The organism is Streptomyces sp. NBC_01445 (assembly GCF_035918235.1).
Lineage (GTDB): Bacteria > Actinomycetota > Actinomycetes > Streptomycetales > Streptomycetaceae > Streptomyces.
The window spans coordinates 7,250,405-7,308,075 of record NZ_CP109485.1; the positions used below are offsets into that span (position 1 = coordinate 7,250,405).

Annotated in this window: 50 protein-coding genes and 1 pseudogene (2 of these 51 running past the window's edge); 35 read left to right on the top strand and 16 right to left on the bottom strand. The window is 70.4% G+C overall.

Annotated features, from left to right (window positions below; translation table 11 throughout):
• The 4 genes from OG574_RS32960 to OG574_RS32975 form a co-directional block, all read right to left on the bottom strand.
• Nucleotides 1–1,749, bottom strand: the 5' portion of a protein-coding gene (locus OG574_RS32960) for a transglutaminase TgpA family protein (protein WP_326776167.1). The gene continues 669 nt to the left of window position 1, outside the view; 1,749 of the gene's 2,418 nt are visible here — the first part of the coding sequence; the start codon lies at nucleotides 1,747–1,749; the stop codon falls past the left edge of the window.
• A 34-nt stretch (nucleotides 1,750–1,783) separates the two neighbouring features.
• On the bottom strand, nucleotides 1,784–3,133 hold the full coding sequence (locus tag OG574_RS32965) for a DUF58 domain-containing protein (protein ID WP_100592212.1): 1,350 nt from the start codon (nucleotides 3,131–3,133) through the stop codon (nucleotides 1,784–1,786).
• On the bottom strand, nucleotides 3,133–4,152 hold the full coding sequence (locus OG574_RS32970) for an AAA family ATPase (RefSeq protein ID WP_326776168.1): 1,020 nt from the start codon (nucleotides 4,150–4,152) through the stop codon (nucleotides 3,133–3,135). Before OG574_RS32970 ends, OG574_RS32965 begins: the two co-directional genes overlap by 1 nt.
• Before the next feature lie 196 nt (nucleotides 4,153–4,348).
• Entirely contained in the window at nucleotides 4,349–4,897 is a 549-nt protein-coding gene (locus OG574_RS32975; RefSeq protein ID WP_100592214.1) for a beta-class carbonic anhydrase, read from the bottom strand.
• 318 nt (nucleotides 4,898–5,215) lie between these two features.
• Here OG574_RS32975 and rsmH point away from each other — a divergent pair, with 318 nt between their 5' ends.
• The 16 genes from rsmH to OG574_RS33055 all read left to right on the top strand — a co-directional run bounded on the left by rsmH (nucleotide 5,216) and on the right by OG574_RS33055 (nucleotide 23,097).
• A complete protein-coding gene (rsmH, locus tag OG574_RS32980; protein ID WP_100592215.1) occupies nucleotides 5,216–6,175 on the top strand; it encodes a 16S rRNA (cytosine(1402)-N(4))-methyltransferase RsmH in 960 nt (319 codons plus the stop codon).
• Nucleotides 6,176–6,200: 25 nt separating this feature from the next.
• Nucleotides 6,201–6,722: a hypothetical protein gene (locus OG574_RS32985; RefSeq protein WP_326776169.1), complete on the top strand. Its 522-nt coding sequence runs from the start codon at nucleotides 6,201–6,203 to the stop codon at nucleotides 6,720–6,722.
• Nucleotides 6,723–6,726: 4 nt separating this feature from the next.
• Entirely contained in the window at nucleotides 6,727–8,694 is a 1,968-nt protein-coding gene (locus OG574_RS32990) for a peptidoglycan D,D-transpeptidase FtsI family protein (protein ID WP_326776170.1), read from the top strand.
• 31 nt (nucleotides 8,695–8,725) lie between these two features.
• The gene (locus tag OG574_RS32995) at nucleotides 8,726–10,390 is read left to right on the top strand and encodes a UDP-N-acetylmuramoyl-L-alanyl-D-glutamate--2,6-diaminopimelate ligase (protein WP_326776171.1); all 1,665 of its coding nucleotides are present in this window, start codon (nucleotides 8,726–8,728) and stop codon (nucleotides 10,388–10,390) included.
• 4 nt (nucleotides 10,391–10,394) lie between these two features.
• Nucleotides 10,395–11,807: a UDP-N-acetylmuramoyl-tripeptide--D-alanyl-D-alanine ligase gene (locus OG574_RS33000; RefSeq protein ID WP_326776172.1), complete on the top strand. Its 1,413-nt coding sequence runs from the start codon at nucleotides 10,395–10,397 to the stop codon at nucleotides 11,805–11,807.
• The gene (gene mraY / locus OG574_RS33005; RefSeq protein ID WP_100592220.1) at nucleotides 11,804–12,877 is read left to right on the top strand and encodes a phospho-N-acetylmuramoyl-pentapeptide-transferase; all 1,074 of its coding nucleotides are present in this window, start codon (nucleotides 11,804–11,806) and stop codon (nucleotides 12,875–12,877) included. The genes OG574_RS33000 and mraY overlap by 4 nt, the downstream gene beginning before the upstream one ends.
• Nucleotides 12,859–14,307 carry a UDP-N-acetylmuramoyl-L-alanine--D-glutamate ligase gene (gene murD / locus OG574_RS33010; RefSeq protein ID WP_326776173.1) on the top strand — a complete coding sequence of 483 codons (1,449 nt, stop codon included), beginning with the start codon at nucleotides 12,859–12,861 and terminating at the stop codon, nucleotides 14,305–14,307. The genes mraY and murD overlap by 19 nt, the downstream gene beginning before the upstream one ends.
• A gap of 86 nt (nucleotides 14,308–14,393) precedes the next feature.
• The gene (ftsW, locus tag OG574_RS33015; protein WP_326776174.1) at nucleotides 14,394–15,707 is read left to right on the top strand and encodes a putative lipid II flippase FtsW; all 1,314 of its coding nucleotides are present in this window, start codon (nucleotides 14,394–14,396) and stop codon (nucleotides 15,705–15,707) included.
• 6 nt (nucleotides 15,708–15,713) lie between these two features.
• Nucleotides 15,714–16,808, top strand: a complete 1,095-nt coding sequence (gene murG / locus OG574_RS33020) for an undecaprenyldiphospho-muramoylpentapeptide beta-N-acetylglucosaminyltransferase (RefSeq protein WP_100592223.1) — start codon at nucleotides 15,714–15,716, stop codon at nucleotides 16,806–16,808.
• Nucleotides 16,809–16,899: 91 nt separating this feature from the next.
• Nucleotides 16,900–17,742 (top strand): cell division protein FtsQ/DivIB, encoded by an 843-nt coding sequence (locus OG574_RS33025; RefSeq protein WP_326776175.1) that lies wholly within the window; start codon nucleotides 16,900–16,902, stop codon nucleotides 17,740–17,742.
• Between the two features lie 285 nt (nucleotides 17,743–18,027).
• A complete protein-coding gene (ftsZ, locus tag OG574_RS33030; protein ID WP_100592224.1) occupies nucleotides 18,028–19,239 on the top strand; it encodes a cell division protein FtsZ in 1,212 nt (403 codons plus the stop codon).
• A gap of 35 nt (nucleotides 19,240–19,274) precedes the next feature.
• On the top strand, nucleotides 19,275–20,006 hold the full coding sequence (gene pgeF, locus OG574_RS33035; protein WP_326776176.1) for a peptidoglycan editing factor PgeF: 732 nt from the start codon (nucleotides 19,275–19,277) through the stop codon (nucleotides 20,004–20,006).
• Nucleotides 20,007–20,012: 6 nt separating this feature from the next.
• Entirely contained in the window at nucleotides 20,013–20,732 is a 720-nt protein-coding gene (locus tag OG574_RS33040; protein ID WP_326776177.1) for a YggS family pyridoxal phosphate-dependent enzyme, read from the top strand.
• A 127-nt stretch (nucleotides 20,733–20,859) separates the two neighbouring features.
• Entirely contained in the window at nucleotides 20,860–21,498 is a 639-nt protein-coding gene (locus tag OG574_RS33045) for a cell division protein SepF (protein ID WP_100592227.1), read from the top strand.
• A 74-nt stretch (nucleotides 21,499–21,572) separates the two neighbouring features.
• Nucleotides 21,573–21,857, top strand: a complete 285-nt coding sequence (locus OG574_RS33050) for a YggT family protein (protein ID WP_033318070.1) — start codon at nucleotides 21,573–21,575, stop codon at nucleotides 21,855–21,857.
• A gap of 46 nt (nucleotides 21,858–21,903) precedes the next feature.
• Nucleotides 21,904–23,097 (top strand): DivIVA domain-containing protein, encoded by a 1,194-nt coding sequence (locus OG574_RS33055; RefSeq protein ID WP_326776178.1) that lies wholly within the window; start codon nucleotides 21,904–21,906, stop codon nucleotides 23,095–23,097.
• Nucleotides 23,098–23,387: 290 nt separating this feature from the next.
• Here the strand turns inward: OG574_RS33055 and ileS are convergent, their stop codons facing one another.
• The gene (ileS, locus tag OG574_RS33060) at nucleotides 23,388–26,516 is read right to left on the bottom strand and encodes an isoleucine--tRNA ligase (RefSeq protein ID WP_326776179.1); all 3,129 of its coding nucleotides are present in this window, start codon (nucleotides 26,514–26,516) and stop codon (nucleotides 23,388–23,390) included.
• 384 nt (nucleotides 26,517–26,900) lie between these two features.
• Nucleotides 26,901–27,092 (bottom strand): DUF1059 domain-containing protein, encoded by a 192-nt coding sequence (locus OG574_RS33065; protein ID WP_100592229.1) that lies wholly within the window; start codon nucleotides 27,090–27,092, stop codon nucleotides 26,901–26,903.
• A gap of 344 nt (nucleotides 27,093–27,436) precedes the next feature.
• On the opposite strand from OG574_RS33065, the gene OG574_RS33070 reads away from it, so the two are divergent.
• From OG574_RS33070 to OG574_RS33095, 6 genes are all read left to right on the top strand, one after another.
• Entirely contained in the window at nucleotides 27,437–28,393 is a 957-nt protein-coding gene (locus tag OG574_RS33070) for a TraR/DksA family transcriptional regulator (RefSeq protein ID WP_326776180.1), read from the top strand.
• A 102-nt stretch (nucleotides 28,394–28,495) separates the two neighbouring features.
• Nucleotides 28,496–29,077 carry a signal peptidase II gene (lspA, locus tag OG574_RS33075; RefSeq protein ID WP_100592231.1) on the top strand — a complete coding sequence of 194 codons (582 nt, stop codon included), beginning with the start codon at nucleotides 28,496–28,498 and terminating at the stop codon, nucleotides 29,075–29,077.
• Between the two features lie 62 nt (nucleotides 29,078–29,139).
• On the top strand, nucleotides 29,140–30,081 hold the full coding sequence (locus tag OG574_RS33080) for an RluA family pseudouridine synthase (protein WP_100592232.1): 942 nt from the start codon (nucleotides 29,140–29,142) through the stop codon (nucleotides 30,079–30,081).
• The gene (locus OG574_RS33085; protein ID WP_326776181.1) at nucleotides 30,078–30,584 is read left to right on the top strand and encodes a GNAT family N-acetyltransferase; all 507 of its coding nucleotides are present in this window, start codon (nucleotides 30,078–30,080) and stop codon (nucleotides 30,582–30,584) included. Before OG574_RS33080 ends, OG574_RS33085 begins: the two co-directional genes overlap by 4 nt.
• A gap of 305 nt (nucleotides 30,585–30,889) precedes the next feature.
• Nucleotides 30,890–32,476, top strand: coding sequence for a Na+/H+ antiporter (locus tag OG574_RS33090; RefSeq protein WP_326776182.1), 1,587 nt, complete (start codon nucleotides 30,890–30,892; stop codon nucleotides 32,474–32,476).
• Between the two features lie 52 nt (nucleotides 32,477–32,528).
• Complete coding sequence (locus OG574_RS33095) at nucleotides 32,529–33,098, top strand: dienelactone hydrolase family protein (protein ID WP_100592591.1); 570 nt, start codon at nucleotides 32,529–32,531, stop codon at nucleotides 33,096–33,098.
• A 4-nt stretch (nucleotides 33,099–33,102) separates the two neighbouring features.
• Here the strand turns inward: OG574_RS33095 and OG574_RS33100 are convergent, their stop codons facing one another.
• The 5 genes and pseudogenes from OG574_RS33100 to OG574_RS33120 form a co-directional block, all read right to left on the bottom strand.
• Nucleotides 33,103–34,101, bottom strand: coding sequence for a zinc metalloprotease (locus OG574_RS33100; protein ID WP_326776183.1), 999 nt, complete (start codon nucleotides 34,099–34,101; stop codon nucleotides 33,103–33,105).
• A gap of 318 nt (nucleotides 34,102–34,419) precedes the next feature.
• Entirely contained in the window at nucleotides 34,420–36,099 is a 1,680-nt protein-coding gene (locus tag OG574_RS33105; RefSeq protein ID WP_326778711.1) for an alkaline phosphatase D family protein, read from the bottom strand.
• Between the two features lie 120 nt (nucleotides 36,100–36,219).
• Nucleotides 36,220–37,038, bottom strand: a complete 819-nt coding sequence (locus tag OG574_RS33110) for a thioredoxin domain-containing protein (RefSeq protein ID WP_326776184.1) — start codon at nucleotides 37,036–37,038, stop codon at nucleotides 36,220–36,222.
• Between the two features lie 61 nt (nucleotides 37,039–37,099).
• Nucleotides 37,100–37,789 (bottom strand): hypothetical protein, encoded by a 690-nt coding sequence (locus tag OG574_RS33115; protein ID WP_326776185.1) that lies wholly within the window; start codon nucleotides 37,787–37,789, stop codon nucleotides 37,100–37,102.
• An 83-nt stretch (nucleotides 37,790–37,872) separates the two neighbouring features.
• Nucleotides 37,873–39,200 (bottom strand): annotated as a pseudogene (locus OG574_RS33120) (DUF2252 domain-containing protein).
• A 225-nt stretch (nucleotides 39,201–39,425) separates the two neighbouring features.
• Here OG574_RS33120 and dnaE point away from each other — a divergent pair.
• Nucleotides 39,426–42,965, top strand: a complete 3,540-nt coding sequence (gene dnaE / locus OG574_RS33125; RefSeq protein ID WP_326776186.1) for a DNA polymerase III subunit alpha — start codon at nucleotides 39,426–39,428, stop codon at nucleotides 42,963–42,965.
• A 119-nt stretch (nucleotides 42,966–43,084) separates the two neighbouring features.
• Here dnaE and OG574_RS33130 read toward each other — a convergent pair whose 3' ends face one another.
• Entirely contained in the window at nucleotides 43,085–43,264 is a 180-nt protein-coding gene (locus OG574_RS33130) for a hypothetical protein (RefSeq protein WP_326776187.1), read from the bottom strand.
• Nucleotides 43,265–43,571: 307 nt separating this feature from the next.
• Between OG574_RS33130 and OG574_RS33135 the strand changes: the two genes are divergently transcribed.
• From OG574_RS33135 to OG574_RS33150, 4 genes are all read left to right on the top strand, one after another.
• Nucleotides 43,572–44,897, top strand: a complete 1,326-nt coding sequence (locus OG574_RS33135; RefSeq protein WP_326776188.1) for an NYN domain-containing protein — start codon at nucleotides 43,572–43,574, stop codon at nucleotides 44,895–44,897.
• Between the two features lie 131 nt (nucleotides 44,898–45,028).
• Complete coding sequence (locus OG574_RS33140; protein WP_384264324.1) at nucleotides 45,029–46,051, top strand: ABC transporter ATP-binding protein; 1,023 nt, start codon at nucleotides 45,029–45,031, stop codon at nucleotides 46,049–46,051.
• A 60-nt stretch (nucleotides 46,052–46,111) separates the two neighbouring features.
• On the top strand, nucleotides 46,112–46,945 hold the full coding sequence (locus OG574_RS33145) for an ABC transporter permease (protein WP_326776189.1): 834 nt from the start codon (nucleotides 46,112–46,114) through the stop codon (nucleotides 46,943–46,945).
• Between the two features lie 34 nt (nucleotides 46,946–46,979).
• The gene (locus OG574_RS33150; protein ID WP_326776190.1) at nucleotides 46,980–47,639 is read left to right on the top strand and encodes an AAA family ATPase; all 660 of its coding nucleotides are present in this window, start codon (nucleotides 46,980–46,982) and stop codon (nucleotides 47,637–47,639) included.
• A 160-nt stretch (nucleotides 47,640–47,799) separates the two neighbouring features.
• On the opposite strand, the gene ybaK is transcribed toward OG574_RS33150, so the two are convergent.
• From ybaK to OG574_RS33170, 4 genes are all read right to left on the bottom strand, one after another.
• Nucleotides 47,800–48,300, bottom strand: a complete 501-nt coding sequence (gene ybaK / locus OG574_RS33155; RefSeq protein WP_326778713.1) for a Cys-tRNA(Pro) deacylase — start codon at nucleotides 48,298–48,300, stop codon at nucleotides 47,800–47,802.
• 36 nt (nucleotides 48,301–48,336) lie between these two features.
• Nucleotides 48,337–49,119 (bottom strand): LON peptidase substrate-binding domain-containing protein, encoded by a 783-nt coding sequence (locus OG574_RS33160; RefSeq protein WP_100592594.1) that lies wholly within the window; start codon nucleotides 49,117–49,119, stop codon nucleotides 48,337–48,339.
• A gap of 11 nt (nucleotides 49,120–49,130) precedes the next feature.
• Nucleotides 49,131–50,126, bottom strand: a complete 996-nt coding sequence (locus OG574_RS33165) for a hypothetical protein (protein ID WP_326778714.1) — start codon at nucleotides 50,124–50,126, stop codon at nucleotides 49,131–49,133.
• A gap of 142 nt (nucleotides 50,127–50,268) precedes the next feature.
• Nucleotides 50,269–51,843 (bottom strand): oxidoreductase, encoded by a 1,575-nt coding sequence (locus tag OG574_RS33170; RefSeq protein ID WP_326776191.1) that lies wholly within the window; start codon nucleotides 51,841–51,843, stop codon nucleotides 50,269–50,271.
• 217 nt (nucleotides 51,844–52,060) lie between these two features.
• Here OG574_RS33170 and hisD point away from each other — a divergent pair, with 217 nt between their 5' ends.
• The 8 genes in view from hisD to hisF are tightly spaced (at most 20 nt apart) and all read left to right on the top strand, a layout consistent with a single transcriptional unit that may run on beyond the window.
• Complete coding sequence (gene hisD / locus OG574_RS33175; protein ID WP_100592247.1) at nucleotides 52,061–53,383, top strand: histidinol dehydrogenase; 1,323 nt, start codon at nucleotides 52,061–52,063, stop codon at nucleotides 53,381–53,383.
• Nucleotides 53,362–54,495 carry a histidinol-phosphate transaminase gene (locus OG574_RS33180; RefSeq protein ID WP_326776192.1) on the top strand — a complete coding sequence of 378 codons (1,134 nt, stop codon included), beginning with the start codon at nucleotides 53,362–53,364 and terminating at the stop codon, nucleotides 54,493–54,495. The genes hisD and OG574_RS33180 overlap by 22 nt, the downstream gene beginning before the upstream one ends.
• Nucleotides 54,492–55,085 carry an imidazoleglycerol-phosphate dehydratase HisB gene (gene hisB, locus OG574_RS33185; protein ID WP_326776193.1) on the top strand — a complete coding sequence of 198 codons (594 nt, stop codon included), beginning with the start codon at nucleotides 54,492–54,494 and terminating at the stop codon, nucleotides 55,083–55,085. The genes OG574_RS33180 and hisB overlap by 4 nt, the downstream gene beginning before the upstream one ends.
• A gap of 3 nt (nucleotides 55,086–55,088) precedes the next feature.
• Complete coding sequence (locus tag OG574_RS33190) at nucleotides 55,089–55,253, top strand: hypothetical protein (RefSeq protein WP_165914440.1); 165 nt, start codon at nucleotides 55,089–55,091, stop codon at nucleotides 55,251–55,253.
• A 20-nt stretch (nucleotides 55,254–55,273) separates the two neighbouring features.
• Nucleotides 55,274–55,936, top strand: coding sequence for an imidazole glycerol phosphate synthase subunit HisH (gene hisH / locus OG574_RS33195; protein WP_326776194.1), 663 nt, complete (start codon nucleotides 55,274–55,276; stop codon nucleotides 55,934–55,936).
• Complete coding sequence (gene priA, locus OG574_RS33200) at nucleotides 55,936–56,664, top strand: bifunctional 1-(5-phosphoribosyl)-5-((5-phosphoribosylamino)methylideneamino)imidazole-4-carboxamide isomerase/phosphoribosylanthranilate isomerase PriA (protein ID WP_326776195.1); 729 nt, start codon at nucleotides 55,936–55,938, stop codon at nucleotides 56,662–56,664. The genes hisH and priA overlap by 1 nt, the downstream gene beginning before the upstream one ends.
• Nucleotides 56,661–57,062 (top strand): RidA family protein, encoded by a 402-nt coding sequence (locus OG574_RS33205; protein WP_100592252.1) that lies wholly within the window; start codon nucleotides 56,661–56,663, stop codon nucleotides 57,060–57,062. Before priA ends, OG574_RS33205 begins: the two co-directional genes overlap by 4 nt.
• On the top strand, nucleotides 57,059–57,671 hold the 5' portion of the coding sequence (gene hisF / locus OG574_RS33210; protein ID WP_100592253.1) for an imidazole glycerol phosphate synthase subunit HisF. Its footprint extends 143 nt past the window's final position; the window shows 613 of its 756 coding nt (coding positions 1–613); it begins with the start codon at nucleotides 57,059–57,061; its stop codon lies beyond the right edge, outside the window. Before OG574_RS33205 ends, hisF begins: the two co-directional genes overlap by 4 nt.

Below are 57,671 nucleotides of genomic sequence, written 5' to 3' on the forward strand. Positions count from 1 at the left end.
CGAAGCGGCCTCGCTGGGCGCCGCCGGGTTGCTCGGGCTGCCCGCCGGGGTGTCGTCACGCGTGTACTCGGGCGCCGTGCCGCGGTTCGGCGTCGGCTCGAAGCGGGTCCAGCCCACGCCCTCGAAGTACAGCTCGGGCCACGCGTGCGCGTCCCGCAGGCCAACCGACATCCGGCCGTCCGCCTGCGGAGAGCCCGGCGTGAAGCCCACCGCCACCCGCGCCGGAATCCCCAGAGTCCTGGCCATCGCGGCCATCGAGAAGGAGAAGTGGACGCAGAAGCCCTCCTTGTCCTTCAGGAAACGGGCGATGGCCGAGGATCCGCTGCCCGCCCGGACCTCCGTGTTGTACGTGAAGCCGCCGCTCACGGCGAAGTAGTTCTGGAGCTTCACGGCACGCTGGTAGTCGTTCGCCGCGCCCTCGGTGACGCGCAGCGCCGTCTTCTCGACGATCGCCGGCAGCGAGGACGGCACCTTGGTGAACTCCCGGCGCAGCTCGCTCGGCGCCGCGGGAGCGTTCGCCAGCTGCTCGGCGGTCGGCTGCACGATCAGGCTCTCGACGCCGTACTTCTTGCCGCGCGTGGTCTGGTTGTGATCGCCGACGAGGGTCCGGCCCACCGGCTCGTACCGCCAGCGTCCCGAGATGTCGACCTTCGTCGCCGGGTAGGGGAGCGGCAGCCAGTCCTGGGCGTACCAGCCGGCCGCCGCGATGTTCGTGCGGATCTCCGTCCTGCGGACGTCCGCGCCGAGGCCGCGCGGGCTCGGGAACGGCGAGGGCACGTCGATGATGCTGCGCTTGGCGGGCCGCCAGGTCGTCCCGTCGAACTCGTCGAGGGAGACGATCCGCAGATACAGGTCCTGGGTGTTCTTCGAGTTCGTGCGGTACGACATCACCTCCCGGTCCTCGGGCTGGTTCAGGCTGTTCTGAAGGGAGACCAGGGGGTTCACGGCGGAGATGGTGCCGCCGCCCCCGGAGCCCACACCCGTCCCCGTACCCGACGGGCCGAGCAGGCCGCCGTCGAGCGCGGGCAGCGCGAGCGGCACCACCAGGGCGATGCCGAGCGCGAGCGCGCCGATGCGGCGGCCCGTACGAATCGGGGCCACGGCGTCGGCCGTGCTCTCCACCGCGCCGCCCGCGCGGCCCGGTGAACGGGCCGTACCGCCGAAGACGCGCCCCCACTGCGAGAGCCGGTCCCGGCCCTCGGCGAGGAGGAGCAGCAGATAGCCGCCGGCGGCGAGCAGGAACCACAGCCAGTCGATGGAGGCCTGGGAGAGGCCCGCGGCGACCGAGTAGAGGGCGAGCAGCGGCAGCCCGGCGGGCGCCGCGCTGCGGAACGTCACCGCGAGCGCGTCCACCGCGAGGCCGATCACCAGGACGCCGCCCACGAGCATCAGCCGGATCCCGTCGGACAGCGGCGCGGGGATCGCGAACCGCCCCACGTCGTCGCCGCCCGCCTGGAGCAGCTCCCCGAAGTGACGGAACGCCTCCGGCCCCGGCAACACCCCGCCGATGGCCTGGGCGTTCGCGAACAGCAGAGTCAGCAGCAGCAGCGTCACGAGCGCCTGCACGGCCACCGTGAGCGGCCGCGCGAGTGGCACGCGCCGGGTCAGTGCCCCCACCCCGGCCTGGACGACCAGCAGGAACGCGGCCTGGACGATCCAGATCGCGTCGTCGACGAGCGGCAGCAGGGCACACGCCGCCATGAACGTGGCCGCCGTCGCACACAGCGTCAGCCGAGCGCCTCCACTCATGACCGCGCCTTTCCCCCTGTGACATCACGCATGATCAAGAACCCCACCCCGCCACCGCCGGTCCGCTCTCCGCGCCCGTGGCCGCCCGGTGCCGGTCGGCGTCGCGCCACAGCTCGGTCAAGGACGTGCCGGGCGGGACCGCGAGGGCGGACCAGCCCGCCTCGCGCAGCATCCGCAGCCGCTCCTCGCAGCGCTCCGAAGGGGCGCCGCGCGTCCAGGCCCCGCTGTCCAGGACGAAGGCGACGGCGCCGCCGCTGCGCTGCCGCATCTTGGCGGCGACCGCCGTCTGTTCCTCGTCGAGATCGCCGAAGAAGGCCACCAGCAGCCCCTCGTTCCCCCCGCGCAGCATGTCGTAGGCGCGCGAGAGCCCCGAGCCGTCCGAGTGGTCGACGACGGCGAGCGTGTCCATCATCAGTCCGGCCGCGTCCGCCGACTCCTGGCTGGCGCCCGCGAACCCGTCGGACCCCTCGCCCGGCACCGAAGTGCCCGTATCGGTCAACAGGCGTACGGAGAAGCCCCGTTCGAGCATATGGAACAGCGTCGACGCCGTACCGGACACCGCCCACTCGAAGGCCGAGTCGGGGCCCGCGCCCTGGAAGGCGAGGCGCCGGGTGTCGAGGAGCACCGTGCAGCGGGCCCGCTGCGGCTGCTCCTCGCGGCGCACCATCAGCTCGCCGTATCGCGCGGTCGAGCGCCAGTGCACGCGGCGCAGGTCGTCTCCGTAGCGGTAACCGCGCGGGATCACGTCGTCCTCGCCGGCCAGGGCCAGCGAGCGGTTCCGCCCGTCGCCGTACCCCTTGGCCTCTCCGGTCAGCCGCACCGCGGGCAGCGACTCCACGCGCGGGATGACCGTGAGGGTGTCGTACGTGGAGAAGGAGCGGGACAGTTCGCACAGGCCGAACGGGTCCGTCAGGCGCAGCTGGAGCGGGCCGAGCGGATAGCGGCCCCGCAGGTCCGAGCGCACGCGGTACGACACCTCGCGGCGGCCGCCCGCCTCCACCCGGTCCAGGACGAAACGGGGACGCGGCCCGAGCACGTACGGCACCCGGTCCTGGAGCATCAGCAGGCCGGTGGGCAGCCGAGAGACGTTGTCCATCCGGAGATGGACGCGGGCCTCGCTGCCCGCGGGCACGCGCGCGGGGGACAGGCGTCGGCTGCTCGAGACGCGGTAGCGCGTGCGGTAGAGCACGAACGCGCAGACCAGCGGCAGCACGGCGAGCAGCAGCCCGACCCGGAGCAGATCGGCCTGCCCCAGGACGTACGCACAGATCGCCGCTGCGATTCCGGCGGCCAGGAACGAACGGCCCCTGGTGGTCAGCCCCGAGAGCGCGACCCGGAGGCCGCCCTTGTCGTCGTCACCCCCGAAGCCTCCCCCGTCGGCCATCACAGCCTCCGGGCGCCGGGCGGCTGCTGGCCGTACATCGGGGATCCGTGGCCCGAGGCGGCCGGGACCGCCGTGTGCTGGAGGATCTCCAGGACGACCTGTTCGGACGTGCGCCGGTTCAACTGGGCCTGGGCGGTGGGCAGCAGGCGGTGCGCGAGGACCTGCACGGCGAGCGCTTGCACGTCGTCCGGCAGTGCGTACTCACGCCCGCTCAGCGCCGCGGATGCCTTCGCCGCCCGCAGCAGATGAAGCGTGGCGCGCGGCGAGGCGCCGAGTCTGAGGTCGGGGTGGCTGCGCGTGGCAGCGACCAGGTCGACCGCGTACCGCCGCACCGAGTCGGCCACGTGGACCGAGCGGACGGCGTCGACGAGCTTCACGATGTCGTGCGCGTGCGCCACCGGCTGGAGGTCGTCCAGCGGGGAGGCCCCGCCGTGGATGTCGAGCATCTGCAGCTCGGCCTCCGGGCTCGGGTAGCCGATCGACACCCGGGCCATGAAACGGTCGCGCTGCGCCTCGGGCAGCGGGTACGTGCCCTCCATCTCGACCGGGTTCTGCGTGGCCACCACCATGAAGGGGCTGGGCAGCTCGTACGTCTGCCCGTCGATGGTGACCTGGCGCTCCTCCATGGACTCCAGGAGCGCCGACTGCGTCTTCGGGGACGCGCGGTTGATCTCGTCGCCGATCACGATCTGCGCGAAGATCGCGCCGGGCTTGAACTCGAAGTCCCTGCGCTGCTGGTCCCAGATGGACACACCGGTGATGTCCGACGGCAGCAGGTCGGGCGTGAACTGGATGCGACGCACCGAGCAGTCGATGGACTTGGCGAGCGCCTTCGCCAGCATGGTCTTGCCGACGCCCGGTACATCCTCGATGAGCAGGTGCCCCTCGGCCAGGAGCACCGTCAGCGAAAGCCGTACGACCTCCGGCTTGCCCTCGATCACACCCTCCACCGACCTGCGGACCCGCTCCACAGTGGTGGTCAGATCAGTGAGGCTCGCTCGATCGTCATAGGTCGTCACCCGGCCCTCCTCGGCCCGTACTGTCCGGGCCGACGCTCTTGGCTGCGGCCCGGCCCACCCCGAAACACGGACACCACGCGCGACGAGTTCCATCTCCTCGCACGGGGTGCCACTCCGCATTCTTGTTGCCGTTACCGGTTCGTGTCATCCGCCTGTGGATAACTGCCAGCGATATGTCGGGCCTTGCGGCCTTTTGTTACGCGGGATCGATCTCCCGGAGGAGACCCGTCTTCACATCGAAGACGAATCCGCGCACATTGTCGGTGTCCACCAGGAACGGGGACGTCCGCACGCGCTGCATCGACTGGCGCACGTCCTGGTCGACATCGCGGAATGCCTCCACGGCCCAGGCCGGGCGCTGGCCGACCTCCATCTCCAGCTCGTGGCGGAACTCCTCCGTAAGGCTCTCCAGGCCGCAGCCGGTGTGGTGGATGAGGACCACGCTGCGGGTACCGAGCGCCCGCTGGCTGATGGTGAGCGAGCGGATGACGTCATCGGTGACGACGCCGCCCGCGTTGCGGATGGTGTGGCAGTCACCGAGTTCGAGACCCAGGGCGTCGTGCAGGTCGAGCCGGGCGTCCATGCACGCCACGACGGCCACCTTCAGGACGGGCCGGGCGTCCATGCCGGGGTCGGTGAACGCCGCTGCGTAGCGCTGGTTCGCCTCGACGAGTCGGTCGGTCACGGTGCCGTCGACGGGTATGGCGCTTTCGGACTCGGCAGGGAGGGATGCGGAAGTCGTCATAGCTATGACGGTAATGGTCACTCCCGGGACAAGCCCGCTGTGAGAGGGGACAAAGAACGCCATCGCGGCTTGTTGTGAGGTAACCCACAGAGGTGGCACCGACTCGCCCGTACGGGTGATTTCTCCTGATCCATGGCATCGCGAAGAGGCGGCGCGCGACGCGCAGGCCGGTTGATTGACCGGGCGTCACCGTGGACTAAAGTGACGCGGAAACCCCAGGAAACACCGAAGATCCCGGCACTTCACCGGACTCTTCATCACGCGCGCGACGGGCACCCCGGCGGTGCGTGGGCGCCGCGCCGGAACTGAGAGGGCCCCTTGAGCCAGACCCGACATGTCCCGGTGATGCTCCAGCGCTGCCTGGACCTGTTGGCCCCGGCCCTCGCCGAGCCCGGCGCGGTCGTCGTCGACTGCACGCTCGGCCTCGGCGGACACAGCGAGGCCCTCCTCTCCACGTTCCCCTCCTGCCGCCTCGTCGGTCTCGACCGCGACAAGGAGGCCCTGCGCCTCTCCGGTGAGCGCCTCGCCCCGTTCGGTGACCGCGCCACCCTCGTACACGCCGTCTACGACGAGCTGCCCGAGGTCCTCGACCGGCTCGGCGTCCCGCGCGTGCAGGGCGTCCTCTTCGACCTGGGCGTCTCCTCCATGCAGCTCGACGAGGCCGACCGCGGCTTCGCCTACGCGCAGGACGCGCCGCTCGACATGCGCATGGACCAGACGACCGGAATGAGCGCCGCCGAGGTCCTCAACACGTACCCCCCGGGCGAGCTGGTGCGGATCCTGCGCGCGTACGGCGAGGAGAAGCAGGCCAAGCGGATCGTCTCGGCGGTCGTGCGCGAGCGCGAGAAGGAGCCGTTCAGCAACAGCGCCCGGCTCGTGGAACTGATCCGCGACGCGCTGCCGCAGGCCGCCAAGCGCACCGGCGGCAACCCCGCCAAGCGCACCTTCCAGGCCCTGCGCATCGAGGTGAACGGCGAGCTCAGCGTCCTGGAGCGGGCGATTCCGGCCGCCGTGCAGGCGCTCGCCGTCGGGGGACGTATCGCGGTCCTGTCGTACCACTCGCTCGAGGACCGGCTCGTGAAGCAGGTGTTCGCGGCCGGCGCCGCGAACACCGCGCCGCCCGGGCTCCCGGTCGTCCCCGAGCGCTACCAGCCGCGGCTCAAGCTGCTCACGCGCGGCGCCGAGCTCCCCACGGAGGAAGAGGTCGCCGAGAACCGCCGGGCGGCCCCGGCGCGGCTGCGGGGTGCGCAGCGCATCCGCGAGGAGGTCGCCGGGTGAGTTCCGGGCGCGCGAGGAGGGGTCGATGAGTCCCAGGGGCGAACTGCGGGGGAGGGCCGCGCGACTCGCGCGGCTGCTGCCCTCGGGGCCCGCGGGCGGCAGTCAGGCCGCCCGCACACCGTTCGTGCTCCTCGTCGTGCTCCTGCTCGGCGGCGGGCTGATCACGCTCCTGATGCTGAACTCGGCGCTCAACGAAGGGTCGTTCAGGCTGAACGACATCAAGAAGCAGACGACCGACCTCACCGAGGACGAGCAGGCGCTCCAGCGCGACGTCGACGCCTACGCAGCTCCCGACTCCCTGCAGCGCCGCGCCCGCGAGCTGGGCATGGTCCCCGGCGGCGACCCGGCCTTCCTCAACCCCGACGGCACCGTGCGCGGCGTCCCCGGCGCGGCGGCCCCCTCCGCGCTGTGGCTCCCCGCGCCGCCCCCGCCCGAGGTCGTGGGCAGGACTCCGAGCGCCTCGCCGACCCCGTCAGTGACCCCCAAGGCCACGCCGAACCCCACGTCCTCGCAGGTGAAACCCGCGCCCTCGACCTCCGGCAGGTGACGGAATGACCGACAGGGAGCCCCCGCGACGCCGGGTCCCAGCGCCCGCGAGGAACGGACGCCCGGCCCCCCGGCGCCCCAGCCCCGGCGTGCGGCGCCCGCGCCCGGCCCCCGTCAAGGCGCCCGTCGCCCTGCGCCTCGGCAGCCCGCGCCCCCGGCTGCGCATGGTCAGCCTCGGCCTCACCCTCGTCCTCATCGCCTTCGTCGTACGCCTGCTCCAGGTGCAGGCCGTCGACGCCAGCGCGTACGCGGCCAAGGCCGAACAGCACCGGTACGTCGAGCACGTCCTCGCGGCCGAGCGCGGCGGGATCACGGACCGCAGCGGCGTCGCGCTCGCCACCAGCGTGGACGCGTACGACATCACGGCCGACCCCACGATGTTCCGGCCGGCGGACACCGTGGCCGGCAAGAACACCCCGCCCCCGGTGGTGCCGGGGGACGCGCCCGAGCAGGCCGCGGCGCTCCTCGCCCCGATCCTCGGCATGGACGCCGATGTGGTCGCGAAGAAGCTGCGGACCCCCAGGACGCGCTACGTCCTGCTGGCCCGCCGCCAGACCCCCCAGGTCTGGAAGCAGATCAAGGACCTCAAGAGCACGCTCGCGGAGAAGGCGGACCGGGAGAAGTCGGCGAGCGTCATCGCCGGAGTCTTCGCCGACCCCAGCAGCAAGCGCGTGTACCCGAACGGCGATCTGGCCGCCGGGATACTGGGCTGGGTCAACGCCGACGGCAAGGGCGGCGGCGGTGTCGAGCAGCAGCTGAACAAGGATCTTTCGGGCAAGCCCGGCAAGATCAAGTACGCCCAGTCCGGCGGCCGCCAGGTGCCCACGGCCGGCAGCAACGAGCAGCCCGCCGTGCCCGGTTCGGAGGTCGAGCTCACCATCGACCGCGACATCCAGTGGGCCGCCCAGAAGGCCATCACCGACCAGGTGAAGAAGTCCGGCGCGGACCGCGGCTACGTGATGGTGCAGGACACCCGGACCGGTGAGGTCCTGGCGATGGCCAACGCGCCCGGCTTCGACCCCAACGACCTCTCGCAGGCCAACTCCACCTCCATGGGCAACGCCGCGCTCCAGGACGCCTACGAGCCCGGCTCCACCGCGAAGGTCATGTCGATGGCCGCCGTGCTCGAGGAGAACGCGGCCACCCCGGACACACATGTCACGGTGCCCAACCGGCTGCACCGCGGCGACCGGCTCTTCCAGGACGACATCGACCACCCCACCTGGCACCTCACGCTGAACGGCGTGCTCGCCAAGTCCAGCAACATCGGCACCATCCTGGCCACGGGCCAGCTCGGCAAGACCCAGCCCCAGGCCAACCAGGTGCTCTCGTCGTACCTGCGCAAGTTCGGCATCGGCCGCCCCACCGGGCTCGACTTCCCGGGCGAGACCCCGGGCATCCTGGCCCCCGCCGACAAGTGGTCGACCTCGCAGCAGTACACGATCCCTTTCGGCCAGGGTTTCTCCATCAACGCGATGCAGGCGGCCTCCGTCTACTCGACCATCGCCAACGGCGGCGTACGCGTGGAGCCCACCCTCGTACGCGGCACCAAGGGACCCGACGGCAGGTTCACCCCGGCCCCGAAGCCCAAGGAGAACCGGGTCGTCAGCGCGAAAACGGCCAAGAGGGTCGCGCAGATGCTCGAGTCCGTCGTGGACGACGAGGAGGGCACCGGCGCCAAGGCGCGCATCCCCGGCTACCGCGTCGCGGGAAAGACCGGCACCGCCAACCGAGTAGATCCGGCCACCGGCAGATACAAGGGCTACACCTCGTCCTTCGCCGGTTTCGCCCCCGCCGACCAGCCCCGCGTCACCGTCTACTGCGCGATCCAGAACGCCACCAAGGGCAGCTACTTCGGTGGCCAGATCTGCGGCCCCATCTACAAGCAGGTCATGGAGTTCGCCCTCAAGACGCTCCAGGTCCCGCCCACCGGCGCCGGGCCCGCCCGGCTGCCCGTCAGCTTCCAGCCCTGATCCGAGCCCCGAGAGTGACCAGGTACAGCCCGTGACAACGATCACCCCGGACCCCGGGAACCAGCCCGCGCCACGCCCCTCGCTTCGCTCCATGGGCGGTGCGCCCGGTACGCTCACCGCCGTGCCACAAGCTGATCAGTCCCAAACCACCCAGAAGGGCGCTCCCGTGACATATCCGGGACCGCCGCGACCGGTGCAGGTCACCGCGACGCGACTTGCCGATCTCGCAGATCAGCTGGGTGTCCCCGCGCCCGAAGAGCCCACGGCGTCGACGGGGAGCACCGGCATCACGCACGACTCGCGCGCCGTGCGCCCCGGCGACATCTACGCGGCCCTGCCCGGCGCCCGCTTCCACGGAGCCGACTTCGCCGCCCAGGCCGCGAGCCTCGGCGCCGTCGCCGCCCTCACCGACCCGTCCGGCGCCGAACGCGTCGAGGCGGCCGGTCTGCCGGCCCTCGTCGTGGAGAACCCGCGCGGCCGGATGGGCGAGCTGGCGGCCACGATCTACGGCCACCCCGGCCGCGATCTGCTCCAGATCGGGATCACCGGCACCTCCGGCAAGACCACGACGGCCTACCTCATCGAGGGCGGCCTGCGCACGATGCGCAGCACCGGACTCATCGGCACCGTCGAGATGCGCATCGGCGACGAGCGCATCAAGTCGGAGCGCACCACCCCCGAAGCCACCGATCTCCAGGCGCTGTTCGCGGTGATGCGCGAGCGCGGCGTGGACGCGGTCGCCATGGAGGTCTCCAGCCACGCCCTCGTGCTCGGCCGGGTCGACGGATGCGTCTTCGACGTGGCGGTCTTCAACAACCTCAGCCCGGAACACATGGAGTTCCACTCCGACATGGAGGACTACTTCCGGGCCAAGGCGCAGCTGTTCACGCGTGCACGCAGCAAACAGGGCGTCGTGAACTTCGACGACGAGTACGGCCGCCGCCTGGTCGGCGAGTCCGAAGTGCCCGTCGTGACCTTCTCCGCCGAGGGCCACCCGGACGCCGACTGGCGCGCCGAGGACGTCGAGGTCGGCCCGTTCGACTCCGCCTTCGTGGCCGTCGGCCCCAAGGGCGAGCGGATCACCGCCAAGTCCCCGCTCGCCGGGCCGTTCAACGTGGCCAACGCGCTCGCCGCGATCGTCGCGCTCGCCGCCGCGGGCATCGACCCGCAGCAGGCCGCGGACGGCGTCGCCGCCGTGCCGGGCGTCCCCGGCCGCCTGGAGCGCGTCGACGCCGGCCAGCCCTACCTCGCGGTCGTCGACTACGCGCACAAGACCGACGCCGTCGAGTCCGTGCTGCGCGCGCTGCGCAAGGTCACCGAGAACAGGCTGCACATCGTGCTCGGCTGTGGCGGCGACCGTGACATCACCAAGCGGATGCCGATGGGCGCCGCCGCCGCCCGGCTCGCCGACACCGCCGTACTGACATCGGACAACCCCCGCTCCGAGGACCCCCTCGCGATCCTCGCCACGATGCTCGCCGGCGCCGCCGAGGTGCCGGCCCACGAGCGCGGCGAGGTCCAGGTCTTCGAGGACAGGGCGGCGGCCATCGCCGCCGTGGTCGCCCGCGCACAGCCGGGCGACACCGTCCTGATCGCGGGCAAGGGCCACGAGCAGGGCCAGGACATCGCCGGGGTGGTGCGTCCCTTCGACGACCGCCTGGTGCTTCGCGAAGCTATCCAGCAAACCCAGGGATGAAGTTGTGATCGCCCTCTCCCTCGCCGAGATCGCCACAGTCGTCGGCGGGCAGACGTACGACATACCGGATCCGTCCGTCCAGGTCACCGGACCGGTCGTCAGGGACTCCCGTGAAGTGGAGCCCGGCAGCCTCTTCGTCGCCTTCGTCGGCGAGCGCGTCGACGGCCACGACTACGCGGCCGCCGTGGTGGACGCCGGAGCGGCCGCCGTGCTCGCCTCGCGCCCGGTCGGGGTGCCCGCCATCGTTGTCGACGACGTGCAGGCCGCCCTCGGCGCGCTGGCGCGCACCGTCGTCGAACGGCTCGGCGCCACCCTCGTCGCGCTCACCGGTTCCGCCGGCAAGACCAGCACCAAGGACCTGATCGCCCAGGTCCTGCGCCGCAAGGCGCCCACGGTCTTCACGCCGGGCTCGTTCAACAACGAGATCGGCCTGCCGCTGACGGCGCTGAGCGCCACCGACGACACCCGCTACCTCGTCCTGGAGATGGGCGCGCGCGGCAAGGGCCACATCCGGTACCTCACCGGTCTGACCCCGCCGAGGGTCGGCGTCGTCCTCAACGTCGGCACCGCGCACATCGGCGAGTTCGGCGGCCGCGAGCAGATCGCCGAGGCCAAGGGCGAGCTCGTCGAGAGCCTGCCGGCCGACGGCACTGCGATCCTCAACGCCGACGACCCGCTGGTCCGCGCGATGGCCTCCCGCACGAAGGCGAAGGTGCTGCTCTTCGGAGAGGGTGCCGACGCCGACGTACGCGCCGAGAATGTCCGGCTCACGGAGAACGGACAGCCTTCCTTCAGCCTTCGCACACCCTCCGGGTGCAGCGACGTGACCTTGCGCCTGTACGGTGAGCACCACGTGTCGAACGCGCTCGCCGCGGCCGCCGTCGCCCATGACCTTGGCATGTCCGTGGAGGAGATCGCCCTCGCGCTCTCCGAGGCGGGCACACTGTCCCGCTGGCGTATGGAGGTCACCGAGCGCCCGGACGGCGTGACGGTCGTCAACGACGCCTACAACGCGAACCCCGAGTCCATGCGAGCCGCTCTGCGAGCGCTCGCAGCGATGGGCAGAGGGCGCCGTACATGGGCGGTGCTCGGTCATATGGCCGAGCTCGGGGACGAGGCGCTGGCCGAGCACGACGCGGTCGGACGGCTTGCCGTCCGGCTCAACGTCAGCAAGCTCGTGGCAGTCGGGGGCAGGGAAGCGTCCTGGCTGCAACTGGGCGCCTATAACGAGGGTTCGTGGGGTGAGGAGTCGGTGCACGTGTCCGACGCACAGGCGGCTGTCGACCTATTGCGCAGCGAGCTGCGCCCGGGTGACGTCGTGCTCGTGAAGGCCTCGAGGTCGGTGGGCCTGGAGAGCGTCGCGCAGGCGCTGCTCGCCGTCGACGGCGACAACGTGGGCGAGGTTGCTGCCCGATGATGAAGCAGATCCTCTTCGCGGGTGTGATCGGGCTCTTCCTGACCCTGATCGGGACGCCCCTGCTGATCAAGCTCCTTGCGCGCAAGGGCTATGGCCAGTACATCCGTGACGACGGCCCGCGCGAGCACCATGCCAAGCGCGGTACGCCGACGATGGGTGGTATCGCCTTCATCCTGGCGACGTTCATCGCGTACTTCATGAGCAAGATCATCACCGGCGCCGCGCCGACCCTGTCGGGCCTGCTGGTGCTCGGTCTGATGGGCGGCATGGGCCTGGTCGGCTTCCTCGACGACTACATCAAGATCGTCAAGCGCCGCTCGCTCGGCCTGCGGGCCAAGGCGAAGATGGCCGGACAGCTGACCGTCGGCATCGCCTTCGCGGTGCTCTCGCTCCAGTTCGCCGACAACCGCGGCAACACCCCGGCCTCCACGAAGCTCTCCTTCGTGCAGGACTTCGGCTGGACGATCGGCCCGGTCCTGTTCGTGGTCTGGGCGCTGTTCATGATCCTCGCGATGTCGAACGGCGTGAACCTCACGGACGGCCTCGACGGCCTCGCCACCGGCGCCTCCGTGATGGTCTTCGGCGCGTACACCTTCATCGGTGTCTGGCAGTTCCAGGAGTCCTGCGCCAACGCGCAGACCCTCACCAACCCCGCCGCCTGTTTCGAGGTCAGAGACCCACTGGACCTGGCGGTCGTCGCATCCGCCCTGATGGGCGCCTGCTTCGGCTTCCTGTGGTGGAACACCTCGCCCGCGAAGATCTTCATGGGTGACACCGGCTCCCTCGCGCTCGGCGGCGCCCTCGCGGGTCTGGCCATCTGCTCCCGCACGGAGTTCCTGCTCGCCCTGCTCGGCGGCCTGTTCGTCCTGATCACCATGTCCGTGGTCATCCAGGTCGGCTCCTTCCGGCTCACCGGCAAGCGCGTCTTCCGCATGGCGCCACTGCAACACCACTTCGAACTCAAGGGCTGGTCCGAAGTCCTTGTGGTGGTCCGCTTCTGGATCATCCAGGGCATGTGCGTGATCGTCGGACTCGGCCTCTTCTACGCGGGATGGGCAGCCGACAAGTGACCACTGGGTCCGACTGGCAGAACAAGCGAGTCACCGTCGCCGGTCTCGGCGTGAGCGGCATCAGCGCCGCCCGCGCCCTGGCCGGCCTCGGCGCGTCGGTCACGGTCGTGGACGGCGGCGACAGCGAGGCGCACCGCGCCAAGGCGGCCGAGCTCGCGCAGCTCGGCGTCGCGGCCCGGCTCGGGGACGCCGAGACGCTCCCCGAAGGCACCGAACTCGTCGTCACGTCACCGGGCTGGAAGCCCTCGTCCCCGCTCTTCGCGGCGGCGGCGCAGGCCGGCGTGGACGTCGTCGGGGACGTGGAGATCGCCTGGCGCCTGCGCGGCCCCGGCGCCGCTCCCTGGCTCGCCATCACGGGCACCAACGGCAAGACCACCACGACGCAGATGCTCGCGTCGATCCTGGAAGCGGCGGGCCTGCGCACGGCCGCCGTCGGCAACATCGGCACGCCGATCATCGACGTCGTACTCGAAGGCGACGACGCGTACGACGTGTTCGCCGTCGAGCTCTCCTCGTACCAGCTGCACTGGGCGCCCTCGCTGCGCGCCCACTCCGGGGCGGTCCTCAACCTCGCGCCCGACCACCTCGACTGGCACGGCTCCATGGAGGCGTACGCCGCCGACAAGGGTCGTATCTACGAGGGCAATCAGGTCGCCTGCGTCTACAACGTCGATGCCACCGACAAGCCGTCGACCGAGGACCTGGTCCGAGAGGCCGACGTCGAGGAGGGCTGTCGCGCGATCGGCTTCACCCTCGGCACGCCAGGCCCCTCCCAACTCGGCGTCGTGGACGGCATCCTGGTCGACCGGGCCTTTGTCGACAACCGGCACAAGAACGCCCAGGAGCTCGCCGAGGTCGCGGACGTGGACCCGCCCGCCCCGCACAACATCGCGAACGCCCTCGCGGCGGCCGCCCTCGCACGCGCCTTCGGGGTGGAGCCCGCCGCCGTACGCGACGGACTGCGCGCCTTCACGCCGGACGCGCACCGCATCGCGCACGTCGCCGACGTCGACTCAGTCGCCTATATCGACGACTCCAAGGCGACCAACACCCATGCCGCGGAAGCCTCTTTGGCCGCGTACGAGTCGATCGTGTGGATCGCGGGCGGGCTCGCCAAGGGCGCGACCTTCGACGAGCTCGTCACCAGGTCGGCCGAGCGGCTGCGCGGGGTCGTCCTGTTCGGCCAGGACCGCGCGCTGATCCGGGAAGCCCTCGCGCGACACGCCCCTCACGTCCCGGTGGTCGACCTCGACCGGACCGACACTGGGGCGATGTCGCAGGCGGTCCGGGAGGCCGCGCGGCTCGCCCGGCCGGGGGACACCGTGCTGATGGCCCCGGCCTGTGCGTCGATGGACATGTTCACCAACTACAACAAGCGTGGCGACGCGTTCGCGGAAGCGGTCCGCGAACTCGGCTCCACGAGCGTCTGACGGGGCCTTCGGGTGCCCGGTGACGCCGGGCACCCTCGGGAGGGGATCGTGGCAGCGTCATCGTCGTACAGCGGTGGGGTGAGCTGATGCCCGGCAGCAGTGCGCGGGCGGCCCGGCGGTCCCCGGCGGCGCGACCCCCGAAGAAACCGGCCAGGCAGGCCCGCGTCAGCCCCGTAAGGCGCCTCTACACCCGGGCCCGCCGCGCCTGGGACCGCCCTCTCACCGCGTACTACCTGATCCTCGGCTCCAGCCTCCTGATCACCGTGCTCGGCCTGGTGATGGTCTACTCGGCCTCGATGATCACGGCCCTGCAGAACGGGCTGCCCAGCTCGTACTACTTCCGCAAGCAGTTCCTCGCGGCGGTGATCGGCGGGGCACTGCTGTTCGCCGCCATGCGGATGCCGGTGAAGCTGCACCGCGCGCTGGCCTACCCGCTGCTCACCGTCAGCGTCTTCCTGATGGTCCTCGTGCAGGTGCCGGGGATAGGAGTCTCCATCGGGGGCAACCAGAACTGGATCTCGCTGGGCGGCCCCTTCATGCTCCAGCCCAGCGAGTTCGGGAAGCTGGCCCTCGTCCTGTGGGGCGCGGACCTCATGGCGCGCAAGCACGACAAGCGGCTGCTCAGCCAGTGGAAACACATGCTGGTGCCGCTCGTTCCCGTGGCCTTCCTGCTGCTCGGGCTGATCATGCTCGGCGGCGACATGGGCACGGCGATCCTGCTCACCGCCATCCTCTTCGGACTGCTCTGGCTGGCCGGGGCGCCCACCCGTCTGTTCGTCGGTGTGCTCTCCGTCGCGGCCGCCATCGGCGTCTTCCTCATCAGGACCAGCCCGAACCGCATGGCACGCCTGTCCTGCCTCGGCTCCACGGACGCGGGCCCCGACGACATCTGCTGGCAGGGGCTGCACGGCATCTACGCCCTCGCTTCGGGCGGATTCTTCGGATCCGGGCTCGGTGCGAGTGTGGAAAAATGGGGCCAACTCCCCGAAGCGCACACCGACTTCATCTTCGCCATCACCGGTGAGGAACTGGGCCTTGCGGGGACGCTGTCGGTGCTCGCCCTGTACGCGGCTCTAGGCTATGCGGGTATCCGCGTGGCCGGACGCACGGAGGACCCCTTCGTGAGGTACGCCGCGGGTGGCGTGACCACCTGGATCACGGCTCAGGCCGTGGTCAACCTCGGTGCGGTGCTCGGTCTCCTGCCGATCGCCGGTGTCCCGCTCCCGCTGTTCTCGTACGGGGGGTCAGCGTTGCTGCCGACCATGTTCGCCGTAGGACTTCTGATCGCGTTCGCGCGGCAGGAACCCGCGGCGCGGGCGGCCCTGGCCATGCGGCAGCCTCGGATGAGATGGAACACGATGCGACGGCGCGCCACGGCGCGTACGTCCGGAGAGCGGTGAATTTCGGTGCATGTCGTACTCGCCGGCGGGGGGACCGCCGGCCACATCGAGCCCGCGCTCGCCCTCGCGGACGCCCTGCGCAGGCAGGACCCGACCGTGGGCATCACGGCCCTCGGTACGGAGAAGGGGCTCGAGACGCGGCTCGTACCCGAGCGCGGATACGAACTCGCGCTGATCCCCGCCGTACCGCTGCCGCGCAAGCCAACCCCTGAACTGATCACCGTCCCGGGCCGGCTGCGCGGCACGATCAAGGCGGCCGAGCAGATCCTGGAGCGCACCAAGGCGGACTGCGTCGTCGGCTTCGGCGGCTACGTCGCCCTGCCCGGCTACCTCGCGGCCAAGCGCCTCGGTGTGCCGATCGTCGTGCACGAGGCCAACGCACGCCCCGGCCTCGCCAACAAGATCGGTTCCCGCTACGCCGCGGGCGTCGCGGTCTCGACGCCCGACAGCAAGCTGCGCGGCGCCCGCTACATCGGCATCCCGCTGCGCCGCACGATCGCCACGCTCGACCGGGCGCGCGTACGGCCCGAGGCGCGCGCCGCCTTCGGCCTCGACCCGAACCTGCCGACGCTTCTCGTCTCCGGCGGCTCCCAGGGCGCCCGCCGCCTCAACGAGGTCGTCCAGCGGGTCGCTCCGCTGCTCCAGCAGTCCGGCATCCAGATCCTGCACGTCGTCGGTCCGAAGAACGAACTGCCACACGTCCAGCAGATGCCGGGGATGCCCCCGTACATCCCGGTACCGTACGTGGACCGGATGGACCTCGCGTACGCCGCGGCCGACATGATGCTCTGCCGCGCGGGCGCGATGACCGTCGCCGAACTCTCCGCCGTCGGGCTCCCCGCCGCCTACGTCCCGCTGCCCATCGGCAACGGCGAACAGCGGCTCAACGCCCAGCCGGTGGTCAAGGCCGGCGGCGGACTGCTGGTCGACGACGCGGAACTGACGCCCGAGTGGATCATGGGCAACGTCCTGCCCGTGCTCGGCGACCCGCACCGGCTGTACGAGATGTCCCGCGCCGCCTCCGAGTTCGGCCGCCGGGACGCCGACGAGCTGCTCGTCGGCATGGTGCGCGAGGCGATCGCCTCGCGCCACCGCCAATAACACACCGGCGAGTGAGCCGAAGGGGCGCGCCGGGCTCTCGCCACCGGTCGAGGCGCCCCGGAGGTGAACCGAGCCAGGAACGGGAGTGCGCGTGGCCGGACCGACGACCGCAGACCGCGGCGAGCGGCACAAGCCGAAGTCCGGCCCGCCCCGGCCCCCTCGGGGCCGCCTGCGCCTGCGGCGCCCGCGCCTCCTGATCGTGACGGGGGTCGCGCTCCTCCTGCTCGGCGCCGGCACCGTCTGGCTCCTGTACGGCTCTCAGTGGCTGAGGGTGGAGCGCGTGACGACCTCGGGGACCGGAGTCCTGACGCCCGCTCAAGTGCGCGCGGCCGCGGCCGTTCCGGTCGGCGCCCCGCTGATTTCCGTCGATACGGGCGTCATTGAGGACCGTCTTCGCCGGAAATTGCCCCGGATCGACTCGGTTGAGGTCACGCGTTCCTGGCCGCACGGAATCGGATTGAAGGTGACCGAGCGCAAGCCGGTTCTGATTGCCGAAAACGGTAAAAACGCCAGTAAGGGCGAAAATCGCGAAGGGGGCACCAACGCGGGCAAGTTCGTCGAAATTGACGCCAAGGGTGTCCGTTTCGCGACCGTGCAGAAGGCCCCCCGGGGCGTTCCCCGACTGGAATTGACGCCGGATCAGTCAGGTGCCGCGGCAAGCCTTCGGCGCTTCGGGCCGGACCGTCTGGTGCGTGAGGCGGTCCGCGTCGCGGGTGATCTGCCCCCGGCCGTGGCCCGTGACACCCGTGCGGTCAGGGTCCGTTCGTACGACGATGTGTCCCTGGAGCTGAGCGGCGGCCGCACCGTCGCATGGGGAAGTGGTGAGAAGGGCGACACCAAGGCGACCACGCTCACCGCCCTCATGAAAGCGGCCCCGAAGGCGCGGCACTTCGACGTAAGTGTCCCCACCGCCCCTGCGTCATCGGGTAGTTGACGCACATCAGCGCAGGCCAGCACCCTGGTTGGGCACTGCTACGGCTGATCACATAGGGTGAAAAGAAAAACGGGAGGTTCGGCGTGTTCGTTGAACGTGCGCCACTTGTCGACTTAGTGTCCTGTTCGGAAGAGTCCAGGGAACAGACACACTGGTAACCCTAAACTTCAGCGTTAGGGTTCGGGTCGGCAGACAAGCAGTCCGGGCCGCCCCATTTCGGCATCAGTCGTCGCAACGTACCAATGCGAGGCGGCGACACGTAACTCGAGGCGAGAGGCCTTCGACGTGGCAGCACCGCAGAACTACCTCGCAGTCATCAAAGTCATCGGTGTCGGCGGCGGTGGTGTCAATGCCATCAACCGGATGATCGAGGTCGGTCTCAAGGGCGTCGAGTTCATCGCCATCAACACCGACGCGCAAGCTCTGTTGATGAGCGACGCGGACGTCAAGCTCGACGTCGGCCGTGAACTCACCCGCGGACTCGGCGCCGGAGCCAATCCGGCCGTCGGACGCAAGGCGGCCGAGGATCACCGCGAGGAGATCGAGGAGGTCCTCAAGGGGGCCGACATGGTCTTCGTCACCGCCGGCGAAGGCGGTGGCACCGGCACTGGCGGCGCACCTGTCGTCGCCAACATCGCCCGCTCGCTGGGCGCCCTGACGATCGGTGTGGTCACCCGGCCGTTCACCTTCGAGGGCCGGCGCCGGGCGAACCAGGCGGAGGACGGCATCGCCGAGCTCCGCGAAGAGGTCGACACCCTCATCGTCATCCCCAACGACCGGCTCCTGTCCATCTCGGACCGGCAGGTCTCCGTCCTCGACGCCTTCAAGTCGGCCGACCAGGTCCTGCTGTCCGGTGTCCAGGGCATCACCGACCTGATCACCACGCCCGGCCTGATCAACCTCGACTTCGCCGACGTCAAGTCGGTCATGTCCGAGGCCGGTTCGGCACTCATGGGCATCGGCTCCGCCCGCGGCGACGACCGCGCGGTGGCCGCCGCGGAGATGGCGATCTCCTCGCCGCTCCTCGAAGCGTCCATCGACGGCGCCCGCGGCGTGCTGCTCTCCATCTCCGGCGGCTCCGACCTCGGTCTCTTCGAGATCAACGAGGCGGCGCAGCTGGTCAGTGAGGCCGCACACCCCGAGGCCAACATCATCTTCGGTGCCGTCATCGACGACGCCCTGGGCGACGAGGTGCGGGTCACGGTCATCGCGGCCGGCTTCGACGGCGGACAGCCGCCGTCCAAGCGGGACAACGTGATCGGCGGCGCGTCCGCCAAGCGCGAGGAGCCGGCGCCGCGAGCCACCGAGGCCCGCCCGTCCTTCGGCAGCCTCGGCAGCGTCACCCCGCGCGACGAACCGAAGGCTCCGGAGCCCGTCGAGGCCGCCCCGGCGAACGAGATGCCGTCCGCCCCGGTCGTCTCGCCGCAGGTTCCGCCGGCCCGTCCCTACCAGGACAGCCAGGCCGAAGAGCTGGACGTGCCGGACTTCCTGAAGTGACCGGCACAAGTGACCTGCAGAAGTGACCTCCTGAAGTGATAGGACAGCGCGACCACGCGAGCGGCGCCCACTTCGCCTTCACCGATCGGTGGGGCGGGGTGAGCGCCGCTCCGTACGAGGAGCTCAACCTCGGCGGCGCGGTCGGCGACGACCCGGCCGCCGTCCACGCCAACCGCAAGAGGGCGGCACAGTCGCTCGGCTTCGACCCGGCGCACGTGGTCTGGATGAACCAGGTGCACGGCCCGGACGTCGCGGTGGTCGACGGACCCTGGGGTACGGCGGCCGACATCCCGTCCGTCGACGCGATCGTCACCGCACGGCGCGGACTCGCTCTCGCCGTGCTCACCGCGGACTGCACCCCGGTCCTGCTCGCCGACCCCGTCGCGGGAATCGCCGCCGCCGCCCACGCCGGACGCCCCGGCATGGTCGCCGGAGTCGTCCCCGCGGCGGTAGCGGCAATGGTGGAACTCGGCGCCGAACCCGCCCGCATCGTGGCCCGCACCGGCCCCGCCGTCTGCGGGAAGTGCTACGAAGTCCCGGACGGGATGCGCGCCGAGGTGGCCGCCGTGGAACCCGCGGCGTTCGCCGAAACCAGCTGGGGAACTCCTGCCGTCGATGTGACCGCCGGAGTGCATGCCCAGCTGGAGCGGCTCGGGGTGCGTGACCGGCAGCTGTCGCCGGTGTGCACCCTGGAGTCGCACGACCACTTCTCGTACCGCCGCGACCGCACCACCGGTCGGCTCGCAGGCTATGTCTGGCTGGACTGATGGGACATGACGGACCGTAAGGCTCAACTCGCAGCAAATCTGGCACAGGTGGAGGAACGCATCGCTTCGGCGTGCGTCGCCGCAGGCCGTAAGCGCGAGGAAGTGACCCTGATCGTGGTCACCAAGACGTACCCCGCGAGCGATGTGCGGATCTTGTCGGAACTCGGTGTGCGCGATGTCGCCGAGAACCGCGACCAGGACGCGGCGCCCAAGGCGGCGGAATGCGCGGACCTGCCGCTCCGGTGGCACTTCGTCGGTCAGCTGCAGACCAACAAGGTTCGCTCCGTGGTCGGTTATGCCGACGTCGTGCAGTCGGTCGACCGCCCGAAGCTCGTCACGTCGCTGTCGACGGCGGCCGTGCGCGCGGAGCGTGAACTCGGCTGCCTGATCCAGGTCGCGCTCGACGCCGGGGAGAACGGGCGGGGCGAGCGTGGTGGCGTGGGGCCGGGCGGAATCGGGGAGTTGGCGGCACTTGTGGCGGACGCTCCCGGTTTGCGCCTCGACGGTCTGATGACGGTCGCACCGCTCACCGGCCCGTACGCGGACCGCCAACAGGCCGCGTTCGAGCGGCTGATGGATTTGTCGACTGACCTGCGCCGGGCTCATCCGGCTGCGAACATGGTGTCAGCAGGGATGAGTGCGGACCTCGAACAGGCCGTGGCGGCCGGAGCGACACATGTGCGCGTCGGTACGGCGGTACTCGGAGTCCGACCCAGGCTCGGGTAACGTCGCCAAGAAGTCGGACCACAGCAGAAAATATGGTCATTCTCGCTGATGGGCGGGGAGATCGCGTGGATCGCAGGCACTTCGGTTGACGTCAGCCGATCCACCACAGAGCGGAGGACTCAGAGCAATGGCCGGCGCGATGCGCAAGATGGCGGTCTACCTCGGCCTCGTGGAGGACGATGGGTACGACGGCCGGGGCTTCGACCCCGACGACGACTTCGAGCCCGAGCTGGACCCCGAACCTGAGCGGGACCGCAGGCGGCACGAACCCTCGCATCAGTCGCACAACACTCATCAGCCACACCAGTCCCAACGGGACGAATCGGTACGAGTGGTGCCGCCCCCCGCCCAGCGCGAACCGGTCCCGCTGCCCGCGGAATCCGGACGTCCGGCGCGAATCGCCCCCGTGGCATCCATCACACCTGAACGCCAGAGCCTGGAGAAGAACGCACCGGTGATCATGCCCAAGGTTGTGTCCGAGCGGGAGCCCTACCGCATCACGACGCTGCACCCCCGGACGTACAACGAGGCCCGTACCATCGGGGAACACTTCCGTGAGGGCACTCCCGTGATCATGAATCTGACGGAGATGGACGACACCGACGCGAAGCGACTTGTCGACTTTGCCGCCGGTCTTGTCTTCGGTCTGCACGGCAGCATTGAGCGGGTGACGCAGAAGGTGTTCCTGTTGTCGCCTGCTAACGTCGATGTCACGGCAGAGGACAAGGCCCGCATCGCAGAGGGCGGGTTCTTCAATCAGAGCTGAGACGCAGCACCGGTGAAGTGCCGGTGCAGTACTGGCAACGAGGCACGAGACACAGGGGAGAGGGAACCGCGGACATGAGCGTGGTTTTGGATGTTGTCTACATCGCGCTGATGTGTTTCCTCATCGTGCTGATCTTCCGGCTGGTCATGGACTACGTCTTCCAGTTTGCCCGCTCGTGGCAACCCGGCAAGGCGATGGTGGTCGTTCTTGAGGCCACCTACACTGTCACTGATCCACCGCTCAAGCTTCTGCGGCGGTTCATTCCGCCGCTGCGTCTCGGGGGCGTGGCGCTCGACCTGTCCTTCTTCGTACTGATGATCATCGTCTACATCCTGATCTCCGTCGTGAGCCGGCTGTGAACGATACGGTCTTGCCGAATGCCGACGACTACGTTGAGGTGAAGAGATGCCGTTGACCCCCGAGGACGTGCGGAACAAGCAGTTCACGACCGTCCGCCTCCGAGAAGGCTATGACGAGGACGAGGTCGATGCCTTCCTCGACGAGGTCGAAGGCGAACTGACTCGCCTTCTCCGAGAGAACGAGGACCTGCGCGCGAAGCTCGCCGCAGCCACCCGCGCCGCTGCGCAGAACCAGCAGCAGGGCGGCATGCGCAAGCCTCCGGAACCGCAGGACCAGCGCGGTCCCGGTGCGCCGGTGCCCGCCGCAATATCGGGTCCGCAGCCGGTGCAGCCGCAGCAGCAGATGGGTGGCCCCATGGGCGGCCCGCCCCAGCTGCCCAGCGGTGCGCCGCAGCTGCCCGCAGGCCCCGGTGGACACGGACCGCAGGGTCCCGGTCAGCAGGGTCCCGGCCCGATGGGCCAGGGTCCGATGGGCCAGGGTCCGATGGGCCAGGGTCACCCCGGTCAGGGTCACCCCGGCCAGAACCAGCTCGGTCAGGGCCAGATGGGCCAGGGCCAGCTGCAGCAGCAGATGGGCGGCCCGATGGGCGGTCCCATGGGCGGTCACGGTCCGCAGATGCCGCAGCCCGGTCAGGGCCCCGGTGGCGACAGCGCCGCCCGTGTCCTCTCCCTTGCGCAGCAGACCGCCGACCAGGCGATCGCGGAGGCCCGTTCCGAGGCCAACAAGATCGTCGGCGAGGCCCGCAGCCGCGCCGAGGGTCTCGAGCGTGACGCCCGTGCCAAGGCCGACGCCCTGGAGCGGGACGCGCAGGAGAAGCACCGCGTCGCGATGGGCTCCCTGGAGTCCGCCCGCGCCACGCTGGAGCGCAAGGTCGAGGACCTGCGTGGCTTCGAGCGCGAGTACCGCACGCGTCTGAAGTCCTACCTCGAGTCGCAGCTGCGTCAGCTGGAGACCCAGGCCGACGACTCGCTGGCTCCCCCGCGGACGCCGGCAACCGCGTCGCTGCCGCCGTCGCCCGCGCCTTCCATGGCGTCGGCCGGTGCGGGTGCCCCGTCCTACGGCGGGAACCAGACCATGGGCGGCAACCAGCCTCCGGCCGGTCCGTCCTACGGTGGCCAGCAGCAGATGTCGCCGGCGATGACCCAGCCGATGGCGCCGGTGCGGCCGCAGGGTCCCGCGCCGATGCAGCAGGCTCCGTCGCCGATGCGCGGTTTCCTCATCGACGAGGACGACAACTGACGGGCGTGACCACGCCTTAGGCGTCGGCAGCGTTCAAGGGCCGGGCCCCCGGATTTCCGGGGGCCCGGCCCTTTGCCGTGGTCAGGGTGCGGAAGTCGCTGTGGGCCAGAGACAGATACCGCCGTGGGCCAGGTGCGGGCACCGCTGTGAGTCACGTGCGGACACCGCTGTGGCCAGGCGCGGATGCTGCCTCGGGTGCGGTGCAGAAACGTTCATCTGTGCGTGAGTACGAAACGCCGAAGGCCCGGTCCCGCCAAACTCTTTGGCGGGACCGGGCCTTCGGTCGTGGGTTACGCCTTGCGCAGGCGGAACGTGAGGGCGAGCGGCTCGTCCGTGAACGTCTCGCCGTAGGTGTCGTCGGCCTCGCCCTGGGCGAAGTCCGTGGCGAGCACCTCGTCCGCGATCAGCGTGGCGTGCTCGGACAGGGCCGAGACGACCGCGGGCTCCGTGGACGTCCACCGCAGGGCGATCCGGTCCGCGACGTCCAGGCCGCTGTTCTTACGGGCCTCCTGGATCAGGCGGATCGCGTCACGGGCCAGGCCCGCCTGACGCAGCTCCTCCGTGATCTCCAGGTCGAGCGCCACCGTCGCGCCGGAGTCCGAGGCGACGGACCAGCCCTCGCGCGGGGTCTCCGTGATGATGACCTCGTCGGGGGCCAGCGTGATCGTCTCGCCGTCGACCTCGACCGACGCCGTGCCTTCGCGCAGGCCGAGCGAGAGCGCGGCGGCGTCCGCTTCTGCGACCGCCTTCGCGACCGCCTGGACGCCCTTGCCGAACCGCTTGCCCAGGGCGCGGAAGTTCGCCTTGGCGGTCGTGTCGACCAGGGAGCCGCCGACCTCGGAGAGCGACGCCAGCGAGGAGACGTTGAGTTCCTCGGTGATCTGGGCGTGCAGCTCCGGGTTGAGCGTCTCGAAGCCCGCGGCCGCGACCAGCGCGCGGGACAGCGGCTGACGGGTCTTGACGCCCGACTCCGCGCGCGTGGCGCGGCCCAGCTCGACGAGGCGGCGGACGAGGACCATCTGCCGCGACAGGTCCGGGTCGATGGCGGAGAGGTCCGCCTCCGGCCAGGTGGACAGGTGGACCGACTCGGGGGCGTCCGGCGTGACCGGGACCACCAGGTCCTGCCAGACCCGCTCCGTGATGAACGGCGTCAGCGGCGCCATCAGACGCGTGACCGTCTCGATGACCTCGTGCAGGGTGCGCAGGGCCCCCTTGTCGCCCTGCCAGAAGCGGCGGCGCGAGCGGCGCACGTACCAGTTCGACAGGTCGTCGACGAACGAGGAGAGCAGCTTGCCGGCGCGCTGGGTGTCGTACGCCTCCAGGGCCTGCGTCACCTGGTCGGTGAGCGCGTGCAGTTCGGAGAGCAGCCAGCGGTCGAGCAGGGTGCGGTCGGCGGGGGCCGGGTCGGCCTCGCTGGGGGACCAGTCCGACGTGCGGGCGTACAGGGCCTGGAAGGCGACCGTGTTCCAGTACGTCAGGAGGGTCTTGCGGACCACTTCCTGGATCGTGCCGTGGCCGACGCGGCGCGCGGCCCAGGGGGAGCCGCCGGCGGCCATGAACCAGCGCACGGCGTCAGCGCCGTGCTGGTCCATCAGCGGGATCGGCTGGAGGGTGTTCCCCAGGTGCTTCGACATCTTGCGGCCGTCCTCGGCGAGGATGTGGCCGAGGCACACGACGTTCTCGTAGGACGACTTGTCGAAGACGAGCGTGCCGACCGCCATGAGGGTGTAGAACCACCCGCGGGTCTGGTCGATGGCCTCCGAGATGAACTGCGCCGGGTACCGGCTCTCGAAGAGTTCCTTGTTCTTGTACGGGTAGCCCCACTGCGCGAACGGCATCGAACCCGAGTCGTACCAGGCGTCGATGACCTCGGGCACGCGCGTGGCCGTCTTCTCGCACTGGGGGCACGCGAAGGTGACCTCGTCGATGAAGGGGCGGTGCGGGTCGAGGTCCGCCAGGTCGGTGCCGGTCAGCTCGCCGAGCTCGGCCAGCGAGCCGACGCAGGTGAGGTGGTCGTCCTCGCAGCGCCACAGCGGGAGGGGGGTGCCCCAGTAGCGGCTGCGGGACAGCGCCCAGTCGATGTTGTTGTTCAGCCAGTCGCCGAAGCGGCCGTGCTTCACGTTCTCCGGGAACCAGTTGGTCTTCTCGTTCTCCTGGAGAAGACGGTCCTTGATCTCCGTGGTGCGGATGTACCAGGACGGCTGCGCGTAGTAGAGCAGCGCCGTGTGGCAGCGCCAGCAGTGCGGGTAGCTGTGCTCGTACGGGACGTGCAGGAAGAGCAGGCCGCGGTCCTTGAGGTCCTCGGTGAGCTTTTCGTCCGCCTTCTTGAAGAAGACACCGCCCACGAGCGGGACGTCCTCCTCGAAGGTGCCGTCGGGACGGACCGGGTTCACCACCGGCAGGCCGTACGACTTGCAGACCTTGAGGTCGTCCTCACCGAACGCGGGGGACTGGTGGACGAGACCGGTGCCGTCCTCGGTCGTGACGTAGTCGGCGTTGACCACGTAGTGGGCCTCGGCCGGGAACTCCACGAGCTCGAACGGGCGTTGGTACTTCCAGCGCTCCATCTCGGCGCCGGTGAAGGACTCGCCGGTCTTCTCCCAGCCCTCGCCGAGCGACTTCTCGACGAGGGGCTCGGCGACGACGACCTTCTCGTTGCCGTCCGTCGCGACGACGTAGGTGACGTCGGGGTGCGCGGCGACCGCCGTGTTCGAGACGAGCGTCCAGGGGGTCGTCGTCCAGACGAGGAGCGAGGCCTCGCCGGCCAGCGGACCGGAGGTGAGCGGGAAACGGACGTAGACGGAGGGGTCGACGACCGTCTCGTAGCCCTGTGCCAGCTCGTGGTCCGAGAGCCCGGTGCCGCAGCGGGGGCACCAGGGGGCGACGCGGTGGTCCTGGGTCAGCAGGCCCTTGTTGAAGATCTCCTTGAGCGACCACCACACGGACTCGATGTACGCGGGGTCCATCGTGCGGTACGCGTCGTCGAGGTCGACCCAGTAACCCATGCGGGTCGTCAGGTCGGTGAAGGCGTCGGTGTGCCGGGTCACGGACTCGCGGCACATGGCGTTGAACTCGGCGATGCCGAACGCCTCGATGTCCTTCTTGCCGTTGAAGCCGAGCTCCTGCTCGACCGCCAGCTCCACGGGCAGGCCGTGGCAGTCCCAGCCGGCCTTGCGGGCCACGTGATAACCGCGCATGGTGCGAAAGCGCGGGAAGACGTCCTTGAAGACGCGGGCCTCGATGTGGTGGGCGCCCGGCATGCCGTTGGCCGTGGGCGGGCCCTCGTAGAACACCCACTCGGGGCGTCCCTCGGACTGCTCCAAGCTCTTGGCAAAGATCTTCTGCTCGCGCCAGAAGTCGAGCACGGCGTGCTCGAGGGCGGGCAGGTCGACCTGGGCGGGCACCTGGCGGTACGTCATCGATCTTCCTCCGGCGGACACTGTTTCTTCCGTCTCCGTCGGAGGGACGAGAGCTTCGTCTGTGACGTACGCCGTGTGCGGCGTGCTCCCGCGGTACCACCCTCCTTGGCCCTCCGGGGCGCTGACTGCTCCGGTGAGCCCCCTCATTGGGGTCGCGATGCCGGCTCTACTCGCCCCGCGAGCGGGGCTTTCTTCCGGCGGCTCCGGGGTGATCTTCGCGTCGCGCTCGCCCCCGGGCTTCCACCGTCCCCGGGTCGCTCTTGGCTGCGTACGCCGCTACTCGGCCCCATCCACGCTTCTCGCTCCGCCCAGTGTACGGGGCGTGGGCGCACGCGGCCGACCGGTTTTGGGGCGGGCGCCGGCAGGGACCCGGGGCGGCCGGTGTCAGGCGTGCTGGGGGATCTCGTCCTTGAGGTTGCTGCGGATCATGTTCCGCAGCTCGGGGGTGTCGGTGTGACCGTGAACGGACACGGAGTGCTCGGCCGCGGCGCGGACCACCTCGTCCTCCTCACCCGTGATGGCGAGGGTGCAGTTCGTCTCGCTCGGCACGTCACGGCAGTCGACTACTTTGCGCATGATGATGCACCTTCTCTATTTATGCCTCAGTTTATTCCTCTGAGGTGTTGTCGTAGGGGCTCGTCAGGGCTCTTGCCGGGCTGGTCACGGCCTCGCGGGCTGACCCGAATGGCGACACGGGACCCGACGGATCGCGGGGCCGGGCGCCTCGGCGGATTACCCGGCGGGGAGCTGGGCACAACGCTTGCAAGTCTGCCGCGCGGGACGTGCGGGGCGGGCGCATCGGGCGGTGTGCCCCGTTGCCGCGGGTCAGAAGTCGATTTATCGTCCCAGCACGATTCGCGAGCAAGATCACAAAATGTGAAGGGGCCGCGGCCATGGTGGCGAAAAAGAGACCGGTGGGGGTGCCTGAGGCATCCGCCGGCGCGAAGGTCGCGGTCGAGGAGGCGGTGCCTGCGAAGGCGGCGGCCGACGCGGCCCCGGCCGTGAAGAAGCCGGCCGCCGGGAAGAAGAGCATCGCGACGAAGACGGCGGCCAAGAAGAGCGCGGGTACGAAGAGCGCCGCGGCCAAGAAGACGGCGAAGGCCGCGAAGGCGGCGGCCGAGACCGTGACCACGACTGCCGGTCCCACCAAGACCGCCAACAAGACCGCTCGGTCGGCAAAGGCCGCGAAATCCACGAAGACCACGCAGAGCGCGAAGACCGCGCAGGCCTCCGAGGAAGCGGAAAGCGTCGTCGCCGAGGAGGGCGCGGCCGGGAGAACGGGCGCCAGGAAGAGCGCGGTCAAGAAGGCCACTGGCCACAAGAGCGCGGAGAAGAAGGCGGTCGCGTCCGCGGCCGATGGCGCGGCGTCGGCCGCGGAGACGACGGGAGCCACGACTGTGGTTGCGAAGAAGACCCCCGGCACGGCCACGGCGAAGAAGCCCCGCGCGGTGCCGAATGCGCGGGTCGCGGCCGTGGAGCCGGGCGAGCTCGCGGTACGGCCGGGCGAGGACCCCTGGACCCCGGCCGAGGTCGCGGAGGCGCGGGCGGAGCTCCAGAGCGAGGCGCTGCGCCTGAACAGCGAGATCGAGTCGTCGGAGAAGGCCCTCGTCGGGCTCATGAGGGACTCCGGGGACGGCGCCGGCGACGACGAGGCGGACACCGGCACGAAGAACATCACGCGGGAGCACGAGCTGTCGCTGGCCGCGAACGCCAGGGAGATGCTCCAGCAGACCGAGCGCGCCCTGGAGCGGCTCGACGCGGGCACGTACGGGATCTGCGAGAACTGCGGGAACCCGATCGGCAAGGCGCGGATGCAGGCCTTCCCGCGGGCGACCCTGTGCGTCGAGTGCAAGCAGAAGCAGGAGCGCCGTTCCTGACCCGGCGGCGCGCTCCGTCATGGAGTCGCTCCTGGGCTGCTGAGGGCGTACGTGTGTGCCGTACTCTCGTCCTCAGTCAGGTACCTAGGTTGAGGGACTCACGTGGCAGAGGCGGAGCGCGTCATCGGTACTCCGGACACCCCGGATGCGGGGGCAGACGGGCCGGACAACGGCGGGGAGGCCCAGGAGCGGCCCAAGGGCAAGCGGAAGATCGCCGTGCTGTTCGCGGTGGCCGCCCTCGCGTACGCCCTCGACCTGGTCAGCAAGATGATCGTGGTCGCGAAGCTGGAGCACCACGAGCCGATCGAGCTCCTCGGTGACTGGCTGCGGCTCGAGGCGATCAGGAACGCGGGCGCCGCGTTCGGCATCGGCGAGGCCTTCACGATCATCTTCACCGTGATCGCCGCGGCCGTGATCGTCGTGATCGCCCGGCTCGCCCGCAAGCTCTACAGCCTGCCCTGGGCGATCGCGCTCGGGCTGCTCCTCGGCGGGGCGCTCGGCAATCTCACCGACCGGATCTTCCGTTCGCCCGGTGTCTTCGAAGGGGCCGTGGTCGACTTCATCGCGCCGAAGGACTTCGCCGTGTTCAACCTCGCCGACTCGGCGATCGTGTGCGGCGGCATCCTGATCGTGCTCCTGTCGTTCCGGGGCCTCGACCCGGACGGGACCGTCCACAAGGACTGAGCGACCAGGGGCTTTCCCCTCGCGCGGTCCGGAGCGTCGGCGGGCTCCTGCATACTCAATGGGTGAGCACGATTCCCGAGATCCGAACCCTGCCCGTGCCCGACGGCCTGGAGGGCGAGCGCGTAGACGCCGCCATCTCCCGCATGTTCGGCTTCTCCCGCACCAAGGCCGCCGAGCTCGCCGCGGCGGGGAAGGTCGCGGTCGACGGCTCGGTGGTCGGGAAGTCCGAGCGGGTGCACGGCGGTGCCTGGCTCGAGGTGGAGATGCCGCAGGCGCCCGCCCCGGTGCAGATCGTCGCCGAGCCCGTCGAGGGCATGGAGATCGTCCATGACGACGACGACATTGTCGTGATCATGAAGCCGGTCGGCGTCGCCGCGCACCCCAGCCCCGGCTGGACCGGGACGACCGTGATCGGCGGTCTCGCAGCCGCCGGGTACCGGATCTCCACGTCCGGCGCCGCCGAGCGCCAGGGCATCGTCCACCGGCTCGACGTCGGCACCTCCGGCCTCATGGTCGTCGCCAAGTCGGAGCGCGCGTACACGACGCTGAAGCGCCAGTTCAAGGAGCGCGTCGTCGACAAGCGCTACCACTCGCTGGTCCAGGGCCACCCGGACCCGATGAGCGGCACGATCGACGCCCCCATCGGGCGCCACCCGAACCACGACTACAAGTGGGCCGTGACGGCCGAGGGCAAGCCCTCCGTCACGCACTACGACCTCATCGAGGCGTTCCGCGCCGCCAGCCTCCTCGACATCAAGCTGGAGACGGGGCGCACGCACCAGATCCGTGTGCACATGTCGGCCCACCGGCACCCCTGCGTCGGCGACCTGACGTACGGCGCCGACCCGACGCTCGCCAAGCGGCTCGGCCTCACCCGCCAGTGGCTGCACGCCGTGCGGCTCGGCTTCGAGCACCCGGCCGACGGCGAGTGGGTCGAGTTCTCCAGCGAGTACCCCGAGGACCTGCAGACGGCCCTGGACCGCGTCCGGGCGGAGAGCTCGTGACCGTGCCGCAGCCCTCTTCCTCATACGTGGTGCGGGTCGCCGACGGTGAGGCCGACCGCAAGGCGTGCTTCGCCGTGCGCCAGGAGGTCTTCGTCGTCGAGCAGCGGGTTCCTCAGGAGCTCGAGTACGACGAGCACGACGCCGGTTCCGGCACGGTGCACGTGCTGGCGCTGCGCGCCGACGGTGAGCCGCTCGGCACGGGGCGGCTGCTGACCGGCGCTGCCGCAGTGGCGAAGAACGGCGGTGACGCCGGGGTCGGCGCGCTCGGCCGGCTCGCGGTGGCGAAGGCCGCGCGCGGGCTCGGCGTGGGCGCGGCCCTCGTGCGGGCCATCGAGGACGCGGCGGCGGAGCGTGGGCTCGTCGCCGTGGACCTGCACGCGCAGACACATGCGCTGGGGTTCTACGAGCGCCTCGGCTATGCGGTGTACGGGCCGGAGTTTCCCGACGCGGGGATTCCGCACCGGGCGATGCGGAAGGCGCTGGGGCAGCCGGACGCCCCCTAAGGTCGGTCGTCGCATTCCGCCTGCCTGGCGGCGTCCGGCGCGCACTCCCCCAAGCGCTCGGCTTCGCTGGAGCAGGGGAGACCCCTATCGAGGACTCTTGGGCGCCTTGCGATCGCACGCACCGGACGCTGTCAGGCCCGCCTTCAGGGCGGACGACGGGAAGGTGACGACCGGCCCTGGGGCCGCGCGGCCTGGTCTCAACGGCACCGACTCGCGCCACAAATCACCATAGAGCGACGTGCGTGGCACGCTGGGGACTTGATCGTCCGATGGCTTGACCGCCGCTACTCGCCGGGGTGCGCACCGTGGATCAGTTGGCCCTGCTGTTCGTGCTGTTGCTCGGGGCCGTGCTGAGCGTGCCGCTCGGAGACCGGCTCGGGCTGCCCGCGCCCGTGCTGATGACGCTGCTCGGCATCGGCCTGGCGCTCCTCCCGGTCGTGCCGAACGTCGAGGTCCCGCCCGACCTGATCCTCCCGATCCTGCTGCCGCCCCTGCTCTATGCGGCCGTGAAGCGCACGTCATGGCGCCAGTTCGCCGCGAACAAGAGACCGATCTTCCTGCTCGCCGTCGCCCTGGTCTTCGTCACCACGGCGGCCGTCGCGTTCGTCGCCAACGCCATCGTGCCGGGCCTGCCGATCGCCGCGGCCGTCGCGCTCGGCGCCCTCGTCGCACCGCCCGACCCCGTCGCCGCCACCGCGGTGGCCGGCCAACTCGGCCTGCCCCGCCGCCTGGTGTCGACCCTGGAGGGCGAGGGCCTGTTCAACGACGTGACCGCGATCGTGCTCTACCACGTGGCCATCGCCGCCGTCGTGAGCGGCAGTTTCTCGTGGCCGGAGGCCGTCGTCTCGCTGCTCCTGTCCGCCGTCGTGGCGCTTGCCGTCGGGCTCGTGATCGGCTGGGCCGCGAACAAGCTGATGGACTTCCTCGACGACTCCACGCTCCAGATCGGCCTGACGCTCCTGATGCCGTACGCCTCGTACGTGCTGGCCGAGGAGCTGCACGGCTCCGGGGTGCTCGCCGTACTCGTCACGGCGCTCTTCCTCGCCGAGTACGCGTTCGACGCGGACGACGTCATGACCCGGCTGACCGGCCGCGCCTTCTGGGACATCGTCGACACACTCGTCACCGGCGTCGCCTTCGGCCTCATCGGCCTCGAACTGCACAACGCGATCAGGACCGCGTCCGGCCGCTGGGGCGAGATGCTCGGCTGGGCCGGCACCGTCGTGGCGGTCGTCATCTTCGTACGCCTGCTGTGGCTCCTTCCGGCTACCTGGCTGACGCGGCGTCTGCATGCGCGGCGGGATCTCGACGAGGACATCCCCATCTCCTGGCGCGAGACCGTGATCATGTGGTGGGCCGGAATGCGCGGGGTCGCCTCCGTCGCGCTGGCCCTCGCCATCCCGTTCACGATGGACGACAAGTCACCGTTCCCCGACCGCGACGAGATCGTCTTCATCGCGTTCGGCGTCATCATGGGCACCCTTGTGCTCCAGGGGCTGAGCCTGCCCTGGCTGGTGAAGAAGCTGGGGGTCAAGGCGGACGCCGAGAAGGAGAAGGAGTTCGAGCAGCAGCTCGCGCTCCGCGCGGCAAGGGCCGCCAAGCGTCGCCTCAAGGAGATCGAGGAGGTCGAGGAGCTGCCCGACGACCTCTCCGACCAGATGGCCCGCCGGGCCTACGACATCGGGCTGCGCATCGACCCCGAACTGGGCAGCGAGGAACGCAAGGAGGCCCAGGCCAAGCGCTTCTCAAGGATCAAGCGCGTGCGCCGCATCCAGAACGAGATGCTCTCCGCCGCCCGCCACGAGGTGCTCGCGGCGCGCAGCGAGCCGGGCGCCGACCCCGAGATCGTGGACCGCGTGCTGCGCCACCTCGACGTGCGCAGCCTGCGCTGAGGAGCGCGGCCGCTGACGGTGACGGGCGCCCCCGGATGGCACCATGGGCCCCATGAACATCATGCTTTTCCACTCGACGTACGGCCTGCGTCCCGCCGTCCGTGACGCGGCCGACCGGCTGCGGGCCGCCGGACACGAGGTGTGGACCCCGGACCTCTTCGAGGGCCGCACCTTCGACACCGTCGAGGAGGGCATGGCCTTCAACGAGGAGATCGGCAAGGACGAGCTGCTCAAGCGCGCCATCCTCGCTGCCGCTCCGTACTCCGAGCGCGGGCTCGTCTACGCCGGCTTCTCCCTCGGCGCCTCGATCGCGCAGACCCTGGCCCTCGGTGACGACAAGGCGCGCGGCCTGCTGCTCCTGCACGGCACCTCGGACATCGCCGAGAACGCCTCCGTCGACGAGTTGCCCGTACAGCTGCACGTCGCCGAGCCCGACCCGTTCGAGACGGACGACTGGCTGAGCGCCTGGTACCTCCAGATGGGCCGGACGGGCGCCGACGTGGAGGTCTACCGGTACGCGGGCGCCGGCCACCTCTACACCGACCCCGAACTGCCGGACTACGACGCGGAGGCGGCCGAGGCCACCTGGCGGGTGGCGCTCGGCTTCCTCGATTCGCTCTAGGCGACTAGCCCGCGCGGTACGCCGTCCAGCTGTCCTTCATCCGCTGCACCTGGCCCGCGGTGAACTGGTACATGCAGGAGTCGTACGTGTAGTCCATGAAGTTGTGGATCGGGTCGACGCCCGTCTTGTTGGTGCAGGTGTCGCGCCCGGTCGGGCACTCGAACGCGGCGCTCTTCTCGGCCGGGGTGTCGGAGACGTAGTCGCCGTTGCCGTTACAGCCGCCCTGGAACGTGTGGTACAGCCCCATCCAGTGGCCGATCTCGTGGGTTCCGGTGTCGCCCTGGTTGTAGTTGGTGGCCGAGCCGCCGGGCAGGGAGGTGTCGAGGACGACCACGCCGTCGTCGGACGGGTTCGACTTGTACGAGGACGGGAAGGTCGCCCAGCCGAGGAGGTCCTGGCCGAGGTTGGCCGTGTAGAAGTTGAGCGCGCCCGCGCCGCCCTTGCGCAGGGTCGACTTCATGGACTTCTCGGCGGCGGAGCCGGGCGTGATGCCGTTGTACCAGGCCGCGTTGTCCGTGTAGTCGGTGCCGGCCAGCGTGAACGTGAAGCCCGAGTCGTTGTTGCCGGTTCCCTGGCCGCTGTAGGCCGCGTTCAGGACGTCGATCTGCTTGGTGATGTCGGTCGACGTGAGCTTGCCGGTCGTGCCGTCGTGGATGACGTGGACGTAGACCGGGATGGTGGTCGACGCGGCGGCGAGGCCTCTGGAGAGCGTTCCGTCGGCACGCATCTTGTCGAGTCTGCGCTGCATGTCCGCGTCCATGGACTTGGCCTTGGCCGCGCTGACCTCGTTCGGCTCCTGCGCGTGGCCGGCGCCGGTGGGCTTCTTCTCGCGTGCCACGGCGTTGCCGCTGTCGGCGCACTTCTCCGCCGAGGCCGACGCCTTGGCGGTCGCGGCGCTGCCCGACGGGGCGGACAGCGGGGCGACGGCCAGGGTTCCGGCCACCAGCGCGGTGCCGATCAGCCGGCGGCGCATCAGCGGAGATATTCGGGCAAGCGTGGTCATGCGGACTCCTCGCGGACGGGTGGGGGGAGGAACTTCCTCGCCGCCGCGGGGAGATTACGTGGCCATGTCATTCCTTGAAGAGCGAAGTTCTGGCCCAATCAATTGCCGTGCTTCCTCCGGCAATTCAGGGCATTGGGAAGAAATTTTCGTGTGACGTCCGGAGTTTGAGATCCGTACGTAACGGGAGCGGTTACCGCGACGGGTGGTGTGTCCGCATTCGATCCGCGGACAGCACCACCCGCCGTAGCGGTGTGATCTGTTCTTAACGCGCCGATGAGTGGCCGGAATTGGCCCCTCGTCCGCCACCCGAGGTTCGGGTCAGCGCACCGGCGCGTTCACCCGCTCGACCTTCTGCGTGCCGTTGAGGGTGCGGTAGGAGCGGGCCCAGGAGGTCGTCGCGGCCGGATCCTTGCGGTCGGAGACGACGTAGTAGTCCATCTGCGAGCGCTCGGCGGTGACATCGAGGACGCCGTAGCCGTGCGCGTCCATGTCCAGCCACTTCACATGGCGGTTGGCCGCCTTGATGGCCCCCTCCGCCACCGTCGAGATGGTGTTCGGAGCCACGTGCAGGATGTCGTCGAGGTTGTCGGAGGTCACCGAGGTGACGACGAACTCGGTGGCCGCGGAGGGGGAGAGCGGATACGTGCCGGCGGTCACCGGCACGTCGTTCGCCCACGCCATGTGGATGTCGCCGGTGAGGAAGACCGTGTTGCGGATCGCCTTGTCCCGCAGGTGCCCGATCAGCTCCTTGCGGTCGTGCGTGTAGCCGTCCCACTGGTCGACGTTGATCGCGAGGCCGCCCGTCGGCAGGCCGAGCAACTCGGCGAGCGGCTCCAGCAGATGGGCCGGCAGTGAGCCGAAGGCGACCGGCGAGATCATCACCGAGGTGCCGACCAGCTTCCACGAGGCGTCCGACGCGGCCAGGCCCGCCTTCAGCCAGTCGAGCTGGGCGCGGCCGGTGATCGAGCGCTCGGGGGAGTCCACGTCGCCGTTGCCGACGGTCGACTGCTGCGAGCGGAACGAGCGCAGGTCGAGCAGGTGCAGATCGGCCAGCTTGCCGAACCGCAGGCGGCGGTAGACCGTGCCTGCGGTGGACGGGCGTACCGGCATCCACTCGAAGTAGGCCTGCTTGGCGGCGTGCTGGCGCGCCGCCCAGTCGCCCTCGGTGTCCGGCGTGTGGTTCTCGGCGCCGCCCGACCAGGCGTCGTTGGCGAACTCGTGGTCGTCCCAGATGGCGATCAGCGGGTGGGCGGCGTGCACGGCCATCACGTCGGCGTCGGTCTTGTGCAGGCCGTGGCGCACGCGGTAGTCGGCGAGCGTGAGGATCTCGTGCCGCGGCTCGTGCTGCCGTACGACGTACTTGGCCTCGGGGTACTCGCCGCTCTTGTACTCGTAGATGTAGTCGCCGAGATGGAGGACCGCGTCCAGGTCGGTGCGGGCGGCGAGATGGCGGTATGCGGAGAAGTAGCCGGCCTCCCAGTTGGCGCACGAGACCACGCCGAACCGGACGCCCGCGGCCTGCGCGTCGAGCGCGGGCGCAGTGCGCGTACGGCCCACGGGGGACACGGCGCCCTGGGTGCCCTCTACAGAGAAGCGGAAGTAATAGACGCTCGCCGGGAGCAGGCCCCTTACATCAGCCTTGACGGTGTGGTCGGCGGACGCCCGGGCGGTGGTGGTGCCGTGGGCGACGACCTGGCGGAAGTCCTTGTCCTGCGCGACCTCCCAGCGGACGTCCGTGGCGGGGCCCTTTCCGGAGCCGGGCACGGCGTCGGGGGTGGGCGTCACGCGCGTCCACAGGAGGACGCCGTCGGGCAGCGGGTCGCCCGACGCGACGCCGTGCAGGAAGGCGGGCCCGTCGGCCGCGTGCGCGGCGGGCGCGGTGGCAAGCGGGGCGAGGGCGGCGGCGCCTGCCGTGGCGGCGGCGGCCTTCACGACCGAACGGCGGCGCGGGGCAAGGGCGTTGGCCGTTCCGGCAGCGGCGGCGAGAGGGCTGTCTATGTTGAGTCGACTGGTCACAGGCGATCACATTACTGACCGGTAAGAGCAAAGTGTGGGCGAACTCCGAAGAGTTCGCCCACACTTCGACGGCGCGTCAGCCGGTGAGGCCGCCGGTTCGCGTCAGCCCTTGAGCGCCTTGTCGACCGCGGTGTTGTAGTCGGCGACGGTGCTGGGCGCGGTCTTGCCGTCGGAGCCGGTGATCTGCTTGCCGTCCATCACGAACGAGGGGGTGCCCTGGACCCCGTACTTGTTGTCGTCGAAGTTCTTCGACATCTCCAGCGCCCACTTGTCGAAGGTGCCGTCCTTGACGTCCTTCTGGAAGGCCGAGTTGTTCTTCAGCTCCGGGACAGTGTTCGCGATCTTGATGAGGTAGGCGTCGTCCTTGAACTTGTCGTCCGTCTCCTCCGGGTGCCACTTCGTGGAGTACAGCGCCTCCTTGAAGTCCCAGAAGGCGTCCTTGGAGACGTTCAGGGCGGAGCCGAGCGCGCTGAGCGCGTTCTTGGAGCCCTCGCCCTGGAGGTTCTTGTCGAGGAAGGTGGCGCCGACGTACTGGATCTTGTACTTGCCGTCGTCGAGGTCCTTCTTCACCGTCGGGCCGACCGTCTGCTCGAAGGCGGCGCAGACCGGGCAGCGCGAGTCCTCGTAGGCGATGAGCGTCTTCTTGGCGGAGTCCTTGCCGAGGGTCACCGTCGTGTTGTTCTTGCCCGTGGTGTTCTCGGGCGCGACCAGCTTGTCGTCCTTCGCGGCTTCCCAGTAGCCGGGCTTGTTGCCCTGCATCACGGCGAAGCCGATGCCGCCGGCTATCGCCAGGACGGCGACGACGGCTCCGGCGACCTTCACCTGCCGCTTCGCCTTGTCCTTCTTGGCCTGCCGCTCGCGCTCGACGCGAAGCCGCTCTCGGGCGGCGGTCTTCGCGGCCTGGCTGTTCCTCTGGCTCATGATCGTTCTCCGTGTGGGTTCTGCGAGGTCTTCGGGGGACTGCTGTGCTGGGCTCGTGGCCTCAGGCGGCCAGAGCCACGCACGGCGGTCCGCGCCGTCCCACGGAGTGCGCCCACAGCTGCGTACGCGTGGCCCGCACCCGGCGCGAAGGGCGCCGCGGCAGGCGGCGTACGGGCTCCAGATGGGCCCGCACCGCGGCGAAGGCGATCAGCAGCGGCCGGAAGGTGAACCCGGCGACCGCGCGCAGCAGCTGGGCCAGCGCCTGCTCGCCGCGGCGCAGCCAGGCGGCTGCGAGGAGGCCGACGGCGACATGCGCGCCGAGGAGCAGCCAGGCGGCGGCAGGGTCGGTGTGCGCGAGGAGCGCGGCCGCCTTGTCGGTGTGTCCGCCGGTCATGCGGGCCAGCGGCGCGCCGACGCTGCCGCCGCACAGGACGTCGAGGCCGACCGCGCGCAGCGGCCCGGCGACGGGCCCGCCCGCCGCGCCGTAACAGACGTGCTGGCCCGTGGTGAACACCGTGTCGGCGGCCAGCTCCAGCGGGACGAGCAGGGCCGCGATCCGGCCGAAGCCGCGCTCACGCCCCGCCAGCGCGTACGCGAGGACGAAGACGGCGAAGGCCGTGGCCGCCACCGTCACCACCGGAAGGGGGACCCGGGACAGCAGGACGTGCGACGCGGCGGAGAGCGTCACGACGAGCGCCGTGAAGAGCGCCGCGCGCACGGCTCTGAGCTGGGTCCCGGATATGTCGTCCATCGCGGAGGAGTGTGCCATGCGTTCCTGTAAGGGACCCCTAAAGGGTCGCTGTGAGTTACGGGAGCGTTGTCGGCCCGTGTGGCCTACAGGCCCGGGATCCGGCCGTTGCGGAAGAGGTCCACGAAGATCTGGTGGTCCGCACGCGCGCGTGCGCCGTAGTCGTGCGCGAAGTCGACCAGGAGGCCCGCGAAGCCGTCCTCGTCCGCCGCGATCGCCGCGTCGATGGCCCGCTCCGTGGAGAACGGCACCAGGGACTGCCCGGACAGGTCGTCGGCCGCCGCGTGCATCGTCGCCGTGGCCCGGCCGAGGTCGGCGACGACGGCGGCGATCTCGTCCAGGTCGTCGATGTCCGACCAGTCGAGGTCCACCGCGTACGGCGAGACCTCGGCGACCAGCTGCCCCGAGCCGTCCAGTTCGGTCCAGCCCAGCCACGGGTCCGCGCGTGTGCCTGCAGGGCGCGCTGCGAGATCACCGTGCGGTGGCCCTCGTGCTCGAAGTAGTCGCGGATCGCCGCGTCGGTGATGTGCCGCGACACGGCCGGCGTCTGCGCCTGCTTGAGATAGATCACGACATCGTTCTCCAGGGCGTCGCTGTTGCCCTCCAGAAGGATGTTGTACGAGGGCAGGCCCGCGGAGCCGATGCCGATGCCGCGCCGCCCCACGACGTCCTTCACGCGGTACGAGTCGGGACGGGTCAGGGAGGACTCGGGGAGCGTCTCCAGATACCCGTCGAAGGCCGCGAGGACCTTGTAGCGCGTGGCCGCGTCGAGCTCGATGGAGCCGCCGCCGGGCGCGAAGCGGCGCTCGAAGTCACGGATCTCGGTCATCGAGTCGAGCAGCCCGAAGCGCGTCAGGGAGCGGGCGTCGCGCAGCGCGTCCAGGAGCGGGCCCTCGGCGGTGTCCAGGGTGAAGGGCGGTACCTCGTCGCTCTTCGCGCCCGTCGCCAGCGCGTGGATCCGCTCGCGGTACGCGCCCGCGTAGACCTGCACCAGCTCGGTGATCTGCTCGTCGCCGAGTGCCTTGGAGTAGCCGATCAGGGCCACCGAGGCGGCGAAGCGCTTGAGGTCCCAGGTGAAGGGGCCGACGTACGCCTCGTCGAAGTCGTTCACATTGAAGATCAGGCGGCCCGTGGAGTCCATGTACGTGCCGAAGTTCTCCGCGTGCAGATCGCCGTGGATCCACACCCGGCCCGTGCGGTCGTCCAGGTACGGGCCGCCGTGCCGCTCGCGCTCCAGGTCCGCGTAGAACAGGCACGCCGTGCCGCGGTAGAACGCGAAGGCGGACGAGGCCATCTTCCGGAACTTGACCCGGAACGCCGCGGGGTCGGCGGCCAGGAGCTCGCCGAACGCGGTGTCGAAGACGGTGAGGATCTGCTCGCCGCGCTGCTCAGCGGTGGGCTGCGGGACCGACATCGCGGGGTGCCTCCTGGTGCGGGCTGTTCCGTCGGGGGTGACGGCGGATGGTGACCGTGGATCGTGACGTGGGGGACAGCTGTCCTGCTCTGTCCAACGCATGACCGTACCCCCGAGTGCCCGTCGGGTGTCAGTGGCCACCCGTAGACTTCCAAGCTGTCCCCCGAGACTGACCGCTGCCCGTCACCGGTCCGTTTCCGTCCGTTTTCGTTGGAGGCCGAAGTCGTGTCAAAGCCGCCGTTCACGCACCTGCACGTCCACACCCAGTACTCGCTGCTGGACGGTGCCGCGCGGCTCAAGGACATGTTCAACGCCTGCAATGAAATGGGCATGACGCACATCGCCATGTCCGACCACGGCAACCTCCACGGGGCGTACGACTTCTTCCACACGGCGAAGAAGTCCGGGGTCGTCCCGATCATCGGGATCGAGGCGTACGTCGCCCCCGAGTCCCGGCGCAACAAGCGCAAGGTCCAGTGGGGTCAGCCGCACCAGAAGCGGGACGACGTCTCCGGTTCGGGTGGTTACACCCACAAGACGATCTGGGCGGCGAACAGCACGGGCCTGCACAACCTCTTCAAGCTGTCCTCGGACGCGTACGCGGAGGGCTGGCTGACGAAGTGGCCGCGCATGGACAAGGAGACGATCTCCCAGTGGTCGGAGGGGCTCATCGCCTCGACCGGCTGCCCGTCCGGTGAGCTCCAGACGCGCCTTCGCCTCGGCCAGTTCGACGAGGCGGTCAAGGCGGCGGCCGAGTACCAGGACATCTTCGGCAAGGACCGGTACTTCCTGGAGCTGATGGACCACGGCATCGACATCGAGCGCCGGGTCCGCGACGACCTGCTGCGGGTCGGCAAGAAGCTCGGCATCCCGCCCCTGGTGACGAACGACTCGCACTACACGTACGCGCACGAGGCGACCGCGCACGACGCCCTGCTCTGCATCCAGACCGGCAAGAACCTCTCGGACCCGGACCGCTTCCGCTTCGACGGCACGGGCTACTACCTCAAGACGACCGACGAGATGTACGCCATCGACTCCTCGGACGCCTGGCAGGAGGGGTGCGCCAACACGCTCCTGGTCGCCGAGCAGATCGACACCACGGGCATGTTCGAGAAGCGCGACCTGATGCCCAAGTTCGAGATCCCGGACGGCTTCACCGAGGTCACCTGGTTCCAGGAAGAGGTCCGGGTCGGCATGGGCCGCCGCTACCCGGGCGGCGTCCCCGAGGACCGGCAGAAGCAGGCCGAGTACGAGATGGACATCATCATCCAGATGGGGTTCCCCGGGTACTTCCTGGTCGTCGCCGACTTCATCATGTGGGCCAAGAACAACGGGATCGCGGTGGGCCCGGGCCGTGGTTCGGCGGCCGGTTCGATCGTCGCGTACGCCATGGGCATCACCGACCTCGACCCGATCACGCACGGACTGATCTTCGAGCGGTTCCTCAACCCCGAGCGCGTCTCCATGCCCGATGTCGACATCGACTTCGACGAGCGCAGGCGCGTCGAAGTGATCAGGTACGTGACCGAGAAGTACGGCGCCGACAAGGTCGCCATGATCGGCACCTACGGAAAGATCAAGGCCAAGAACGCGATCAAGGACTCCGCGCGCGTCCTCGGCTACCCGTACGCGATGGGCGACCGCCTCACCAAGGCGATGCCCGCCGACGTCCTCGGCAAGGGCATCGACCTGTCGGGCATCACCGACCCCGCCCACCCGCGCTACAGCGAGGCGGGCGAGATCCGGGGGATGTACGAGAACGAGCCGGACGTCAAGAAGGTCATCGACACCGCCAAGGGCGTCGAGGGCCTGGTCCGGCAGATGGGCGTGCACGCCGCCGGCGTCATCATGTCCAGCGAGCCCATCGTCGACCACGCCCCGCTCTGGACGCGGCACACCGACGGCGTCACCATCACGCAGTGGGACTACCCGCAGTGCGAGTCGCTCGGCCTGCTGAAGATGGACTTCCTCGGCCTGCGCAACCTCACGATCATGGACGACGCCGTCAAGATGGTGAAGGCCAACAAGGGCGTCGACCTGGAGATGCTCGCCCTCCCGCTGGACGACCCCAAGACGTACGAGATGCTCTGCCGCGGTGACACGCTCGGCGTGTTCCAGTTCGACGGCGGCCCGATGCGCTCCCTGCTCCGCCAGATGCAGCCCGACAACTTCGAGGACATTTCCGCCGTCTCGGCCCTGTACCGGCCGGGCCCGATGGGAATGAACTCGCACACGAACTACGCGGAGCGCAAGAACGGGCGCCAGGAGATCACCCCGATCCACCCGGAGCTCGAAGAGCCGCTGAAGGAGACCCTGGGTCTCACCTACGGCCTCATCGTGTACCAGGAGCAGGTGCAGAAGGCCGCCCAGATCATCGCCGGCTACTCGCTCGGCGAGGCCGACATCCTGCGCCGTGTGATGGGCAAGAAGAAGCCCGAGGAGCTGGAGAAGAACTTCGTCCTCTTCCAGGCCGGCGCCAAGAAGAAGGGCTTCTCCGACGCGGCGATCCAGGCCCTGTGGGACGTCCTGGTGCCGTTCGCCGGATACGCGTTCAACAAGGCGCACTCCTCCGCGTACGGCCTCGTCACCTACTGGACCGCCTACCTCAAGGCGAACTACCCGGCCGAGTACATGGCCGCGCTGCTCACGTCGGTGAAGGACGACAAGGACAAGTCCGCGGTCTATCTGAACGAATGCCGCCGCATGGGCATCAAGGTCCTCCCGCCGAATGTGAACGAGTCCGAGCACAACTTCGCCGCCCAGGGCGACGACGTGATCCTCTTCGGCCTCTCCGCCGTCCGTAACGTCGGTACGAACGTGGTCGAGTCGATCATCCGCAGCCGCAAGGCGAAGGGGAAGTACGCCTCCTTCCCCGACTACCTCGACAAGGTCGAGGCCGCCGCGTGCAACAAGCGCACCACGGAATCGCTGATCAAGGCAGGCGCGTTCGACACGATGGGGCACACCCGCAAGGGCCTCACCGCACAGTACGAGCCGATGATCGACAACGTCGTACAGGTCAAGCGCAAGGAGGCCGAGGGCCAGTTCGACCTCTTCGGCGGCATGGGCGAGGAGGACAGCAGCGAGCCGGGCTTCGGGCTCGACGTCGAATTCTCCGAGGACGAGTGGGAGAAGACGTATCTCCTCGCCCAGGAGCGCGAGATGCTCGGCCTGTACGTCTCCGACCACCCGCTGTTCGGACTCGAACACGTGCTGTCCGACAAGGCGGACGCGGGCATCGGCCAGCTCACCGGCGGCGACTACTCGGACGGGTCGATCGTCACCATCGGCGGCATCATCTCCGGCCTCCAGCGCAAGATGACCAAGCAGGGCAACGCCTGGGCCATCGCGACCGTCGAGGACCTGGCCGGCTCCATCGAGTGCATGTTCTTCCCGGCGACGTACCAGCTGGTGTCGACCCAACTCGTCGAGGATGCCGTCGTGTTCGTCAAGGGCCGCCTCGACAAGCGCGAGGACGTGCCGCGCCTCGTCGCGATGGAACTCATGGTCCCCGACCTGTCGAACGCCGGGACCAACGCGCCTGTGACGATCACCATCCCCACGGTGAAGGTGACCCCGCCGATGGTCAGCAGGCTCGGCGAGATCCTCAGCCACCACAAGGGCAACAGCGAGGTGCGGATCAAGCTCCAAGGGGCCCGTAAGACAACGGTGCTGCGGCTCGACCGGCACCGCGTGCAGCCCGATCCCGCGCTCTTCGGCGACCTCAAGGTGCTGCTCGGGCCGTCCTGTCTGGCGGGCTGAGGCGGCGGGCAGCGAGGAGCCTGAGGCGTTGGCGGTTACGTGAGTGAGGGGCGTTCCCGGAAGATTCCGGGAACGCCCCTCACTGTGTGCCCAGAGGGCTACCTGCCTTGCGGAAGGCGTCAGTTGTGGCCGAAGCGGCGCTGGTGCTTACGGGCAACATCCGCGGGGGTGCCCTGAGCCTGCGACTGCATCTCCGACTGGGCTTCCATACCGGCCGACTTGGCCTTCTCGGACGCCTGCTCGGAGGCGGAAGCGCGGCTGCGCTGGTCGCCCTGCTTGCGGTTCTTGTTCTTGGCCATGGTGACTGCCTCCTGCGGGGGGTCTAGGGGCCAGGGCCGGATTCAGATTCACATATGCTGACGAGGCACGCATTTCAGAGAATTACCGTGCGTTATAAGCGCTGTCAGGGCGTTGTCGGAGCCGCATCGGGAGTTCTGTGAGCGGGCCGGTTCGGGAATTCGTCCGATCCGCCACGCCGAAGATCGAGTTCGGGCCGTTAACCTCCGCGTGGTCGGGCAGACTCGAAGGAAACCCGAAGCGAACCCGCGATCGTCGACACCGTGGGACCTCCGGACGCCGGTAATTCAGCGAAAGAGGGTGGATCGCGTGGACCGTTGCATCGTCCTGGTGGACGCCGGTTACCTGCTGGGGGCCGCCGCGAGTCTCCTCGCGGGGGAGCCGTCCCGGTCCCGGATCGCCGTCGATCACGTCGCCCTCATCCAGGGGCTGCGTGAGCGCGCCGAATCCGACACCGAGCGGCAACTTCTGCGGATCTACTGGTTCGACGGGGCGCCGGACCGGGTGCCCCAGCCCGAGCACCGCCGGCTCCGCGTGATGCCCCGCGTGACCGTGCGGCTCGGTGCGTTGACGCGGAGCGACGGGCGGTGGGCGCAGAAGGGGGTCGACGCGGCGATGCACGCCGAGCTGACCGAACTCGCCCGTAACCGCGCCTGCTCCGACATCGTGCTCGTCACCGGCGACGGCGATCTGCTGCCCGGCATGATGGCCGCGAAGGAGCACGGGGTCGCCGTGCACCTGTGGGCCGTGCAGGCCGCCGACGGCGACTACAACCAGTCCGAGGACCTCGTCGCCGAGGCCGATGAGCGGCGCGTGCTCGACCGGGCCTGGATCACCAAGGCCGTGCGGGCCAAGGAAGTCGGCGGGATCTGTGCGCCGCAGCCCGCTCCGCGGCCGGAGATCGCGGCGATTCTGTCCGCGCCGCTGCCCGAGTCGGCGCTTGCCTCCGCGGCGGGGCACTCCGCTGATCTGTCCGATGTGGCGGGGGGCGGTGGCGCCTCCGTCTCCGGCGGGGGGCCGGGGGGTGCGGCGGGCGGTGACGGTGCCGATCATGGGGTCGCCGCGCGTGAAGGTGACGGCGGAGGGACCGAGGACGAGCGGGGTGGCGTGGGGAGGGGCGTGCCCACGCCCAAGGACCTCGCGGCCCTGCGGGGGCCCGGTGCCGCTCCTGGGCTCGGCGCGCATCCTCATGTCCATCCCGCGCAGCACCCCGCCAATGCGACGTTGCGGTGGTCGTCCGACAAGGGGTGGGTCGAGCGGCCCGGGGTCGTGGGGGAGTCCGCGGACGCGGCGTCCCTGCCGACGCTGGCGCAGCTGACCACCGCGGAGCAGCGGTGGGCCGACCGCGAGGAGGACATCACCACCGTCGGGGGTGACCCCTTCGAGGTGGGGCAGGTGTTCGCCCGGCGGTGGATGGAGCGGCTGGGGGACCAGGTGGAGTTGCAGAAGCTGTCCACCATGTATCCCCGGGTGCCGCATCGCATTGACGGGGAGCTGCTGCGGTATGCCGCGCGGTTCGGGCTCCTTGCCCATAAGGACGATCAGATCGACGAGCACGATCGGTATGCGATTCGGGCCGGGTTCTGGCGCGAGGTTGATGTGCGTAGCGCTGCGGAGCGGGTTGCTGCGGAGTAGGAGGCGGTCCTGCCTGGGGTGGCGGTCCCTCGGTGCCTCTACGTGGATGGGTGCGGGGCGCGTCCCGATTTCGGTGGCATGTCCCTACCCGGGCGTCGTCGGGAGGGTGCGACCCCGTAGTCTCGTCCTTCGTGAGTACGCGCACGGCACAGGCGGCCCCCAGAGGGCGACGGGGGGATGTGGTGTGCGTCGTGCGGGATCTCGTGCGTACGTATCCCGCCACCCGCGGGCGTCGCGGAGCGCCCGGGAGTGCTGCGATCCGGGCCACCGACGGGGTGTCCCTCGAGATCCGGCGCGGGGAGATCTTCGGGCTGCTCGGGCCGAACGGCGCCGGTAAGTCCACCCTCGTACGGCAGCTGACCGGACTGATGCGGCCCGACAGCGGGAGCGTCGGGATTCTGGGGCACGACATCGTCCGGTATCCGGAGCGGGCCTCGCGGATTCTGGCCTATCTGGGGCAGGAGTCGAGCGCTCTGGACGAGCTGACCGTGTCGCTCGCCGCCGAGACGACCGGGCGGCTGCGGGGGCTCGATCTGCGTACGGCCCGTGCCGAGCGGGACGCCGTGGTCGAGGAGCTGGGGCTCGGGGCGATCGCGTCGCGGCCCCTGAAGAAGCTTTCCGGCGGGCAGCGGCGGCTTGCCTGCTTTGCTGCCGCCCTTGTGGGGGAGCGGCCGCTGCTTGTGCTGGATGAGCCGACCACGGGGATGGATCCTGTCGCCCGTCGGGCCGTCTGGGCCGCCGTCGACCGGCGGCGGGCCGAGAGCGGCGCCACGGTCGTGCTGGTCACCCATAACGTCATCGAGGCCGAGACCGTGCTCGATCGCGTCGCTGTTCTGGACCGCGGGCGCGTCATCGCCTGCGACACCCCGGCCGGGCTGAAGGAGAAGGTCGCCGGCGAGGTGCGTGTCGAGCTCGTGTGGCGGGAACGGGCGCCGCTCGATGTGCCTGCCGTCGCCGCGCTGCGGGCTTTTGCTGTCGAGTCCGGGCGCCGCTGGTCGCTGCGGCTCGGCCCCGACGAGGCGCGGGCCGCCGTCGCCGCCGTCACCGGCGGCCCCGCGTTCGCCGCCCTTGACGATTTCTCCCTGACCACGCCGAGCCTGGAAGATGTGTATCTGGCCCTCGGCGGCGAGGCCAAGGGACTGGTGAAGTCTTGAACACGGCGGCCCCCATGGACGTAGTACCCGACGGAACAGTCACGACAGGAGTCGCGCACCGTGAGTGTCGTACCCGCTGAGGCCCTTCAGGGCGGCGCCCGGGCGGGCGCGAGCGGGCTGAGTGCCGAGGTTGACGCCGTCGGCGAGCTCGCCCCGAGGGCCCGGCTCCTGCCGTCCCTCGCGGCCGTGTACCGCGCTCAGCTCTCGCGGGCGCGCGTCGCCAGGATCCCCCTGCTCTTCGTCGCCACCTTCCAGTCCGTCGGCATCATGATCCTGATGCGGGGCGTGGTGGACGGGGGCCGGGAGGCCCAGGCCGTTGTCGCCGGGTCCAGCGTGCTGGTTGTGGCGTTTGTGGCTCTTAATCTGCTCGCGCAGTATTTCGGGCAGTTGCGGGCCGCCGGCGGGCTCGACCACTACGCGACGCTGCCCGTGCCGCCCGCCGCCGTGGTGCTGGGCGCCGCCGGTGCGTACGCCTCCTTCACCGTGCCGGGGACCGTGGTGACCGCCGTCGTCGGCTGTGTCATGTTCCAGCTCCCGCTCGCGCACCTGTGGGTGCTCGCCGCCGTCATCCCGCTCGCCGGTGCCGCGCTCTCCGGGCTCGGCGCCGCACTCGGGCTGCTCGCGCCGCGGCCCGAACTGGCCACGCTGCTCGGCCAGTTGGGCATGTCCGCGGCGCTCCTGCTCGGCGTCCTGCCGGCCGACCGCATGCCGGGGATCATCCAGTACGCGCGCGATCTGCTGCCGTCGACGTACGGCGTCGAGGCCTTCGCCCGCACTTTCGGGGCGCATCCGGACTGGGGCGTCGTGCTCCTCGATCTGGGTGTCTGCGCGGGCGTCGGCGTCGCCTCGCTGGCCCTTGCGACCTGGGCGTACCGCCGGGCAGCCGTCCGGTGACGCGCGGTTCGCGGGCGCCTGGCACGATGGCAGGGTGACCGCACCGCTGACGCCACGACCCCAGCAACCCCAGCAACCCCAGCACGACCCCTGGCAGGCCTCCGGGCCCGCGGGTGCTGTGCCGTCGCACGCTCACGAGCACCAGGAGGACGGGCCAGGGATGAGGACCGAGTTGCGGGAGGCCGCCGTCGTCACGGTCACGCTGGCCGTGTGCGGCCTGCTCCTGGGCGGGCTGTGGATGTGGCTCGCGCCGCATGTGCCGCTCGTCGCGGACGCGCAGGCCGTCTACCTCAAGGACACCGAGGGCGAGCAGGCCGTCGGCGTCGACGGGACGTTCACCCTGCTCGGCGTCGCGTTCGGCGTGGTCAGCGCGGTCGCCGTTTTCCTGTGGCGCAAGCGCGGCGGCGTACCGCTCGTCGTCGCCCTGGCCGTCGGCGGACTCCTCGGCGGGCTTCTCGCCTGGCGGTTCGGGGTCTGGCTCGGCCCGACGCAGGACGTGGCGGCCCACGCCAAGGAGGTCGGCAAGGGCGTCACGTTCGACGCGCCGCTCGAACTCAACGCGAAGGGCGCGCTCCTCGCCTGGCCGCTCGCCGCGATGATCGTCCACCTCGGCCTGACCGGCCTGTTCGGGCCCCGCGATCCCGACCCGTACTTCGACACCCACTACCCGCAGGACACCCCTCCGGCTCCCTGAGGGCGGCTCTCAGGCGGGCCTGCGCCCGTGATTGGCCTTGTGCTTCCTGACCCGCCACTTCCGCTTGCGCGTCCTCTTCGACATGTCCTCGGTATTTAGCCGAGGACATGTCGTGCGTCGAGAGGTGGCGGGGATTCCGGGTTGCCGGGGGTCGGCGGCGTCAGGTGCGGCCGATGGGGGCCAGGACCGCGGACGTGAGCGTCGCCAGGTCCGTGGGGGCCAGCTCCACCTCCAGGCCGCGGCGGCCCGCCGAGACACAGATCGTGACGTGCGCCCGCGCCGAGTCGTCCAGGACCGTACGCAGCTTCTTGCGCTGGCCCAGCGGGGAGATGCCGCCCCGCACATAGCCCGTGGTGCGCTCCGCCGCCGCCGGGTCGGCCATCGCGGCCCGCTTGCCGCCGACCGCAGTGGCCAGGGCCTTCAGGTCGAGCTGGCCCGCCACGGGCACGACGGCGACGGTCAGCTCGCCGTCCACGTCGGCGACGAGCGTCTTGAACACCCGGTCGGGGGAGACGCCCATCGCCTCCGCCGCCTCGTCCCCGTACGAGGGATGGGCCGGGTCGTGCTCGTACGCGTGCGTCGTGAAGGGCGTGCCCGCGGCGGTGAGCGCCACGGTCGCGGGAGTTCCCCCGGACTGCTGCTTCTTGGACTTCTTCGCCAACGTCCTCATGCCTTACGTCAGTCGGGACCGGCCACGTCAGTTGAGGCTGGTCGCCTGCCGGGTCAGGTCGCCGGCCGGCAAGGACGGCAGATTACGGATGATCGCCGTCTCGGCGCGAAGGAGTTTCAGCTCGTCGCGCAGGCGCGACGCCGTGTCCGGGGCCTGGAGGAGGCGCTGCTTCGTCGGTACGTCGAGGACGGCCGCCGCGGCCACCAGGTACGACACGACGGACGGGTCGTCGGGCAGGTCGGCGCCCGTGGCCAGGGAGCGCTCACGGGCGCCCGCGAGCCGCTTCTGGTAGGAGCGGAAGGCGCGCAGCACGCCCTCGGCGAGGGCGCCCGCCTCGTCGCCCGGCTCCTCGGGCAGCTCCTCGACCTCGGCGGTCAGATAGGCGCCCGACGCGTCGACCGAGTGCACCTTCACGCGGGTCGTGCCGGTGGCGAGCACCTCGAAGCTGCCGTCGGCGCGCTCGCGGATCGTCGCGGCGTCGGCGATGCAGCCCACGCCGTGCAGGGCCTTGATCGGGTCGTCGCCGAAACCCGCGGCCGGGCCCGCCTCGGCGGCGGTCTTCGCCGCCTGGTCAGGCATGCCGGGGGCGCTGGGCGCGACCTCGTGGCCGTCGCGGATCGCCACGACGGCGAACCGCCGCGGCTCGTCGGAGTCGGTGGGGTCGCCGGAAGCCTCGGAACCCCCGGAGGAGGTCTTCAGCAGGTCGCGCATCATGGCGCGATAGCGCTCCTCGAACACGTTCAGCGGAAGCACGAGTCCCGGGAACAGCACCGAGTTGAGCGGAAAGAGCGGAAGCCGGACGGTGGTCACGACGGTCAAGCCTAATGGGAGCCGGAGGTGAGAGGTCCGCGACCGGTGTCGCGACCCCCGAGCGTACGGGCCGCGGCGACCTCGATCCGTACCCCGTCGCGCAGTTCCAGGAACTGTCCGAGCGGGTCGTCCGAGATCCGGTCCCAGGGGAAGGACGTCGCGTACGGGCCGGTCAGGCGCAGCTGTTCCAGGGCGTCGGACCAGCGCTCCAGGCGGACCAGGACGTAGGTCAGGAGGTTGCGGACCTCGGCCGGCCAGGGGTCGTCGGCGCTGTACTCGCGGGACAGGGCGATCGCCAGGTCGGCGGCCTCGTCCAGGCGCTCGCGGGGCACCTTCGCGGCCGGTCCCGGGCCCACCTCGCTCGTCAGGTACGCGAACGCGGCCCGCACCGGGAGCGCCTGCACCAGGGATCCCGGCAGGGCGTCCTGCGCCGCGCGCTCGGCGAAGTCGAAGCACTCGCGGTGCGAGCCGTACCAGGCGGCCGACAGGTACTGGAGCGCCGACACATGGCAGCCGTAGTGGTGTGGGGAGCGGCGCACGGCCTCGGCCCAGAGCTTCTCGAAGACGGTGTGCGAGGCGTTCGTGCCGCGCGCGTGGTCGAGGGCGACCCGCCATGGCACCGGGTCGCCGGGGTCGCCCTCGGCGGCGGCGGTGATCAGCGGCGTCACCTCGCGCAGCAGCTCGGCGCGGGCGGGCGACTCCCAGCCGCGCGCTACTTCCAGCTCGGCCTTGACGAGGAGGGCGTCCGGGTCGTGGGGCGCCGCGAACCGCCAGTCGTCGAACCATTCGCCGCGCGATCTGGCGAAGGCGGCGAGCCGGGTGACGTAGCGGTCCCTGTTCTCCCACTCGCCGGCCTCGCGGGTGGCGGCCAGCAGCTTGGCGGCCGCCTCGTACTCGCCCCGGCCCGCGGCGACGAGCGCCGGCGCGAGGCGTTCGTCGGGGACGTCGAGGAGGACGTCGTCGTCGGCGGGCAGGCCGGCCGCGAGACCCGAGGTGTGGCGGACCATCCGCGCGGTGCGGATGAGGGCGCGCAGCAGTGCCAAGGTGTGGACCCCGCTCCCCGTCGCTCGGTTGATGGTTGCGCTGGGATGACGGCTGGAATGCGCCCATGGTTGCCCGCGGTCCGGCAAAAAATGCGAGGGGGCCCGGTCAGTTTCTGCGGAGCAGCCGGGTGGCCCCCGCGGCGACCGTCGTGGCGAGGATCCAGCCGAGCAGGATCAGCGCGGTCGCGGCCCACTGCCAGCCGCCCCGCAGCTGCCAGTAGCCGTCCTGGCCCAGGTCGATGACGGGCAGGATGAGATCGAGCGAGAAGAGTGCGGGACTCCAGTTCGGCGACTCGCCCGGTTTGATGGCCGGATGTGACGAGTGGGAGAAGGCCAGCGTGCTCGCCGCCCACAGCACGGCCATCCACACCGCGGCCCGCCCCGGGCGGTACCCGTAGGCGACCGTCCAGTCCTGGATGTATCCCCAGATCTTCGCGGCGGGCGGCAGCGTCTCGCGGCGGCGGCGCTGCTTGGCGAGCAGCACCTCGCGCGCGTCGGCGTCCTCGCCGCTGTTGCGCAGCACGGCCGCGAGCTTCTCGTACGGCTCCGGGCTGTACTCCGGAGTCGCGGCCGACAGCCACTCCAGGCGCCGCGACAGCGGGAACGGGCCGGAGGGGATCAGGTTCTCGTACGTGAAACCGCCCACGCGCAGACCGCCGGGGCCCGGCCAGCTCGCCGCCCTGTCGATGAGGTTGACGACCTTCGCGCCGGACAGGACGATCCGCCCGCGCTGCGGCCGCTCGCACAGGAAGCGCAGCTCGGGCGTCTGGATGCGGCGCAGCGACACCTCCTGGTCGTTCTCCAGATGGAAGCGCGCCTGGTCGAGGTCGACGGCGTCGCCGAACCGGCCGTCGTCGAGCCGGACCCCGCCCTGGCACTCGAAGCGCTGCACGCGGGTGCCCTGGGCCGGTGTCGTGCCGCTGGTCTGGAGCGGATTGCCGACGCCGGCGGGGGTCAGATACAGGGACCGCTCGACCGTCAGCTGCGGCGCGTTGAGCGCGCGGCGCCCGTACGCGTTGGAGAGCCGGCTGCCGCGCAGGCTGAGCGACACACCGATCTGCGCGCCGCGCAGGCTGAGCTCGCCGTGCGTCTCCAGCATCTCGGCCTGGAGGTCCTGGCCGACGGACATGCCGTCCGCCATGATCGACTTGCCGCGCCGGTCGCGGTACACGACGGCCTGGTTGAGCAGCAGGTCCGTGCCGATGTGGGCGTCGGTGAGGCGTACGCCGCTGTGGAAGCGGCAGCGCGGCAGATGCAGATCGCCCTCCGTGTGGACGCGGGCGCCTTCCAGGCGGGGGATCGAGCAGTCGACCAGGCGCAGGGTGGTGAACCTGGCCTCGGGAAGCAGGATCTCCTTCTCGAAGCGGCACTGCTTCATCTCGACGTACGGCACGACCCCGCCGCCCGCGACGTCGAGCACGTCGGTGATCTGTACGCCCTTGAGCTTGAGTGACGCGACACGCCCCGACAGCGCGGGCGGCCCGTCGAGCAGCAGCCAGGCCACGATCCGCGCCCGCACGCTGCGGCCGGGCCCCCAGGCGTGACCGCCGTGCGGGTCGTCCACGTCCGGGTCGCCCGAGCTCAGGTCGTAGACACTGCCGTTGCGGAAGGCCTGCCACATGCCGATCTCGGTGCCCGTGAGACCGTCCGGCGGATCACCGATGCCGGTACCGTCGACCACGACTCGTCTTCCTCCCCGTAGACCCCCGGATCCTCACGGAGCCCCGCACGTCCCGGTACGGCTCCGCTACTCGCGGGTTTAGTACAACTGTTCATGCCCGCTGAGTGACGGGCTGAACGCTACTGGTGAAGGTCATCCTCCGGTCTCGCGCAGTGATCCGTATCAGCCATTGATACGGACGTCGGGCGCTGATGTGACGTCTGCGAGAATTGAGCACGTGATCTCCCGAATCGATCTGCGCGGCGACGCCCTCCCCGAGGGCCCCGCACTGCGCGACCTGCTGCCCCGAGCCGACTTCGACGTTCAGGCCGCCCTCGAGAAGGTGCGTCCGATCTGCGAGGCCGTGCATCATCGTGGCGACGCGGCGCTGATCGACTACGCGGAGCAGTTCGACGGCGTGAAGCTGGAGTCCGTACGGGTTCCCGCCAAGGCCCTCCAGGACGCCCTGGAGCAGCTCGACCCCGCCGTGCGCGCGGCTCTGGAGGAGTCGATCCGCCGGGCCCGCATCGTCCACCGCGAGCAGCGCCGCACCACCCACACCACGCAGGTCGTCCCCGGCGGCTCGGTCACCGAGAAGTGGGTGCCCGTCGAGCGCGTCGGCCTGTACGCGCCGGGCGGCCGCTCCGTCTACCCGTCCTCCGTGATCATGAACGTGGTGCCCGCGCAGGAGGCCGGGGTCGAGTCGATCGCCCTCGCGTCCCCCGCCCAGGCCGAGTTCGGCGGACTGCCGCACCCGACGATCCTGGCCGCGTGTGCGCTGCTCGGCGTCGACGAGGTCTACGCGGCGGGCGGCGCCACGGCCGTCGCGATGTTCGCGTACGGCACCGAGTCCTGCCCGCCGGCGAACATGGTCACCGGACCCGGCAACATCTGGGTCGCCGCGGCCAAGCGCTACTTCACGGGTCTCATCGGCATCGACGCCGAGGCGGGCCCGACCGAGATCGCGGTCCTCGCGGACTCCACCGCCGACCCGGCGCACGTCGCGTCCGACCTGATCAGCCAGGCCGAGCACGACCCGCTCGCCGCCGCCGTCCTCGTCACCGACTCGGCCGAGCTCGCGGACGCCGTCGAGAAGGAGCTGGAGCCGCAGGTCGCGGCCACCAAGCACATCGACGACCGGATCCTCCCGGCCCTGCGCGGCAGGCAGTCCGCGATCGTCCTGGTCGACGGGGTCGACGAGGGCCTGCGCGTCGTCGACGCATATGGCGCCGAGCACCTGGAGATCCAGACCGCCGACGCCGCCGCGGTCGCCCAGCGCGTGAAGAACGCCGGCGCGATCTTCGTCGGCCCCTGGGCACCGGTGTCCCTCGGCGACTACGCCGCGGGCTCCAACCACGTGCTGCCCACGGGCGGCTGCGCCTGCCACTCGTCCGGTCTGTCCGTCCAGTCCTTCCTGCGCGGCATCCACATCGTGGACTACACGCGCGACGCACTCGCCGACGTCGCCCACCACGTGGTCACGCTCGCCGAGGCGGAGGACCTGCCCGCGCACGGCGCGGCGATCAAGGCAAGGTTCGAATGGAAGGTTCCCGGCCAGTGACCGGCATCGACGATCTGCCCGTACGGGACGAGCTGCGCGGCAAGTCCCCGTACGGCGCCCCCCAGCTCGACGTACCCGTACGCCTGAACACGAACGAGAACCCCTACCCGCTGCCCGAGGCGCTCGTCGAGCGGATCGCGGAGCGGGTCCGCGAGAGCGCCCGCGACCTCAACCGCTACCCCGACCGGGACGCGGTCCAGCTGCGCACCGAGCTCGCCGGCTATCTCACGCGCACCGGCGGCCACCACGTCGGCATCGAGAACGTCTGGGCCGCCAACGGCTCGAACGAGGTCATCCAGCAGCTCCTGCAGACCTTCGGCGGCCCCGGCCGCAGCGCCATCGGCTTCGAGCCCTCGTACTCGATGCACGGCCTCATCGCGCGCGGCACCGGCACCGGCTGGATCTCCGGACCGCGCAGCGCGGACTTCACCATCGACGTGGAAGCGTCCGTGCGGGCCATCGCGGAGAACCGCCCGGACGTCGTCTTCATCACGACGCCCAACAACCCCACCGGCAGCGCGGTCCCGCCCGAGACGGTCCTCGCCCTGTACGAGGCCGCACAGGCGGCCAAGCCGTCCATGGTCGTCGTCGACGAGGCCTACATCGAGTTCAGCCACGGGAATTCTCTTCTCCCGCTGCTCGAAGGCCGGCCGAATCTCGTCATCTCGCGCACCATGTCGAAGGCGTTCGGCGCGGCGGGCCTGCGCCTCGGCTACATGGCCGCCGCCCCCGCTGTGGTCGACGCCGTCCAGCTGGTGCGCCTGCCGTACCACCTGTCGGCCGTCACCCAGGCCACGGCGCTCGCCGCCCTCGAGCACACCGACACGCTCCTCAAGTACGTCGAGCAGCTCAAGGACGAGCGCGACCGCCTGGTGACCGAGCTGCGGGCGACGGGCTACGAAGTGACCGACTCGGACGCCAACTTCGTGCAGTTCGGCCGGTTCGAAGGCGAAGGTGCCGCGCACGCGGTGTGGCAGCAGATCCTCGACCGGGGCGTCCTGGTCCGGGACAACGGCGTACCCGGGTGGCTGCGTGTCTCCACGGGCACCCCGGACGAGAACGACGCGTTCCTCGATGCGGTACGCGCAATCAAGAAGGAGCGGAACGCATGAGTCGCGTAGGCAGGGTGGAGCGGACCACCAAGGAGACCGCGGTCCTCGTCGAGATCGACCTCGACGGCACCGGCAAGGTCGAAGTCTCCACGGGCGTGGGCTTCTACGACCACATGCTCGACCAGCTCGGCCGCCACGGCCTCTTCGACCTCACGGTCAAGACCGAGGGCGACCTGCACATCGACACGCACCACACCATCGAGGACACCGCCCTCGCGCTCGGCGCCGCCTTCAAGCAGGCGCTCGGCGACAAGGTCGGCATCTACCGCTTCGGCAACTGCACCGTCCCGCTGGACGAGTCGCTCGCCCAGGTCACGGTCGACCTCTCCGGCCGCCCCTACCTGGTGCACACCGAGCCCGAGAACATGGCCCCCATGATCGGCTCGTACGACACGACGATGACCCGGCACATCCTGGAGTCGTTCGTCGCGCAGGCCCAGATCGCGCTGCACGTCCACGTCCCGTACGGGCGCAACGCGCACCACATCGTGGAGTGCCAGTTCAAGGCGCTGGCCCGCGCGCTGCGTTACGCGTCCGAGCGCGACCCGCGCGCCGCGGGCATCCTTCCGTCCACGAAGGGCGCCCTCTAAGCCATGAACGGCCTCAACACCGTCCTCATCGTCGTCGGTCTCTTCCTGATCGGCGGCGTCATCTCCTTCGTCAAGCAGGGCTTGCCCAAGGGCCTGATCGCGCTGCTCTCCATCGCCGCGGCCATGTGCCTGGTCTCCGGCGTCCTGCGGCTCGACTACTGGAACTGAGGGGCAGGGAGCAGCCAGCCATGACTTCAGCCAAGCCCGCCGGCACGGCCGGCAAGAAGGTCGTCGTCTTCGACTACGGGTTCGGCAACGTCCGTTCCGCCGAGCGGGCCCTGGCCCGCGCGGGCGCGGACGTCGAGATCACCCGCGACTTCGACACCGCACTCAACGCCGACGGCCTCCTCGTCCCCGGCGTCGGCGCCTTCGCCGCCTGCATGAAGGGCCTCAAAGAGGTGCGCGGCGACTGGATCATCGACCGCCGCCTCGCCGGCGGCCGCCCCGTGATGGGCATCTGCGTCGGCATGCAGATCCTCTTCGCGCGCGGCATCGAGCACGGCGTCGAGGCCGAGGGCCTCGACGAGTGGCCCGGCACGGTCGAGCCCCTCAAGGCCGAGATCGTCCCGCACATGGGCTGGAACACGGTCCGCCCGCCGCAGGACACCGAGCTCTTCGCCGGTCTCGACAGCGACGCCCGCTTCTACTTCGTGCACTCCTACGCCGTGCAGCAGTGGGACTTCGAGGTCGGCAACGTCCACATGCGCCCGCCCAAGGTCACCTGGGCCACGCACGGCGAGCCGTTCATCGCCGCCGTCGAGAACGGCGCACTGTGGGCGACACAGTTCCACCCCGAGAAGTCCGGCGACGCCGGCGCCCAACTCCTCACGAATTGGATCGGAACCCTCTGATGTCCCGCACGCTCGAACTCCTCCCCGCCGTCGACGTCCGCGACGGCCAGGCCGTACGTCTCGTGCACGGCGAGTCCGGCTCGGAGACCTCCTACGGTTCCCCGCTCGAGGCCGCCCTCGCGTGGCAGCGCTCCGGCGCCGAGTGGCTGCACCTCGTGGACCTGGACGCCGCGTTCGGCACCGGCGACAACCGCGCGCTGGTCGGCGAGGTCACCGGCGCCATGGACATCAAGGTCGAGCTGTCCGGCGGCATCCGCGACGACGCCACGCTCGCCGCCGCGCTCGCCACCGGCTGCACCCGCGTCAACCTCGGCACCGCCGCCCTGGAGACCCCCGAGTGGGTCGCCAAGGTCATCGCCGAGCACGGCGACAAGATCGCGGTGGGCCTGGACGTGCGCGGCACCACGCTGCGCGGCCGCGGCTGGACCCGCGACGGCGGCGACCTCTACGAGACGCTCGCGCGCCTCGACTCCGAGGGCTGCGCCCGCTACGTCGTCACCGACATCGCCAAGGACGGCACGCTGCAGGGCCCGAACCTGGAGCTCCTGAAGAACGTCTGCGCGGCCACCGACCGCCCGGTCGTCGCCTCCGGCGGCGTCTCGTCGCTCGACGACCTGCGGGCCATCTCCGAGCTCGTCCCGCTCGGCATCGAGGGCTCGATCGTCGGCAAGGCGCTGTACGCGAAGGCCTTCACGCTGGAAGAGGCGCTCGCCGCGGTGGCGTCATGACCGACGGCGTACGCAGGGTCGGCTCGGACGGGCCGTGGGAGGAGGCCGTGGGCTACTCGCGCGCGGTCGAACTGCCCAACGGCCTTGTCCTGGTGTCCGGTTGTACGTCCGTGGTCAACGGCGTCATCGACGCGGGAACGCCGTACGAGCAGACGCTCAACGCGTTCCAGGCCGCGTTCGACGCCCTCAAGACCCTGGGACTCGGGAGCGAGCATGTGGTGCGCACCCGTATGTACATCACCCATGCGCGCGATGTGGACGACGTGGGCCGGGCCCACAAGGAGCTGTTCGACGCCGTCCGCCCCGCCGCATCCATGATCATCGTCTCCGGCTTCATCGACCCGAGCCTGGTCGTCGAGGTCGAGGTGGAGGCGTACCGAGGAGACACACCGTCATGACGCTGGCCGTACGGGTCATCCCCTGCCTGGACGTGGACAACGGACGGGTCGTCAAGGGCGTCAACTTCCAGAACCTGCGCGACGCGGGCGACCCCGTCGAGATGGCGAAGGTGTACGACGCCGAGGGCGCCGACGAGCTGACGTTCCTCGACATCACGGCGTCCTCCGGCAACCGCGAGACGACCTACGACGTGGTGCGCCGCACCGCCGAACAGGTCTTCATCCCGCTCACCGTCGGCGGCGGCGTCCGCACGGCGGACGACGTGGACAAGCTGCTGCGGGCCGGCGCGGACAAGGTGGGCGTGAACACGGCCGCCATCGCCCGCCCCGAGCTGATCCGCGAGATCGCCGAGCGGTTCGGTCGCCAGGTGCTCGTCCTGTCGGTCGACGCGCGACGCACGCCGTCCGGCACGTTCGAGGTGACGACGCACGGGGGCCGCAAGTCCGCCGGGATCGACGCCGTCGAGTGGGCGCACGAGGCCGCCGAGCTCGGCGCGGGCGAGATCCTGCTCAACTCGATGGACGCCGACGGCACGAAGGACGGCTACGACATCGAGATGATCGCCGCCGTCCGCAAGCACGTCACCGTGCCGGTGATCGCGTCCGGCG

Coding starts and splice junctions, on each gene's coding strand:
- OG574_RS33130 (WP_326776187.1), bottom strand. CDS start 43,264: ATGGCCAAGAACAAGAACCGCAAGCAGGGCGACCAGCGCAGCCGCGCT.
- ftsW (WP_326776174.1), top strand. CDS start 14,394: ATGCCCGGCAGCAGTGCGCGGGCGGCCCGGCGGTCCCCGGCGGCGCGA.
- OG574_RS33180 (WP_326776192.1), top strand. CDS start 53,362: ATGGAAGGTTCCCGGCCAGTGACCGGCATCGACGATCTGCCCGTACGG.
- OG574_RS33115 (WP_326776185.1), bottom strand. CDS start 37,789: ATGGACGACATATCCGGGACCCAGCTCAGAGCCGTGCGCGCGGCGCTC.
- OG574_RS32975 (WP_100592214.1), bottom strand. CDS start 4,897: ATGACGACTTCCGCATCCCTCCCTGCCGAGTCCGAAAGCGCCATACCC.
- hisH (WP_326776194.1), top strand. CDS start 55,274: ATGACTTCAGCCAAGCCCGCCGGCACGGCCGGCAAGAAGGTCGTCGTC.
- OG574_RS33055 (WP_326776178.1), top strand. CDS start 21,904: ATGCCGTTGACCCCCGAGGACGTGCGGAACAAGCAGTTCACGACCGTC.
- OG574_RS33100 (WP_326776183.1), bottom strand. CDS start 34,101: ATGACCACGCTTGCCCGAATATCTCCGCTGATGCGCCGCCGGCTGATC.
- OG574_RS33040 (WP_326776177.1), top strand. CDS start 20,013: ATGACGGACCGTAAGGCTCAACTCGCAGCAAATCTGGCACAGGTGGAG.
- OG574_RS33190 (WP_165914440.1), top strand. CDS start 55,089: ATGAACGGCCTCAACACCGTCCTCATCGTCGTCGGTCTCTTCCTGATC.
- hisB (WP_326776193.1), top strand. CDS start 54,492: ATGAGTCGCGTAGGCAGGGTGGAGCGGACCACCAAGGAGACCGCGGTC.
- OG574_RS33045 (WP_100592227.1), top strand. CDS start 20,860: ATGGCCGGCGCGATGCGCAAGATGGCGGTCTACCTCGGCCTCGTGGAG.
- OG574_RS32965 (WP_100592212.1), bottom strand. CDS start 3,133: ATGGCCGACGGGGGAGGCTTCGGGGGTGACGACGACAAGGGCGGCCTC.
- OG574_RS33065 (WP_100592229.1), bottom strand. CDS start 27,092: ATGCGCAAAGTAGTCGACTGCCGTGACGTGCCGAGCGAGACGAACTGC.
- OG574_RS32985 (WP_326776169.1), top strand. CDS start 6,201: ATGAGTCCCAGGGGCGAACTGCGGGGGAGGGCCGCGCGACTCGCGCGG.
- murD (WP_326776173.1), top strand. CDS start 12,859: ATGGGCAGCCGACAAGTGACCACTGGGTCCGACTGGCAGAACAAGCGA.
- priA (WP_326776195.1), top strand. CDS start 55,936: ATGTCCCGCACGCTCGAACTCCTCCCCGCCGTCGACGTCCGCGACGGC.
- OG574_RS33095 (WP_100592591.1), top strand. CDS start 32,529: ATGAACATCATGCTTTTCCACTCGACGTACGGCCTGCGTCCCGCCGTC.
- OG574_RS32990 (WP_326776170.1), top strand. CDS start 6,727: ATGACCGACAGGGAGCCCCCGCGACGCCGGGTCCCAGCGCCCGCGAGG.
- OG574_RS33205 (WP_100592252.1), top strand. CDS start 56,661: ATGACCGACGGCGTACGCAGGGTCGGCTCGGACGGGCCGTGGGAGGAG.
- OG574_RS33165 (WP_326778714.1), bottom strand. CDS start 50,126: ATGGTCCGCCACACCTCGGGTCTCGCGGCCGGCCTGCCCGCCGACGAC.
- OG574_RS33110 (WP_326776184.1), bottom strand. CDS start 37,038: ATGAGCCAGAGGAACAGCCAGGCCGCGAAGACCGCCGCCCGAGAGCGG.
- mraY (WP_100592220.1), top strand. CDS start 11,804: ATGATGAAGCAGATCCTCTTCGCGGGTGTGATCGGGCTCTTCCTGACC.
- OG574_RS33050 (WP_033318070.1), top strand. CDS start 21,573: ATGAGCGTGGTTTTGGATGTTGTCTACATCGCGCTGATGTGTTTCCTC.
- ileS (WP_326776179.1), bottom strand. CDS start 26,516: ATGACGTACCGCCAGGTGCCCGCCCAGGTCGACCTGCCCGCCCTCGAG.